This is a genomic window from Ruegeria lacuscaerulensis, from assembly GCF_013031245.1.
GTDB lineage: Bacteria > Pseudomonadota > Alphaproteobacteria > Rhodobacterales > Rhodobacteraceae > Ruegeria > Ruegeria lacuscaerulensis_C.
Map to the genome: position 1 here is coordinate 1 of NZ_WPZL01000024.1, position 57043 is coordinate 57043.

Annotated in this window: 52 protein-coding genes, 1 other RNA gene and 1 riboswitch (1 of these 54 cut by a window edge); of the genes, 34 read left to right on the forward strand and 19 right to left on the reverse strand. The window is 58.3% G+C overall.

The window, feature by feature from the left end:
* Positions 1-169: 169 nt before the first annotated feature.
* Complete coding sequence (pdxR, locus tag GOX66_RS19680) at positions 170-1630, reverse strand: MocR-like pyridoxine biosynthesis transcription factor PdxR (RefSeq protein ID WP_170764769.1); 1461 nt, start codon at positions 1628-1630, stop codon at positions 170-172.
* Between the two features lie 136 nt (positions 1631-1766).
* Here pdxR and GOX66_RS19685 point away from each other — a divergent pair, with 136 nt between their 5' ends.
* Positions 1767-2075 carry an ArsR/SmtB family transcription factor gene (locus tag GOX66_RS19685; RefSeq protein WP_170764771.1) on the forward strand — a complete coding sequence of 103 codons (309 nt, stop codon included), beginning with the start codon at positions 1767-1769 and terminating at the stop codon, positions 2073-2075.
* The gene (locus tag GOX66_RS19690) at positions 2068-3099 is read left to right on the forward strand and encodes a permease (protein WP_170764773.1); all 1032 of its coding nucleotides are present in this window, start codon (positions 2068-2070) and stop codon (positions 3097-3099) included. The genes GOX66_RS19685 and GOX66_RS19690 overlap by 8 nt, the downstream gene beginning before the upstream one ends.
* Before the next feature lie 41 nt (positions 3100-3140).
* Here the strand turns inward: GOX66_RS19690 and GOX66_RS19695 are convergent, their stop codons facing one another.
* Positions 3141-3530: a hypothetical protein gene (locus GOX66_RS19695; RefSeq protein ID WP_170764775.1), complete on the reverse strand. Its 390-nt coding sequence runs from the start codon at positions 3528-3530 to the stop codon at positions 3141-3143.
* A 51-nt stretch (positions 3531-3581) separates the two neighbouring features.
* The gene (locus tag GOX66_RS19700; RefSeq protein WP_170764777.1) at positions 3582-4343 is read right to left on the reverse strand and encodes a DUF1013 domain-containing protein; all 762 of its coding nucleotides are present in this window, start codon (positions 4341-4343) and stop codon (positions 3582-3584) included.
* 130 nt (positions 4344-4473) lie between these two features.
* Between GOX66_RS19700 and GOX66_RS19705 the strand changes: the two genes are divergently transcribed.
* Positions 4474-5115: a ribonuclease T2 family protein gene (locus tag GOX66_RS19705; protein WP_170764779.1), complete on the forward strand. Its 642-nt coding sequence runs from the start codon at positions 4474-4476 to the stop codon at positions 5113-5115.
* Here the strand turns inward: GOX66_RS19705 and GOX66_RS19710 are convergent.
* On the reverse strand, positions 5112-5600 hold the full coding sequence (locus GOX66_RS19710; RefSeq protein ID WP_170764780.1) for a hypothetical protein: 489 nt from the start codon (positions 5598-5600) through the stop codon (positions 5112-5114). The two genes, GOX66_RS19705 and GOX66_RS19710, sit on opposite strands and share 4 nt — an antisense overlap.
* Positions 5601-5800: 200 nt before the next feature.
* Between GOX66_RS19710 and GOX66_RS19715 the strand changes: the two genes are divergently transcribed.
* Positions 5801-6394, forward strand: coding sequence for a hypothetical protein (locus GOX66_RS19715; protein ID WP_170764783.1), 594 nt, complete (start codon positions 5801-5803; stop codon positions 6392-6394).
* Between the two features lie 85 nt (positions 6395-6479).
* Here GOX66_RS19715 and recR read toward each other — a convergent pair whose 3' ends face one another.
* The 3 genes from recR to GOX66_RS19730 form a co-directional block, all read right to left on the reverse strand.
* Positions 6480-7073: a recombination mediator RecR gene (recR, locus tag GOX66_RS19720; RefSeq protein WP_170764785.1), complete on the reverse strand. Its 594-nt coding sequence runs from the start codon at positions 7071-7073 to the stop codon at positions 6480-6482.
* 64 nt (positions 7074-7137) lie between these two features.
* Positions 7138-7482 (reverse strand): YbaB/EbfC family nucleoid-associated protein, encoded by a 345-nt coding sequence (locus GOX66_RS19725; protein ID WP_170764787.1) that lies wholly within the window; start codon positions 7480-7482, stop codon positions 7138-7140.
* 153 nt (positions 7483-7635) lie between these two features.
* On the reverse strand, positions 7636-9387 hold the full coding sequence (locus tag GOX66_RS19730) for a DNA polymerase III subunit gamma/tau (RefSeq protein ID WP_170764789.1): 1752 nt from the start codon (positions 9385-9387) through the stop codon (positions 7636-7638).
* Positions 9388-9545: 158 nt separating this feature from the next.
* On the opposite strand from GOX66_RS19730, the gene GOX66_RS19735 reads away from it, so the two are divergent.
* Complete coding sequence (locus GOX66_RS19735) at positions 9546-10037, forward strand: phosphatase domain-containing putative toxin (protein WP_170764791.1); 492 nt, start codon at positions 9546-9548, stop codon at positions 10035-10037.
* 12 nt (positions 10038-10049) lie between these two features.
* On the opposite strand, the gene GOX66_RS19740 is transcribed toward GOX66_RS19735, so the two are convergent.
* Entirely contained in the window at positions 10050-10583 is a 534-nt protein-coding gene (locus GOX66_RS19740) for a hypothetical protein (RefSeq protein ID WP_237212692.1), read from the reverse strand.
* A riboswitch (cobalamin riboswitch) is annotated at positions 10541-10761 on the reverse strand. It overlaps the preceding gene by 43 nt.
* A gap of 142 nt (positions 10762-10903) precedes the next feature.
* On the opposite strand from GOX66_RS19740, the gene GOX66_RS19745 reads away from it, so the two are divergent.
* Complete coding sequence (locus tag GOX66_RS19745; protein WP_170764792.1) at positions 10904-11761, forward strand: alpha/beta hydrolase family protein; 858 nt, start codon at positions 10904-10906, stop codon at positions 11759-11761.
* Between the two features lie 24 nt (positions 11762-11785).
* Here GOX66_RS19745 and rsgA read toward each other — a convergent pair whose 3' ends face one another.
* The 3 genes from rsgA to GOX66_RS19760 form a co-directional block, all read right to left on the reverse strand.
* A complete protein-coding gene (gene rsgA / locus GOX66_RS19750) occupies positions 11786-12814 on the reverse strand; it encodes a ribosome small subunit-dependent GTPase A (protein ID WP_170764794.1) in 1029 nt (342 codons plus the stop codon).
* A 158-nt stretch (positions 12815-12972) separates the two neighbouring features.
* Positions 12973-13071, reverse strand: an RNA gene (ffs, locus tag GOX66_RS19755) — signal recognition particle sRNA small type.
* Positions 13072-13110: 39 nt separating this feature from the next.
* Positions 13111-14958, reverse strand: coding sequence for a bifunctional 2',3'-cyclic-nucleotide 2'-phosphodiesterase/3'-nucleotidase (locus GOX66_RS19760; protein WP_170764796.1), 1848 nt, complete (start codon positions 14956-14958; stop codon positions 13111-13113).
* 205 nt (positions 14959-15163) lie between these two features.
* Between GOX66_RS19760 and nudC the strand changes: the two genes are divergently transcribed.
* From nudC to GOX66_RS19775, 3 genes are read left to right on the forward strand one after another with little or no spacing between them, the layout of a single operon-like run.
* The gene (gene nudC, locus GOX66_RS19765) at positions 15164-16144 is read left to right on the forward strand and encodes an NAD(+) diphosphatase (RefSeq protein ID WP_170764798.1); all 981 of its coding nucleotides are present in this window, start codon (positions 15164-15166) and stop codon (positions 16142-16144) included.
* Positions 16145-16184: 40 nt separating this feature from the next.
* Positions 16185-16652, forward strand: coding sequence for an SRPBCC family protein (locus GOX66_RS19770; protein ID WP_170764800.1), 468 nt, complete (start codon positions 16185-16187; stop codon positions 16650-16652).
* Positions 16653-16685: 33 nt separating this feature from the next.
* Complete coding sequence (locus tag GOX66_RS19775) at positions 16686-17153, forward strand: GNAT family N-acetyltransferase (protein WP_170764802.1); 468 nt, start codon at positions 16686-16688, stop codon at positions 17151-17153.
* Between the two features lie 22 nt (positions 17154-17175).
* Here GOX66_RS19775 and GOX66_RS19780 read toward each other — a convergent pair whose 3' ends face one another.
* The gene (locus GOX66_RS19780) at positions 17176-18009 is read right to left on the reverse strand and encodes a prephenate dehydratase (RefSeq protein ID WP_170764804.1); all 834 of its coding nucleotides are present in this window, start codon (positions 18007-18009) and stop codon (positions 17176-17178) included.
* A 119-nt stretch (positions 18010-18128) separates the two neighbouring features.
* On the opposite strand from GOX66_RS19780, the gene GOX66_RS19785 reads away from it, so the two are divergent.
* The 5 genes from GOX66_RS19785 to GOX66_RS19805 all read left to right on the forward strand — a co-directional run bounded on the left by GOX66_RS19785 (position 18129) and on the right by GOX66_RS19805 (position 24531).
* Entirely contained in the window at positions 18129-18638 is a 510-nt protein-coding gene (locus GOX66_RS19785) for a c-type cytochrome (RefSeq protein WP_170764861.1), read from the forward strand.
* 177 nt (positions 18639-18815) lie between these two features.
* Positions 18816-20759, forward strand: coding sequence for an extracellular solute-binding protein (locus GOX66_RS19790; RefSeq protein ID WP_237212693.1), 1944 nt, complete (start codon positions 18816-18818; stop codon positions 20757-20759).
* A gap of 5 nt (positions 20760-20764) precedes the next feature.
* Positions 20765-21850 (forward strand): microcin C ABC transporter permease YejB, encoded by a 1086-nt coding sequence (locus tag GOX66_RS19795; RefSeq protein WP_170764808.1) that lies wholly within the window; start codon positions 20765-20767, stop codon positions 21848-21850.
* The gene (locus GOX66_RS19800; protein ID WP_170764810.1) at positions 21851-22957 is read left to right on the forward strand and encodes an ABC transporter permease; all 1107 of its coding nucleotides are present in this window, start codon (positions 21851-21853) and stop codon (positions 22955-22957) included. It begins immediately after the preceding gene.
* The gene (locus tag GOX66_RS19805) at positions 22954-24531 is read left to right on the forward strand and encodes an ABC transporter ATP-binding protein (RefSeq protein ID WP_170764812.1); all 1578 of its coding nucleotides are present in this window, start codon (positions 22954-22956) and stop codon (positions 24529-24531) included. Before GOX66_RS19800 ends, GOX66_RS19805 begins: the two co-directional genes overlap by 4 nt.
* Positions 24532-24551: 20 nt before the next feature.
* On the opposite strand, the gene GOX66_RS19810 is transcribed toward GOX66_RS19805, so the two are convergent.
* Entirely contained in the window at positions 24552-26480 is a 1929-nt protein-coding gene (locus tag GOX66_RS19810; RefSeq protein ID WP_170764813.1) for an elongation factor G, read from the reverse strand.
* A gap of 176 nt (positions 26481-26656) precedes the next feature.
* A complete protein-coding gene (gene hemN / locus GOX66_RS19815; RefSeq protein WP_170764815.1) occupies positions 26657-28012 on the reverse strand; it encodes an oxygen-independent coproporphyrinogen III oxidase in 1356 nt (451 codons plus the stop codon).
* A gap of 61 nt (positions 28013-28073) precedes the next feature.
* On the opposite strand from hemN, the gene fnrL reads away from it, so the two are divergent.
* Together fnrL and GOX66_RS19825 are read left to right on the forward strand one after the other, a co-directional pair.
* Positions 28074-28817, forward strand: coding sequence for a transcriptional regulator FnrL (fnrL, locus tag GOX66_RS19820; protein WP_170764817.1), 744 nt, complete (start codon positions 28074-28076; stop codon positions 28815-28817).
* 74 nt (positions 28818-28891) lie between these two features.
* The gene (locus tag GOX66_RS19825; RefSeq protein WP_170764819.1) at positions 28892-29146 is read left to right on the forward strand and encodes a GlsB/YeaQ/YmgE family stress response membrane protein; all 255 of its coding nucleotides are present in this window, start codon (positions 28892-28894) and stop codon (positions 29144-29146) included.
* 40 nt (positions 29147-29186) lie between these two features.
* Here GOX66_RS19825 and GOX66_RS19830 read toward each other — a convergent pair whose 3' ends face one another.
* Positions 29187-30026 carry a universal stress protein gene (locus GOX66_RS19830; RefSeq protein ID WP_170764821.1) on the reverse strand — a complete coding sequence of 280 codons (840 nt, stop codon included), beginning with the start codon at positions 30024-30026 and terminating at the stop codon, positions 29187-29189.
* A 196-nt stretch (positions 30027-30222) separates the two neighbouring features.
* Here GOX66_RS19830 and ccoN point away from each other — a divergent pair, with 196 nt between their 5' ends.
* The 11 genes from ccoN to nusG all read left to right on the forward strand — a co-directional run bounded on the left by ccoN (position 30223) and on the right by nusG (position 40229).
* Positions 30223-31830, forward strand: a complete 1608-nt coding sequence (gene ccoN, locus GOX66_RS19835) for a cytochrome-c oxidase, cbb3-type subunit I (protein ID WP_170764823.1) — start codon at positions 30223-30225, stop codon at positions 31828-31830.
* A 14-nt stretch (positions 31831-31844) separates the two neighbouring features.
* On the forward strand, positions 31845-32573 hold the full coding sequence (gene ccoO, locus GOX66_RS19840) for a cytochrome-c oxidase, cbb3-type subunit II (protein ID WP_170764825.1): 729 nt from the start codon (positions 31845-31847) through the stop codon (positions 32571-32573).
* Between the two features lie 11 nt (positions 32574-32584).
* Entirely contained in the window at positions 32585-32770 is a 186-nt protein-coding gene (locus tag GOX66_RS19845; RefSeq protein ID WP_170764826.1) for a cbb3-type cytochrome c oxidase subunit 3, read from the forward strand.
* Positions 32767-33630 (forward strand): cytochrome-c oxidase, cbb3-type subunit III, encoded by an 864-nt coding sequence (ccoP, locus tag GOX66_RS19850; RefSeq protein ID WP_170764828.1) that lies wholly within the window; start codon positions 32767-32769, stop codon positions 33628-33630. The genes GOX66_RS19845 and ccoP overlap by 4 nt, the downstream gene beginning before the upstream one ends.
* Before the next feature lie 375 nt (positions 33631-34005).
* Positions 34006-34881, forward strand: coding sequence for a LysR family transcriptional regulator (locus GOX66_RS19855; RefSeq protein ID WP_170764830.1), 876 nt, complete (start codon positions 34006-34008; stop codon positions 34879-34881).
* Positions 34882-34981: 100 nt separating this feature from the next.
* Complete coding sequence (ccoG, locus tag GOX66_RS19860; protein ID WP_170764832.1) at positions 34982-36409, forward strand: cytochrome c oxidase accessory protein CcoG; 1428 nt, start codon at positions 34982-34984, stop codon at positions 36407-36409.
* Between the two features lies 1 nt (position 36410).
* A complete protein-coding gene (locus tag GOX66_RS19865; protein WP_170764833.1) occupies positions 36411-36869 on the forward strand; it encodes a FixH family protein in 459 nt (152 codons plus the stop codon).
* Between the two features lie 4 nt (positions 36870-36873).
* Positions 36874-39051, forward strand: coding sequence for a heavy metal translocating P-type ATPase (locus GOX66_RS19870; protein ID WP_170764834.1), 2178 nt, complete (start codon positions 36874-36876; stop codon positions 39049-39051).
* Between the two features lie 5 nt (positions 39052-39056).
* On the forward strand, positions 39057-39215 hold the full coding sequence (gene ccoS / locus GOX66_RS19875; RefSeq protein WP_170387639.1) for a cbb3-type cytochrome oxidase assembly protein CcoS: 159 nt from the start codon (positions 39057-39059) through the stop codon (positions 39213-39215).
* 81 nt (positions 39216-39296) lie between these two features.
* Complete coding sequence (gene secE, locus GOX66_RS19880) at positions 39297-39494, forward strand: preprotein translocase subunit SecE (RefSeq protein ID WP_170764835.1); 198 nt, start codon at positions 39297-39299, stop codon at positions 39492-39494.
* A 201-nt stretch (positions 39495-39695) separates the two neighbouring features.
* Complete coding sequence (gene nusG, locus GOX66_RS19885; RefSeq protein WP_170764836.1) at positions 39696-40229, forward strand: transcription termination/antitermination protein NusG; 534 nt, start codon at positions 39696-39698, stop codon at positions 40227-40229.
* A 48-nt stretch (positions 40230-40277) separates the two neighbouring features.
* Here nusG and GOX66_RS19890 read toward each other — a convergent pair whose 3' ends face one another.
* The gene (locus GOX66_RS19890; RefSeq protein WP_170764837.1) at positions 40278-41468 is read right to left on the reverse strand and encodes an adenylate/guanylate cyclase domain-containing protein; all 1191 of its coding nucleotides are present in this window, start codon (positions 41466-41468) and stop codon (positions 40278-40280) included.
* Positions 41469-41740: 272 nt separating this feature from the next.
* Here GOX66_RS19890 and rplK point away from each other — a divergent pair, with 272 nt between their 5' ends.
* Positions 41741-42190: a 50S ribosomal protein L11 gene (rplK, locus tag GOX66_RS19895; protein WP_037314971.1), complete on the forward strand. Its 450-nt coding sequence runs from the start codon at positions 41741-41743 to the stop codon at positions 42188-42190.
* Between the two features lies 1 nt (position 42191).
* Complete coding sequence (rplA, locus tag GOX66_RS19900) at positions 42192-42896, forward strand: 50S ribosomal protein L1 (RefSeq protein WP_170764838.1); 705 nt, start codon at positions 42192-42194, stop codon at positions 42894-42896.
* Between the two features lie 73 nt (positions 42897-42969).
* On the opposite strand, the gene GOX66_RS19905 is transcribed toward rplA, so the two are convergent.
* The 3 genes from GOX66_RS19905 to GOX66_RS19915 form a co-directional block, all read right to left on the reverse strand.
* On the reverse strand, positions 42970-43995 hold the full coding sequence (locus tag GOX66_RS19905; RefSeq protein ID WP_170764839.1) for a Hint domain-containing protein: 1026 nt from the start codon (positions 43993-43995) through the stop codon (positions 42970-42972).
* Positions 43996-44162: 167 nt separating this feature from the next.
* Positions 44163-44996 carry an aminoglycoside phosphotransferase family protein gene (locus tag GOX66_RS19910; RefSeq protein ID WP_170764841.1) on the reverse strand — a complete coding sequence of 278 codons (834 nt, stop codon included), beginning with the start codon at positions 44994-44996 and terminating at the stop codon, positions 44163-44165.
* A gap of 221 nt (positions 44997-45217) precedes the next feature.
* Positions 45218-46240 carry a phosphotransferase gene (locus GOX66_RS19915; RefSeq protein ID WP_170764842.1) on the reverse strand — a complete coding sequence of 341 codons (1023 nt, stop codon included), beginning with the start codon at positions 46238-46240 and terminating at the stop codon, positions 45218-45220.
* A gap of 416 nt (positions 46241-46656) precedes the next feature.
* Between GOX66_RS19915 and rplJ the strand changes: the two genes are divergently transcribed.
* From rplJ to GOX66_RS19940, 5 genes are all read left to right on the forward strand, one after another.
* Entirely contained in the window at positions 46657-47175 is a 519-nt protein-coding gene (gene rplJ, locus GOX66_RS19920) for a 50S ribosomal protein L10 (protein ID WP_170764844.1), read from the forward strand.
* A gap of 79 nt (positions 47176-47254) precedes the next feature.
* Positions 47255-47629 (forward strand): 50S ribosomal protein L7/L12, encoded by a 375-nt coding sequence (gene rplL, locus GOX66_RS19925; RefSeq protein ID WP_010441182.1) that lies wholly within the window; start codon positions 47255-47257, stop codon positions 47627-47629.
* A gap of 251 nt (positions 47630-47880) precedes the next feature.
* The gene (gene rpoB, locus GOX66_RS19930; RefSeq protein WP_170764846.1) at positions 47881-52017 is read left to right on the forward strand and encodes a DNA-directed RNA polymerase subunit beta; all 4137 of its coding nucleotides are present in this window, start codon (positions 47881-47883) and stop codon (positions 52015-52017) included.
* A 52-nt stretch (positions 52018-52069) separates the two neighbouring features.
* Entirely contained in the window at positions 52070-56311 is a 4242-nt protein-coding gene (gene rpoC / locus GOX66_RS19935) for a DNA-directed RNA polymerase subunit beta' (RefSeq protein WP_170764848.1), read from the forward strand.
* A 250-nt stretch (positions 56312-56561) separates the two neighbouring features.
* Positions 56562-57043: the 5' portion of a hypothetical protein gene (locus GOX66_RS19940; RefSeq protein ID WP_170764850.1), read on the forward strand. 1 nt of this gene lie beyond the right edge of the window; the window shows 482 of its 483 coding nt (coding positions 1-482); the start codon lies at positions 56562-56564; the stop codon is cut by the window's right edge — 2 of its three bases fall inside, at positions 57042-57043.

A 57043-nucleotide genomic window follows, 5' to 3' on the forward strand; every position in this document is an offset into this window, starting at 1 on the left:
GCATCTGCAGAACCTTAACAAAAGCCTCTTCCGTCGTCATTCTCATCTGAGTGTTCTCCGCGCATAAGTGGATGGCCGGGCCTTTTGCCCTGCCGTTGCACATGGTTTTGGCGCAAGGGGCACTGCCACGTTAGGGCCAGAATGTTCGGCGGATTAAGTCCAGAGTGTACTAACTGGCGTGAATGGCGTCGGCGATCAGTTTCACGCCCGGCTCGATCCGGTCCGGCGTGATTGAAGAATAGCCAAGGCGGTAAAAATTTTGCGGCTGGTTCAGACCAGAAAAGAACGGAGCACCGGGTTCGATATGCACACTCTGGCTTTGCAATGCGTGCGCGAGCGTCGTTGTATTGACGTGATCGGGGGCGGACATCCAGATCGACGACCCACCCAGAACACCGCGCCCCGCGACGGTCAGCCCGTGCTGTTCCACGGCCTTGTCCAGCGCGTCGCGCCGTTGTGCCAGAGCCTTGGACATACGCCGGATTTGTGCATCGTAATGACCCAGCGACAGGAAGTACGCCGCCGTTCGTTGAATATGCCCCGGCGGATGCCGTAGAACCAATGAGCGCAGAGCCCGCGCCTCGCGAATAAACGGTTCCGATCCAACCATGTAGCCAAGACGCAGACCGGGGAACAGCGACTTGGAAAAGCTACCCACATAGATGACGCGGCCGTCCCGATCCATAGATTTGAGCGCCGGGGACGGTGCCCCCAAAAAGGCCATTTCGAATTCGTAGTCGTCCTCGACCACCATGGCGTCCAACTCTTTCGCGCGCTCCAGCAGGGTGCGGCGGCGACTGATGGGCATTGTCGCGGTCGTTGGGCTTTGGTGGCTTGGGGTTGTGAAGATTACATCGGTGTCTTCCGGCAAGGCATCGGGCGGCAAGCCGTCGCGGTCGACGTTCAGGGGGGTTACGTCACAATCCCAGTGATTCAAAAGACTGCGCAGAGCGTAATAGCATGGGTTTTCGATCACGGCGGTACGATTGTGGGTCAGCAATATGCGCGAGGCCAGCCACAACGCATTCTGCGCGCCCATCGTGATCAGGATTTCCTCGGGGCGCGCGGCGATTCCCCGTCGGGGAAGAGTGTGGCGGGCGATGAATTCGATCAGCAGCGGATCGTCCTGATCCACGTAATCTCCGGTCAGGGAATCAAAATCCTTGTGCCCAAGCGCGCGAACGGCGCACAGGCGCCAGTTGGCATGGTCGAACAGGGTGCGGTCGGCCTGACCATAGATGAACGGATACCGATAGTCGCGCCAATCGCTGGGTTTCGACAGCGTATCTCCGTCCGAAAACCGACGGGCCAGGGCTGCATCCCAATCTACAGTTTCGGTGCCCCGCTGAAGGGGAGTGTATTTCGGCGGAACCGGTGCGTTCTGCGAGACGTAGTACCCGGATCGGCCTTTTGCGGTCAGGTAGTCATTGGCCAGCAACTCGGTATAGGCCAGCGTGACTGTGATCCGGCTAACGCCCAGATGCGCGGCCAGTTTACGTGACGAAGGCAGCTTTTCCCCGACATGGAACCGGCCTGACAGTATGCCTTCGGCTATCATTTGCTGGATCTGCGCCTGCAGCGTGCCTTGCCCGTTCAGCTCAAGAAAGAAAGTGTCGACCGATATTCCCATAAGGCCTTATAGGGTGGACTTATGGGATGAGCAATCTGGACTTAAGGCTGGTTCGAAAATTCTGGAACAGAATCGGTTGACCCCGAACTTCAATTAACCTACATAACTAGAAATCTAGTTTAATGGAGTAAATAGGATGTGGGAAACCGCTGCAGCAGGATTTTCGGCGATGGGGTCTGAAGCCCGGCTGAAGGTTCTGAAAACTCTGGTACGTGCCGGTCAGGCAGGCCTGACTGTCGGCGAAATCCAGGAGCGGACGGGTATTGCCCCGTCAACATTGGCCCATCATCTGCGGTTTCTGGCTGCGGGTGGGGTGGTTGAGCAAGAGAAGATCGGGCGCAGCACGATCAATCGCGCCTGCTATGACGAGTTGAGAGCGCTGGCGCAGTTCATCCTCAGCGAATGTTGCGCAGACGAGGTTGGAAAGGCCGCTAACGATGGCTGAACTGGCTCAGAACCCAAAGGTTTCGGCAAAGGCCGCTCTTGATCTGGTCAAAACCACCTGGGCGCTGATCATTGCGATCCTTGCGGCAGTCGCCGTCCTGGACCCCGGCAACTGGGGCGAGGTTGTAACATTCGCGGGCAAGGCGCTGATCCATACCGGCCAGTATATTCTGTTTGCCGTTCTTCTGCTGTCCTACCTCAAGGCCACTGGGGCCGAGGTGATGGTGGCGCGCGCCTTCGAAGGGCGCGAGACCCGGATGATCCTGCTGGCGGCGCTGTTCGGGGGTCTGGCCCCGTTCTGTTCCTGCGAAGTCATTCCGTTCATCGCCGGATTGCTGGCATTGGGCGCGCCACTGTCGGCCGTGATGGCGTTCTGGCTCAGTTCACCGTTGATTGACCCGCCGACCCTGCTGATCACCGCAGGTGCGTTGGGGTGGCCATTTGCCGTTGGTAAAGCGGTTGCGGCGGTGGCGCTGGGTCTGTTCGGTGGCTTCGTCGTACGTGGCCTGATGCGCAGCGGTGCCTTTGCGCAGCCTCTTCGGGAATACAAACCGGTCGGATGCTGTGGCTGTGGTCCAAAGCAAGACGACAAGCCTGTCTGGCGGTTCTGGCAAGAGTCCGAGCGCCGCGCCCGCTTTCGGACAGAATTTGTCCATAACGGGCTGTTCCTGCTGAAATGGCTGGCACTGGCTTATGTGTTAGAGGCGCTGCTGGTCAGCTATGTTCCGGCCGATCTGATTGCCCGCGTAGTGGGTGGTGAAGGCATCGTTCCCATCGTGATCGCGGCGCTGGTCGGAATGCCTGCCTATCTGAACTCTTACGTCGCGCCGCCGCTGCTGGCCGGTTTGACGGAGCAGGGCATGGTCGCAGGGGCCGCGATGTCCTTCATGGTCGCAGGGGCGGTCAGTTCGATCCCGGCCATGGCGGCGGTCTGGTCGCTGGTCAAGCCGCGCGTCTTTGCGACCTATCTGGGGCTGGGGATCACTGGCGCCATCATCTCAGGTATTCTGTTCCAGATGATCTGAATGAAAAATCGCCCGGCGTAACCACCGGGCGATTTTGTTTATTAGCTTGCTTCGCAATAGCGAGGCAGCTTGAACCGATATCTTGCCTCGCCACTATCCACGTAGACGCGCTTTTCAACACAGGCGCTGGTACCGACGGTTTGAGAAATCGGCGCTTCGGTCGACGTGATTGACGTGGCCGAACCATCCGGTAACTTCACCGAGGCGATGACACCGTTCTTGAGGTCGCCGTTGATCGGTGTCGCCGACAGGACTGCAACGGTCATGAACGAGTCATGCTCGTGTTCACCACTGTCGTTGAGCAATAGCAATGCGGCGGCAACCACGACAACGCCGACGCCGCCCACAACCGGCAAACCCCAGGTTTTCAGAAATGCGTAGATTGATACGGCGCGGTGCGGGCCAAAGATTTTTGATAGAACGGTTAGCATAGGTTCACCATAAAAAAGCCCCGGCCTGTTCAGACCGGGGCCATCGGCGCTTTAGGGGCGCAGATCGTCTTCGTCTTCTTCCTCGGCCCCACCCTTGGGCAGGTTGAAGAAGCTGTCAGCGTCGATGATCGGCTCTTCTTCTTTCTCTTCCGCAGGATCGTCGGACAACGAGAAGGTCTCCAGACCTTCGATGGCGGTCGGAATTTTCGGCGCGGCGTCCATTTCCAGCGATTGCTCGGTCGAGACCAGCTTGCGGCGCTCGTCATCGCTCATGACGCCACCTTCGGCCGCTTTCTTGGCAGCGGCTTTCTGAACGATCATGTCCAGCTCCGACTGTTTGCACAGGCCCAGAGCAACCGGGTCGATGGGCTGCATGTTGGAGATGTTCCAGTGCGTCCGCTCGCGGATCGACTGGATGGTCGGCTTGGTGGTGCCCACCAGCTTGGCGATCTGACCGTCGCTGAGTTCCGGGTGGAACTTGACCAGCCACAGGATCGAGTTCGGACGGTCCTGGCGCTTGGACAGCGGAGTATAACGCGGGCCACGACGCTTTTCCTCGCCGGTGGCGGCGGGATTGAACTTGAGCTTCAGCTTGTGCAACGGGTTGTTCTGCGCTGCGTCGATCTCATCCTGGGTCAGCTGGTTGTTGGCAATCGGGTCAAACCCTTTCACACCAGCGGCCACGTCGCCATCTGCGATGCCCTGCACTTCAAGCTCGTGCATGCCCACGAAATCCGCGATCTGCTTGAAGCTGATCGTGGTGTTGTCCACCAGCCATACGGCTGTTGCCTTGGCCATAAGCGGTTTTGCCATCAGCCCGTCTCCTATAAATACATCTGTCCCGTCGCCGGAATTCGGCGGCCCCGTGGCGTTGGGGCAGGTTTCCGTTGTCGGGGAACTTGGGCTGTATATAGTCGCGCCAAGGCAAGAAGGGAAGAGGCGAATGCGCCAGGTGTTTTTGGGGCTTGTTTTGTGGGCGTTGAGCGCTTTGGCCACGCTGGCCGATGGTGAAAAGGCTGGGGAGTTCGACTACTATGTCCTGTCGCTCAGCTGGTCGCCCAACTGGTGCGCCCGCGAAGGCGATGCGCGTGGATCGGACCAATGCGACGCACGCCACGATCACGGTTGGATTCTGCACGGGCTATGGCCGCAATACCATCAGGGTTGGCCTGCGTTCTGCCGCACAGCCGAAGCGCCACCCACGCGCCGCATGACTAGCGAAATGAAGGATATTCAGGGCTCACCAGGTTTGGCATGGCATCAGTGGAAGAAACATGGCACCTGTTCGGGCCTGTCCGCGGCCGACTATTTCGCCCTGTCGCGGCAGGCCTATGAAAGCGTCGAGCGTCCGCAGGTGTTCCGCAAGCTGGACGCGTCGGTCAAATTGCCCGCCTCGGTGGTAGAAGAGGCCTTTCTGAAAGCCAATCCGAAGTTGGAAGGTGACATGATCACCGTCACCTGCAAACAAGGCTATATCGAAGAGGTTCGCCTATGCCTGTCCCGCGAATTCGACCCCGTGCCCTGCGGTCGTGACGTGATCAAGGATTGCACGGCCAAGGACGCTTTGTTCGATCCGATTCGTTAAAGTTCTCCGCTCTGGCATTCGCGGGCGTATTCCAACGCCTTGGCGGTGCCTTTCAGATCAATCGCCATCACTACTTCGCCTGCCGGATTGAAAACCGTCATGCTCTTGTTTTGAGCAATGGCGTTGACGAAGTTCCGGTCGGTGAAAAACACGGTCGCCCCCGGCACACGGCCCTGATTGAACCCGATGGCGGTGGCGTTAAAGCTCTTGCCGTCCAGCTCGAACCTGATCGGATAGCTCTCACCCTGTTTGATGTCGCCCCACGCCTTGTTGTAGACGGCGAAATACCCGCGATTGTTCAGCGCGTCATAGCCGATCCGCACCACCGAGAGGTCCTGATAGACCGTCTGGATCAGACACCCGTTGCCCAGCGCGGGGTCCATCATGATGTTCCAGCCCTCGATAAAGCCCTTGTCGATGAGTTCCTGAGATAGGGCAGCGGTTGCGGTGAAGGCGGCGAAGGTGAGGGCGAGAAGGCGGGGCACGTAATAATCCTTTTGAAATCAAGTTGTCACCAATTCTACCGGCAAACAAGTATGGTCGAATAGCAAAAAAATCCAACAAGTTGTGACTGCTTTGTAAATTGATTAACCACTTGCACCCGCGTCGTTATTTCGCCGCAATTTGAGCTTTCAGTAGCCGCATGGATCCGTTGCGACGCTTTTCCCGATATGTCTGGCTGATCATGAGCGACCTTCCAATGATAGGTTGGCGGCGATTGTTTCCGGCTTTAGTGCTTATCAGCGTCTGGACTGCTTTAACGTTCTTGCGTGTCCCGGAGGCCAAGTCGTTTGTTTGGGCTTGCGTATTGGCGCAAGTGGCTCTGATCTGGCGAATCCTGCCCACCACCGTGCGCAGACAGAGAGAGGTCACCAAAGACTTTAAGACCAATATGCGTGTGGTCCTGACAGTTTGGCTGAGTGTATTGGCCGTACAGATTTGTTTTTTGAATCCTTTGATCAGCCATCGCGTAGTCAGCATCTACTGCGGTCTTTACATCATCCTTATGGTTTGCGGTGCAACTGGCGATGCAATATTTCTTGATCGATTTGCCCCGGCGGCAAAAGACTCTAAAATTTCAATCGCATTTCGCAAAAATATCCTAAAATTGCAAGCGTTTGTCGCGTTTCTGGCTCTGGTCGTCAATGAAACGCTAGTAAAAATAGAAGCGCCGCTGGGGGCACGCATTGCTGCGTTTTCGTTGTTGCCGATCTTTCTCTACTATTTCTTTGCCATCGCATTGCGATTGACTTACCCGCCTCTGGAGGAAGAGGAGTAAGGCGGCACCCGCGCCAGGTTTCGTCAAATCGAACCCTAGTGAAGGGTTCCGGGCAGTGGGCTAGTCCCGCCGGTTTCGTAGTCGCCTACAGTTCCTTCCGCGCTTGCAGCGCCGCTGTAATCGTCCCGTCATCCAGATAATCCAGCTCTCCGCCAATCGGCACACCTTGCGCCAGTGAGGTCAGGCGGACCTGCCCCTCCAACTGATCGGCGATGTAGTGGGCGGTGGTCTGGCCGTCCACCGTGGCGTTCAGAGCGAGGATGACCTCAGTGATCCCCTCGGCCATCACTCGGTCTTTGAGACGGGGAATGCGCAAATCCTCCGGGCCGACCCCATCCAGCGCCGACAATGTGCCGCCCAGAACGTGATAGCGACCCTTGAAAACCCCGGCCCGTTCCATTGCCCAGAGGTCGGCTACGTCCTCGACCACGCACAGCTCTCCGCTGTCGCGGGCCTCGCTGTCGCAGATGTCACAGATATCGGTGGTGCCGACATTGCCGCAGTTCAGGCATTCGCGAGCAGTGACAGCCACTTGCTGCATGGCGTCCGAGAGGGGCGTCAACAGCAGCGCGCGTTTGCGGATCAGGTGCAACACGGCGCGGCGGGCCGAGCGGGGGCCGAGGCCCGGCAGCTTGGCCATCAGGTCGATCAGGTTGTCGATGTCGCTGTTCGAACTCACTGCTGCTGCTCCTGCAAATGGGCCGGGCAGGGATGCCCGGCCTTTGGGTCGTCAGGAGTGTCTATCAGAACGGCAGCTTGATGTCTTTCGGCAAACCCATGCTTTCGGTCAGCTTTGCCATCTCGGCCTGAGAGCGTTCAGCCGCTTTGGTCTGCGCGTCCTTGATGGCGGCCAGGATCAGGTCTTCGACCACTTCCTTGTCGTCGCCGTTGAAGATCGAGGGGTCGATGTCGAGGCCTTTCAACTCGCCCTTAGCGGTGGCGGTTGCCTTGACGAGGCCTGCACCGGATTCGCCGACAACCATGATATTGTTCAGCTCTTCCTGCATATCCGCCATTTTGGTCTGCAAATCCTGTGCGGATTTCATCATCTTGGCCATGTCGCCCAGACCGCCGAGTCCTTTGAGCATCGGTATTCTCCTTTAAACCGGTTTGCCGCCTAAATACGGGCCGCCTTCGGGCGGCACAAGGGGCGAGGGCCCAAGGCCGTTCCGAGTCGCCGACACCAGCCGATTGCCCGTGGCGGGCGCGGGAGTGTTCCGGAGCAATCGGAAGGGACAGCCTCAGTCTTCCTCGAACGGGTCCCATTCGTCTTCAACTTCGGGCAGGGCTTCGGTTTCGACCTTGGCGGCCCGTTGTTCCGGCGTTTCGATCCGTTTGATGCGCGCCTTGGGAAATTGCATCAGCACGGCCTGCACCAAAGGATGCTGCTCGGCCTGCGCTTTCAGCGCCAGCTCGGCAGCATCGCGGACTTCGGCGATTGTGGCAGTCTCGCCGTCTGCCACGATCGACACAGCCCATCTGTTTCCTGTCCATCGTTGCAGCGCGGAACCCAGTCGTTGGGCCAGGTCCGTCGGAGCGTGATCCGCAGGCGTGAACTCGATCCGTCCCGGTGAGTAAGAGACAAGCCGCACGCCGTTTTCAACTTCGACCAGCAGTTTCACATCCCGGTTCGTCCGGATCAGTTCGACCACATGTTCGAAAGTCGGATAGCGCGCCAGAGCGGTTTGGGTGTCTTGTGCCAGCGCCGCCGATGGCGCTCCGGCGGGGCCGCGCTGGGAGGGAACGTATGAAGATGGCGTGGCTTGTACAGGCGCGTGGGACGGCACGGGCATACCGCCGCCGAGGCCTCCATTCGGCGGGGGCGGTGGTGCGTCCTGCAGCCGCTTGATCAGTTCCTCCGGGCTGGGCAGATCCGCCACGTGAGTAAGGCGAATGACAGCCATTTCGGCTGCCATCATCGCGTTGGGTGCGGCGGAGACTTCCTCGAGCGCTTTTAGCAGCATCTGCCACATTCGGGTCAGAACACGCATCGGCAGGGCTTCGGCCATCTTCTGTCCGCGTGCGCGCTCGTCTGGCGAGACGGTCGGGTCTTCGGCCGCGTCAGGAGTGATTTTGACAACGGATACCCAGTGGGTAATTTCGGCCAGATCGCGCAGGACGGCCAGCGGGTCGGCCCCTTCGGCATATTGGGCACTCAGTTCGGTCAGGGCACCAGCCGCATCTCCGCGCAGGATCATGTCCATCAGGTCAATCACGCGCCCGCGATCTGCCAGGCCCAACATTGCGCGCACCTGATCGGCACTGGTTTCGCCTGCACCGTGCGAGATCGCTTGATCCAGCAGCGAAGTTGCATCCCGTGCCGAGCCTTCTGCTGCACGGGTGATCAATGCCAGTGCATCATCCGCAATCTGAGCGTTTTCCGCCGCAGCAATCTTGTTGAGCAGACCGATCATGTCTTCGGGTTCGATCCGGCGCAGGTCAAACCGCTGGCACCGCGAAAGCACTGTCACCGGGACCTTGCGGATTTCAGTTGTCGCAAAGATGAACTTCACATGTTCGGGCGGTTCTTCCAGCGTCTTGAGCAGCGCGTTGAAGGCGCTGGTCGAGAGCATGTGGACCTCGTCGATGATGTAGATCTTGTAACGCGCGCTGGCGGCGCGATAGCGGACGCTGTCAATGATCTCGCGAATGTCGTTCACGCCGGTGCGGCTGGCGGCGTCCATTTCCATCACGTCGACATGACGGCCTTCCATGATGGCCACGCAGTGCTCGCATTGGCCGCAAGGCTCGGTCGTTGGATTGCCTTCGCCATCCGGGCCGATGCAGTTCATGCCCTTAGCGATGATCCGCGCGGTTGTGGTCTTACCGGTACCGCGAATGCCTGTCATAATGAAGGCCTGTGCGATCCGGTCAGCCTCGAACGCGTTTTTCAACGTCCGTACCATGGCATCCTGACCGACCAAATCGGCAAAGGTTTCAGGGCGGTATTTACGGGCAAGAACCTGATAGGCGGGGCTGGGCGTGTCGTTCATGTCTGCTCTGTTGGATTCGGTTCAGGGATGCAGCGTAGAGACCCCCGTCGCCCGCGTCCACAGCAGGGTTGGGTGAAATTCGGATTGCAATGCAGTTTGCGCGACGTAGAACTGTTGAATGTCAGAGTAACGGCCCGGTTCTGAGGAGTTAGAGCCTCGTGGCACAGATTGAAATCCATAGCCTGCAGGTTGGAAATGGCACTGTTGCGTTGTCCCCGCTGCCAGGACGAGGAGGCGGGTATCTGCAGGATTTGCGCGCTATCCGGGACTGGGGCCCGGATTTGGTGATCTCAATGACGACAGAGGTCGAAATGTTGCAGGAGGGGGCTGACGAATTTGGCAACGATCTTCTCGATTTGGGCATTCATTGGGTTCATTTGCCGATCGAGGATTTCGGAGCACCGCCGCCCCGGATCAAAGAGTTGTGGGGCGATGCCAGTGTTTCGGTAGAACAAATCCTGTTGCGTGGCGGTCGGGTGCTGGTGCATTGCCGCGGCGGCTGTGGCCGGTCCGGAATGATCGTTTTACGCATCATGGTCGAAGGGGGTGAGTCCCCCGAAATAGCGTTAAAACGCCTACGCACCGTCCGACCCTGTGCTGTTGAGACAGATGGTCAGATGGCCTGGGCTGCGCAGGCGGCCCGGCCTTGATCAAGGGCGGCTTCAGAGCGCCATGTGTTCAGTGGTTCCGGTGACCGGCTGCGGTGCCAGAGCTGACACCTCAAGCATGGCGCAGGGCGGGTTGGCCAACAAGTCGGCGGGCATCGCGGAAAATGTGGTGCCGAACATCATATCCGCGTAACCGTCCAGCGTGTCGATTGAAGCTTCGACGTCGGTTCCACAGAAGACCCTGATCCGGTCCGTTTGCGCCTGGAACCGGGCGGTGCAGCCCTCAGGGCAATGGGTCAGCTCGCTACTGCCTTCGATTTCAAAATCGGGCGTCGTCGCCGGTACGGCGGTCTCCATCGCCTGCGCGATTGCACTGGCCATGCGGGCCAGGGCCGGGCAGGTTTTGCCGGTTTTCTGGCACACAGTTGCGGTGAATTCGTGTGTCTTTGTCTTCCAGATCATATTGCGCCCTCCGCGCGTGGGAGGGGTGATGTGGATCAGGTGTGTCAGAGTGCTGACGTCCTGCCCGGACACCCCGCCCGAGTTTCGGTTTTGCTTCGATGGCAGGTCTCCTGACTTGCGGGTCATCGCTTTGCCGACCTTCCCAGCCTTTCGGCCAGTGGTGTTTTGGCATCGCTCACCGCTTACAGTTGCGGGGGCAGTCGCGGCCTTGGTCCGTTCCGGCATCGCCGGGCTGAACCGCACCGTGTTCCCTTTTCATCCCGCCCCGTGACCGGGGACGAGAACCATCACGTCATCGCTAGCGGGTGTGGGTGGTTCGAGTCAAGCAGCCAGTTGCCAGCGTGAAGTGGACGTTCGGTCACGTCGGAGCGGTATTGACTCGTTCGGTCAAAAAATGCGGGTTTAGGGTGGTGAACCGAATAGTTCAGAAGCGGGAAGAAGTCGCCATGTTGGACAATGCACAGGCCGTACTGACCGAGGATTTCCGATTCCCTTCAGGTTCCGCCAGCCTGTCGGCGCGGTTGTATTTGCCCGTGTCCGAGCCTCAGGTGGCCGTCGTGATCCACAGCGCAACCGGCGTCCCACGCGACTACTATCAGCATTTCGCGCAATGGCTGGCCGCCGAGCACGGTATGGCCTGCATGACGTATGACTACAGTGATTTCGGCCATTCCCTGACCCGGCCTCTGAAGGATTCGTCAGCAAAAATGTCTGATTGGGCACTGGTCGACATGCCGGCAGCCCGGTCCGAAATGCGGCGGAGGTTTCCAGACGCGCAGCATTGGAGCATCGGTCACTCCATCGGTGGCATGCTGGGGCCGGTGCAGCCTGACATAGACCGGATCGACCGGATGATTTGTGTCTGCTCTGGGCTCGTTACCCTGACGGATCATCCCTGGCCATATCGGGCGCTGGCGGGGTTGTTCTGGTTCGGCCATGCGCCTTTGGTCGTGAAAGCTCTGGGATATCTGCCGGGCAAAGCGCTGGGGTTCGGAGCGGATCTGCCGCCGCAGGTTTATTGGCAATGGCGCAGATGGTGCACCGCCAAGCGCAATTATGTGCCTCAGATTGGTGACGCTCTGCCCGCCGCGCGATGGGCGGACTCAAACAAGCCCGTGGACCTGTTCACTTTTGAAGACGACCAGATGGTGCCGCCAGAGGCTGTCTGGCGGCTTGCTGAATTGTATGGGCCAAAGGCACGCCGAAATCTGCTGTCACCGAAAGAGTTCGGGCTATCGGAGATCGGCCATATAGGCGCCTTTGCCCGACGCAATGCAGCGGTCTGGCCCCGGTTGATCGCCTGACGTTCTGGCGCTGGAAACCAGCGCCTACAGCCTTTTGCGCGACTTCTTTTCCTGCATCACAGACCGCACCATTTTGCCGAAGGCTTTGTCGCGCGCGCGCGATTGCGCCACGGATTCAGAGTTTCTCTGATCTTCGCGCCGCAGTTTCCGCCACCGCTCCAACCGTTCCGCGTCAAGTGTACCCTTTGCAATCGCATTCTGCACGGCGCAACCGGGTTCAACCTGATGCTGACAATCGGAAAACCGGCAAGTCCCGGCCAACTCCAGAAGGTCCGAAAACACCTCGTCCACGCCGTCCTGTGCATCCAGCAATCGTAAGGCGCGCATACCTGGCGTGTCGACCAGCCACCCCCCGTTTCGCATCTGATGAAGTGCCCGGGCTGTCGTGGTGTGGCGTCCCCGGGCATCATCCTCACGAATACCTGCTGTCGCCTCCTCCTGACCGGTCATGGCATTCGCCAACGTCGTCTTCCCGACACCGGATGATCCGACTAACGCGCCGGTCTGCCCTGCAGGGCACCAGGAGAGGACCTGCTGAACGTCCGCGTGATCCAATGCGTTGATCGTCAACACGGTCAAAAACGAGGCCAGTGATTCCGCGGGTTTGGCGTAATCATTCGGATCGGTGCAGGTATCGGCCTTGGTCAGCACGATAACCGGATAACACCCGGCCTGATGTGCCAAGGCCAGATAGCGTTCCAGCCTGGCCAGGTTGAAATCGGCGTTGCAGGAACTGACGATGAACAGCACATCGACGTTTGCTGCTATTAACTGAACTTCGGCGCTTGTGCCCGCAGCCCGGCGTTTCAGAAGGCTTCGGCGCTCCAGCAGGTGTTGCACCCGATTTTGGTCATCTGCCAAAACCCAGTCTCCAACCGCGAATTCGCCAGTTGGCCGGTCAAGCGTCAGAAGGGGCGTTTCGCCATGTGTATCCGCCCCGATCAGGCGGTCACGGTGAACGGCGGTGATGCGAAAGGGAACGCACGAAGAATTGGCCGCATGTTGCGCGGCAAAGTGAGAGGACCATCCCAGGTCCGATAGTGTAAAGGACATTGTTCTGCCTGTGTTCAGGTACAGCTAACCAACCGGATGGCAGGCGCGCATCCGTCGGCGATGTGTTCAGGCAGTTGCGGGAGCGGGACTCAGAAACGCCTTGCCTGAAGGGTCATTGCTACAATCATAAAAGCCCTCCTGCGGCTGATGGTCTGAGTAAGTGAGAGGTTGGACATCGACCCAAGCGGGGCTCGTTGTGGCTGCTTCCTTCCGGACCTGACCAGGTTGGCGAGGCGCTCGCCCGCGCCAACCTCTCAGGGGTCGATATAGGCAAGAGGCGCAGAAAAGACAACCCGTCAGAACGTCAAACGGATCTGTAGGAACCCATCTTCATCCTCGCCAACTATATATGGGTCATATACGTTGAGTTCGGCCAGATGTTGTCGGGCTTTGGGTCCGGTTTTCAGGATTGCCGAGGCTCCCGGCACCGATGCGAGCCTAAAGGGGCGCGGTGCATTTTCCAGTGGATCACGTGGCAGGATACCTGAAAGGTAATCCTGCAAAACGCGCTGCATAGGCAAGGCTGGAAGCGCGATGGGCTTGGCATGACCGACAAATGGGAAATGACCCCCGCCACTGGCGCGGTAGTTGTTCAGCGCGACGACGAAATGCTGGTTGGCGGTGACCGGGGCATCATTGAACCGAATATCCTGAACCCGATAGTGCGCCGGGTTAACCAGGCGACCGTTGGTCTCAAATCGCGGTGGCTGAGAGAGGTCGATCCGATAGGTGAGCCCATGCAAAACGTCGAAATTGTGACCCGCCCGGTTGGGATCGACCAGATCGGAACTGGTACCCGGAGCGATCTGGTTGAAAATTCCGGCCGACATCTCCAGCCAATCGCGAATCTGTTCACCCGACACCACGACTGCCTGCAATTCATTGGGAAAAACATACAGATCGGTGACGTGGCGCAGACATATCTTTCCAGCCGGAACATCCGTGAAAAACCGCGGACCGGCGCGCCCTCCGAATTTGCAGGGCGATGTCGCGGACAGTACAGGCAATTCCGCAATAGGCGATCCCTGCAGATACGGACGCAATACCGCCGCCTGTGCCGCTGCGACCAGAGCGAGCCCCCGGTCCCGGGCGCAAAAGCTGAAGTAGCTGTGCAAATGTTGATCAATATGCCCGACCGGTTCTGCCGTGCGCCTGCGGGTTTCAGTATGGCCACTGGTGAATAATATCACCAAATCAGGGTCTTCTACGACCGGTTCAGGCGGCCCGTTCGGGTTCGCGTGGCAAACCGGTCTCAGTTCGGCGCTGTGGGTTTGCACGGACCAGTTGCCCCGCTTTGTGGTGCGCAGCGTCAGATCAATCACGCCCAAATGCGACCCCGCCGAGCCCGGCATGACCACCGGTTTCCCATGTACGCGGCCCTTAATGGCGTCGACATGTTCGAGACCAGCATGGGATTTTCCCGGAAACGTCAGGTGTGAATGCCCGGCGATCAGAGCGTCAATGCCATCAATGGCAGCCAGTGGGATAATTGCATTCTCGAGATCGGATTGCGCTTCAGTTGCACCCAGCCCGGTATGCGCTAGAGCCAGGATCAGATCGCAGCCGTGTGCCTGCAAATCCTGAACCTTTTCATGGGCGCACTCCAGGATATCCTCCATTACGACCGCTTCTTGCAGCCGGTGTGCCTCCCATTTGGCGGTCTGCGGCGGTAATACCGAAAAGACGCCGATCTTCAGGGGAATTTGCTGACCGTTTTTGTGAAACGTTCGATGCAAGACCGAAAGGTTTTGCCAGACCTGAGTGGCGTCTTGCCGGTATGCGTTGCTGCAAATCACCGGACATGGGGCGTCGGCCAGAACCCGATCCAGCACGCCCAGACCAAAGCCAAAATCGTGATTGCCCAGACCGATGGCATCATACCTGAGTTCGGCGAAGGCCTGCATCAGGATATGGGGCGCATTGGCTCTTTCCACAGCCCAGTCGCCCATCGGTGTCCCCTGCAATGAATCACCATTGTCGAACAGCAGAACTAATGCACCACTTGCCTCAGCTTGTTGCCGGGCCAAGCGGATCAGGCTGGCAGTTCGGGTGAAACCGATCGAAGGATCCGGAGTATCGGTGTAGAAGTCGAACCCATTCAGATTCATGTGCAGATCGGATGTCGCCAGAATCCGTATGTTCATTGAGGGGCGCGACGGAGAAGAGGAACGGGTCAAATTTCTACTTTTGGCAGTTATGTATTAATCATTTTCAGCAAAAAGTATAGTAAATGCAACTTGCAAGGCGGGTATGCGACCTTTCGGCGGTGTCTGCGCCCAGGGGGTGAATTGCGATTGCAACGCTGGTACAGCCATGGCAGCCCTGTACAGACGACCCATAGGATTTCCAATGAAACACGCAGAACTTGTGACATTTGGTGGCTCGGGGCTGGATCGCGCGGCGCATATTCGGGGCGATGCCGAGAAGATCGCGCAGGCGCGGGCGCATCCGCAGGCAAAATGCCTGCTGCTCTGGCGCGGAAAGCCATTGGTTCAGGGAGATGCGCTGGACCGGCTGGGCCTGATTCCGATGTCACATGAATTGGTTGAGAACGGGCCGGGTGGAATCGTTGAAGCACCTGTCTTTCTGGGCCTTTCGGACAGCGTACCGGTCTTTGCCACCGACATCTCGAACTGGTCGGCCGAGGGGCTGGACGTTTCGGGCATAGGTGCCTTTGTGGACCGCACGGAACAGCAACACCCGGATCTTCCCCAGGGCCATGTGTTCGCTGAACTGCGCAGGATCATGACCCGCCTGTCGGCCCGCGAAGCCGAACTGGCGGCAGCGGCCAAGGCGGTGATCGGCTGGCACGAAACCCACCGTTTTTGTGCACGTTGCGGGACGGCCAGCGATTTGTCCCAGGCCGGGTGGCAGCGTAGCTGTCCGTCCTGCGGGGGGCAGCATTTTCCACGCACGGACCCGGTGGTCATCATGCTGATTACACATGGGAATTCGGTTCTGATGGGGCGGTCTCCGGGCTGGCCTGAAGGAATGTATTCCCTGCTCGCCGGCTTTGTCGAACCCGGCGAAACGCTTGAGGCGGCGGTCCGGCGAGAGGTTATGGAAGAGGCGGGTGTACCCGTTGGTGCTGTCAGTTACCTGTCCAGCCAGCCCTGGCCCTTTCCGGCCTCGCTGATGTTTGGGTGTGCCGGCGAAGCATTATCGCGTGAGATCACAATTGATCCGGTTGAAATTGAAGACGCGATGTGGGTCAGTAAGTCTGAGATGATGCAGGCCTTTGCCGGAGAGCACCCGAACCTGCTGCCTGCCCGCAAGGGCGCGATTGCGCATTTCCTTCTGCAAAACTGGCTTGCGGATACGCTGGACTGACAAAATACTGGGCCAACAGGTAAGAGAACCACGAACCATTATGCAGTTTTCAGCGCGCGAAGATATCGAAGCCCCCATCAACGCCGTGTTCGAGATGGTAGCCGACTTTGAACGGTTCGAACGGATGGCAATGCGGCGCGGGATTGAGGTGCGGCGTATGTCGGGCCATATGGGGGTAGTACCTGGAACGCAGTGGGAAACCGAGTTCAAACTGCGTGGAAAGCCGCGTCAGGTGGCAATACAGATGGCCGAGTGCGAGCCGCCGTCACATATGCGCTTTGAGGCGGCAAGCAAGGGCATGAACGGAATGACGACCGTTGAATTTCTGGCCTTGTCCCAGCGCCGGACACGCCTGAGCGTGGAAATGTCCCTTGCGGCCAAATCCCTGCCGGCACGGCTATTGCTGCAATCTCTCAGGCTGGGACAGTCCCGGTTTCGGCGGCAATTTCAGCTGCGCCTCAGCGAGTTTGCGCGCGAAATGGAAGAGCGCCATCTGCATGGTACGTGAACGGATAAGACAATTTTCGGTGTCGGAGGCGGGATGGAAAGTTTGAATTTTCGAAAAGTCAGTCTGGATGACGCCGAAGGCATTTCAGATGTATTGCAGGAAATCGCCGCCGCCGGGAAGCGCACAAGGCCCAGCGATGTGGGCTTTTCCAGAATACATTACATTGCCCATCCGGATAGCATTCAGTGCACTGTGGCCGTTCAGGACACTCGGGTGCTGGGGTTTCAGTCGCTGAAACTGGCAGTTGAAGACAATCCTTACGAAGTAAAGGTTGGCTGGGGCATCATCGGAACGCATATACGCCCCTCGTCGGCGCGACTTGGAATTGGGCGCGCCCTGTTTCAGGAGACGCTGTCTGCCGCACGCGCGTCCGGGATCCCGGCCATCGACGCAACGATATCCGCCAAAAACGCCGAAGGCCTCGCTTATTATGACGCAATGGGGTTCGTTGATTACAAGCAGCACACAGATGCCGTGTCCAAAATCTACAGGTTGCGGTAGTCTGACCGAGCCTTGGCGCTGTCTAACCGCGAGGTCGAGCCGCCGGGTAGACGCCAAGAACCTCGACATTGGTGGTGAAGTGTTCCAGTTCGTCCATCGCCAGTTGCACATTCCGGTCGTCCGGGTGGCCGACGATATCGGCGTAAAACTGGGTCGCGGTGAATGAACCGTCGACCATATAGCTTTCCAGCTTGGTCATGTTGATGCCGTTGGTGGCAAAGCCACCCATCGCCTTGTACAGCGCTGCCGGAATGTTGCGCACCTGAAACACGAAGCTTGTGATCATACCGTGTTCGCCGCGCCGTGTCATATCCGCCTGACGCGACATCACCAGAAACCGCGTCGTATTGTTGTCGCGGTCCTCGATGTGGCGGGCCAGCACGTTCAGACCATAAATTTCACCGGCCAGTTCGCTTGCCAGCGCCGCCGAGTGCAACTCGCCCTGTTCCGAGACCTCACGCGCGGCGCGGGCATTGTCGGGGCTGACCCGGCCACGAATGCCGTGTTCTTTCAGAAAGCCCGCGCATTGGGGCAGCAGGACCAGATGGGAATGCGCCTCGGTGATATCCGCAAGAGTCGCGCCGGGAACCGCCAGAAGGTTTATATGAACGCGCACGAAGGCTTCATCGATGATGTGCAATCCGCTATGGGGCAGCAGCCGGTGAATATCGGCCACCCGGCCATAGGTCGTGTTTTCGACCGGCAGCATCGCCAGATCCGCGTCGCCTGCACGGACCGATTCGATCACATCTTCGAAAGTCCGGCAGGACAGGGCCTCCATATCGGGGCGGGCATTGCGACAGGCCTCGTGGCTATAAGCACCGGGTTCCCCCTGAAATGCGATACGGTTGGTCATTTGGTCGATTCCGTGCAACAAGTTCTTGAATTGGGCGTTTAGTCGCGGTGTCTATACCTTGCCTCTTGTCAGGGGAAGCCTTAGACACCCCGCAGACAGCTGAAATGGACTCGCGATCAATGTTCGACACGATGACAGTTACCAAGGCCGCCGCAGGCCTGTTTGGCACCTTCCTGGTGCTGCTTCTGGCCAAATGGGGTGCCGAGGTTCTTTACCATGCGGATGGGCATGGTGAGACAGCCTCGTATATAATCGAAACCGAAAGCTCTGGCGAAAGCGCTGACGGTGAAGAAGTGGTCTTCGAAGAAATGCTGGCCGCTGCCGACCCGGAAAAAGGGGCCCGTGTTTTCCGTAAATGCACCGCCTGCCACAAACTGGAAGACGGCGCGAATGGAACCGGCCCGTACCTGTATGGCATTGTGGACCGTCCTGTTGCATCGGCCAAAGGCTTCACCGGCTATTCAGCCTCGATGCAGGCGCATGGCGGCAACTGGACACCCGAAGCTCTGGATGCGTTCATCACCAAGCCCAGCTCTTATATCTCGGGTACATCCATGAGCTTTGCCGGCCTGAAAAAGCCTCAGGACCGTGCCGATCTGATTGCCTATCTTCAGACCATCGGCAACTGATCCATCGATCAGTCCTGGTGAATTTCAAAGCCGCTGCCCTGTGCAGCGGCTTTATTTTTTTACCTAAGAAAAACTTCACAAAGCGTTCACGCATTCTAAACTTGAAACTGTCAGTGCTGGACCTTTAGCTAGGTTTAGGCGCATTAAGACGTTCCAATGGCTGTAGAAGAGGCGGGCATGACAAATAACTGCACGAAATCGACGCTGACGACCATGAAGCGGAGGACAGCACTACAACTGTTGGGCGGAAGCGCCGTGGCCGCTATGACGCCTGGCCTGACTGGCGCTATGGCCGCTGGCACCGCTGGTAGCGAAATCATCAAAGCGCATGGGTATTCCTTCTTTGGAGACCTCAAATACCCGCCTGACTTTGCACATTTCGATTATGTCAATCCGAACGCGCCTGTTGGCGGTGAAATCTCCGTATCTTCGCGGGGTACATTCGACGGAATGAACCGGTTTAATTGGCAGGGCAAAGCGGGCCTTTATTCCGGGTTGATCGCCGAAAGTATGTTCGGTGACAGCCCGTTTGGATCTGCTTCGCCCGCGGACTCCATCACCGAAGCCTATGGTTTGCTGGCGGAATCCGTCGAATACCCCAGCACCAAGGAATGGTGTATTTTCTACATGCGGCCAGAGGCACGGTTCGCCGATGGCACGCCGCTGACGGCGCATGATGCGGCGTTTACGCATGACCTTTTCCTTGAACAGGGTATCCGCAGCTATGCGCGGGCGGTCAAACAGCGCATCAAAGGGTACGAGATCATCGATGACCACACGATCAAGTACAACTTCGTAGACGGTATCTCGCGCCGGTCACTTATCTCACAAGTTGGTGGAACGCCCGTTTTCTCGAAAGCTTGGTACGAAAAAACAGGTGAGAGGCTGGATAAACAAAGCCTGGTGACACCCATGGGAAGCGGGCCTTATGTGCTCGATGACTACGAATTTAACCGCTACATCGTTTACCGGCGCAACCCTGACTATTGGGGCTGGCACTTGCCGATCAACGTAGGCCGCCACAACTTTGAAACTGTTCGGGTCGAGTATTTTGCGGACGATGCAGCCGAGTTCGAAGCTTTCAAAGCGGGTTTGTATACCTTCCGCGCTGAGGGGAGCACCAAGAAATGGGCCACTGGTTATGACTTCCCCGCGGTCCAAAATGGATACGTAAAACGCGAAAGCATTCCAGTAATGTCGCCTCCATCGCCGTCGGGCTTCATTTTCAACATGCAGCGCGCGCCGTTTGACAATATCAAGGTCCGCGAGGCGCTTGGGCTGGCATTCAATTTCGAATGGACGTCGGAATCGTTGCAGTTCGGGTTGACCGAACAGCGTCATTCCTTTGCCGAAAACTCTGAGGTCGCGGCCGATGGTTTGCCCGACGAGCTGGAAATCACGTTCCTGAAGTCATTGGGTGATATTGTACCCGAAGAGCTTTTCACGCAGGACGCGGTGCGTGCTCACTCGTCGAATGTAGGCCGTACGGTTGACCGTCGCAACAAGCGAACAGCGCTGAAACTGTTCGAAGAAGCCGGGTGGATGGTGTCCAGCAACGGCAAGCTGCAAGACGTGGAAGGCAAGCCGCTTGAGATCACAATCATGCTGAACGCTGCGTCGTCGGATACGGCCGAAGCCATTGTGACCACCTATGCCGCAAATCTGGAGAGCTTTGGCATCGCAGTTACAGTCGAAAAAACCGACAGCGCGCAATGGATTCAGCGGTATTACGATAAAGATTTTGATATGATCTTTTTCCGCAACCAGCCTTTCCTGGAAGCGGGTACAGGCCTCAAACAGGCGTATGGTTCAGAGACCGCAGTCGTGTCTTCTTACAACCCGCAATCCCTGCAGGAACCGCTCGTGGACGCGATTATTGATGCGGCCTTGGATACGAAATCGCGCGAAGAAGAGATTGCAGCACTCAAGTCTCTGGATCGCGTTCTGCGATATCTTCGCATTCAGGTCCCAACCGGGTATGTCGCGGACACATGGGTTGCGTATTACGATATGTTCGAACATCCTGAAGAATTGCCGCCGCTGGCCGTCGGGCAGTTTGACTTCTGGTGGTTTAATGAAGAGAAGTACCAGAAACTGAAAGCTGCGGGCGCGGTGAGGTAACCGATTTGGGCGCGTATATTCTTCGCCGGCTTTTGCTGGTCATACCGACGCTACTTGGAATAATGATTGTGAACTTCACCCTGGTGCAATTTGTGCCGGGTGGCCCGATCGAGCAAATACTGGCCCAAATGCAGGGCGAAGGTGATGTGTTCGCGGGCTTTGCTGGCGGAGAAGGTGCGCCAACCGAAGAAACTTTTGGTTCTGACAGCGAATACATCGGCGCCCGTGGTTTGCCGAAAGAATTCATCGAAGAGCTGGAAAAAGAGTTTGGGTTCGACAAGCCTCCGATCGAACGATTTCTGACTATGATGGGTAATTACCTTACGCTGGATTTCGGCGAGAGCTATTTCCGGTCGATCAGCGTGATCGATCTGGTGCTGGAAAAGATGCCCGTGTCGATCTCTCTGGGTCTGTGGTCCACGCTGATCGCCTATCTGGTGTCGATCCCGCTGGGCATTCGCAAGGCCGTCAAGGACGGTTCGAAATTCGACACCTGGACCAGCGGCACCATCATCGTGGCCTATGCCATCCCCGGCTTCCTGTTTGCGATCCTGCTGCTGGTGCTGTTTGCGGGTGGTTCCTACTGGCAGATTTTCCCATTGCGGGGGCTGACTTCGGACAACTGGGACAGCCTCAGCCTGTTTGGCAAAATCGTGGATTATTTCTGGCATATCACCTTGCCGGTCATTGCCCTGACAATTTCGGCTTTTGCGACGCTCACGCTGCTGACCAAGAACTCGTTTCTGGATGAAATCAAAAAGCATTACGTCATGACAGCCCGCGCAAAGGGCCTGAGCGAGCAGAAGGTGCTGTATGGCCATGTCTTCCGCAATGCGATGCTGATCGTCATCGCGGGATTCCCTGCGGTGTTCATCGGCGTGTTCTTCAGCGGCTCGATTATTATCGAAACGATTTTCTCATTGGACGGCCTTGGCCGTCTCGGCTTTGAGGCTGCTGTGGCGCGGGATTATCCCGTAATCTTCGGAACGCTTTTCATCTTTGGTCTGATGAGCCTTGTCGTCGGTATCATCAGCGACCTGATGTATGTGCTGGTCGACCCGCGCATCGATTTCGAAAAGCGGGAGGGGTAAATGGCACTGTCCCCTCTCAACCAGCGACGCTGGCGCAACTTCCGGCGCAATGGCCGGGCCTTCTGGTCGCTGATTATCTTCTCAGTGCTGTTCGGTCTGTCGCTGTTCGCCGAATTCATCGCCAATGACAAACCGATCCTGGTGAAATATCGCGGCGAGTTTTTTACGCCGATCTTCAGTTTCTACGCGGAAACAGAGTTCGGCGGCGATTTCCAGACCGAAGCGATCTATCGCGATCCCGAAGTGAAATGTCTGATCGACAGCGGTGGGCTGGAGGCATGCTTTGATGACCCGGAAGGGATCATCGATGAGATCAGGGCCGGGACATTCCAGGCCGACGGGTTCGAACGGGGGTGGGCGGTCTGGCCTTGGATTCCCTATTCCTACAATACCAGTGTGGACCGCCCCGGTGCCGCGCCGCTGCCGCCAAATGGGCAGAACCTGCTGGGTACGGACGATACCAAACGCGATGTTCTGGCCCGGGTGATTTACGGCTTTCGCCTGTCGATCCTGTTCACGCTGATGGTGACAGGGGTTGCCAGCCTAGTCGGTATTTTCGCCGGCGCAATTCAGGGCTTTTTCGGCGGTTGGCTCGATCTGGTTTTCCAACGCATCATCGAAATCTGGTCGGCCACGCCGTCGCTTTATGTGATCATCATCATGTTCGCGATTCTGGGGCGAAGTTTCTGGCTGCTGGCGGGGCTGATGATCCTGTTCAGCTGGACCGGATTGGTGGGCGTTGTCCGCGCAGAATTCCTGCGGGCGCGGAACCTGGAATACGTACGCGCCGCGCGGGCGCTGGGTGTCGGCAACATGACGATCATGTTCCGCCATATGCTGCCCAATGCGATGGTGGCCACACTGACTTTCATGCCGTTCATCGTGACTGGCACGATCGGGGGGCTGGCCTCGTTGGATTTCCTGGGTTTTGGCCTTCCATCTTCGGCACCGTCGTTGGGTGAACTGACCTTGCAGGCCAAACAGAACCTGCAAGCGCCGTGGCTGGCCTTCACCGCCTTCTTCACCTTTGCCATCATGCTGTCGCTATTGGTCTTCATTTTCGAAGGTGTCCGCGATGCGTTTGACCCGCGAAAGACGTTTTCATGAGCCTGCTGGATGTGAACAACCTCAAAGTCTCGTTCCGGCAGGACGGGAAAGTCAACGCGGCGGTCGACGGCGTTTCCTTTTCCGTGGATCGGGGCGAGACGGTTGCGCTGGTGGGGGAGTCCGGCTCGGGCAAGTCCGTCACGGCCTTGTCCACGGTATCGCTGTTGGGTGACAGTGCAATGGTCGAGGGTTCTGTCAAATACGACGGGCACGAAATGATCGGCGCGTCCGAGGACAAGCTGATGGACGTGCGCGGCAACGACATCAGCTTTATTTTCCAGGAGCCGATGACGTCGCTCAACCCGCTGCACACGATCCAGAAGCAGATGGCCGAGTCGCTGGCCCTGCATCAGAATCTGACAGGCAACGCGGCCCGCGACCGGATAATCGAGCTTCTGACCAAGGTCGGAATTCGGGATCCTCAGGACCGGCTGGACAGCTATCCGCACCAGTTGTCGGGCGGGCAACGGCAGCGGGTCATGATCGCAATGGCTCTGGCCAATAAACCCGACATTCTGATCGCAGACGAACCAACAACGGCTCTGGACGTGACAATTCAGGCGCAGATTCTGGAATTGCTGGCCGAGCTGCAGAAATCCGAGAATATGGGGATGCTGTTCATCACTCACGATCTGGGCATCGTGCGTCGTATTGCCGACCGTGTCTGCGTGATGAAGGACGGCGAGATCGTCGAGACGGGTGAAACCACCGAAATATTCGACAACCCCCAGCACCCCTATACGCGCAAGCTTCTGGCGGCCGAACCGTCGGGCCACCCGGACCCTGTGGCTGCGGACGCCGAAGAGGTTGCGCGGACCGACCACCTGAAGGTCTGGTTCCCGATCCAGCGCGGATTTCTGAAGCGTACGGTCGGCTATGTGAAAGCGGTGAACGACACCACGCTCAGCGTACGCGCCGGGGAAACGCTGGGCATCGTGGGCGAAAGTGGCTCGGGCAAGACAACGCTGGCACTGGCGATCATGCGTTTGATCGCGTCCGAGGGAGAAATCACTTTTCGCGACAAGGACGTGCGGCGCTGGTCCACACGCCAGCTGCGGCGGCTGCGCAAGGATATGCAGATCGTATTTCAGGACCCGTTTGGCAGCCTCAGCCCGCGCATGACTTGCCAGCAGATCATTGCCGAGGGGCTGGCTATCCACAAGGTCGACCCCCACCGCGCCCCGCGTGACCTGGTAGCTGAAGTGATGACCGAGGTTGGCCTGGACCCGGACGCGATGGACCGCTACCCGCACGAGTTTTCAGGTGGGCAGCGCCAGCGGATCGCCATCGCGCGCGCCATGGTTCTGCGGCCCAAACTGCTGGTACTGGACGAGCCGACCAGTGCGCTGGACATGACGGTGCAGGTGCAGATCGTCGATCTTCTGCGCGATCTGCAGCGGAAATACGGGCTGGCCTATCTGTTCATCAGCCATGACTTGAAGGTCGTGCGCGCCATGTCCCATAACGTGATCGTCATGCGAAATGGCGATGTTATCGAAATGGGTGAAGCCGAGGATTTGTTTGAGAACGCTCAGACAGACTATACCCGCGAATTGATTGCGGCGGCGGGCTGATAGCAGCCCGCCATTAGATTTCAGGCGCTGGCCGTTTCTCGAGACGCGGATTTCGGCACCGGTCCGCGCAGTTCCTCATAATGATCGAAGCTTAGCTTGACCCAACCGGTTCCCCGCGTGGCGCTGGCAAGGGTGCGGTGCAGTTCGTCCTCGGCCACGGCGGGAAGCTGGGCGTTGAAAATCTCCCAGCCTGAGGCGTTGGGGTTGCCTTCAAATCCCAGAACCTGTCCCTGCAGCGAACTGATGGTTGGAACAAGGTCGCCCACGAATTCTGACGGCAGGTGAATCTCGGCGGTCAGGATGGGTTGCAGGACCACGGGTTTGGCCTGCGGTAAGGCTTCGCGCACCGCATTCTTTCCGGCCGTACGGAACGCGTAATCCGAGCTGTCCACGTTATGGTGCTTCCCGTCGCTCAGCGTGATTTTGACGTCAACTACCGGGAAACCTTCGGGTCCCTGCGCCAGCGCATCCTTGGCACCATGTTCGACCGAGGGGATATAGTTCTTGGGTACCGCCCCACCCTTGACGATCTCCTCGAACTGAAACCCCGCTCCGCGCGGCATGGGCGCGACCGAGATCACCACGTCTGCGAATTGCCCCGCCCCGCCGGATTGCTTGCGGTGGCGATGACGATGCTCGACGGGTGCACGGATGGTTTCGCGATATGCGGTCTCGACCTGTTCGGCCTCGATTTCGATGCCGAAATCCTCGGCCAGCTTGGCGGTGACGCGCCGCATGTGCTGCGGCCCCTGCGAGCCCAAAACGGCGTGACCGCTGAGTTCATCCTGTTCCAGATGCAGGCCCGGGTCGATTTCCACCAGGCGACTCAGCGCGTTGGACAACCGCACGTCGTCACGTTCATGCGACGGCGATACGATCTGCCGGTGCGCAACGGGATGGGACGCCGCCCATTCAGGCAGCGGGGTCGCTGATTTGCTGTCATAGAGGTTACCCGGGTTCAGGTGATCGGATTTCACCGCCAGCCCGATTTGTCCGGCTTCCAGTTCGGAGATTTGCGTTTTGGCGTCCAGCGTCGTCAGGTTGCCGACGGTTTCACCCCCCAGATCCTCGTGCGCTTTCACCCCTGCGCCCAGACCACGCAGGACGACGATCTTGCCGATATGTTTCTTTACATCCGCGAACCCGGCAATGGCGCGGGCGTTTTCCGCCGCTTCGTCCCGGCCGGCGGCGATATTGAACTCCGGAGCCTCGTGCCGCAGAGCTTTCATCAATCGGGTCAACCCATTGCCATGGCTGGCGGCACCCAGGCACGCAGGAATCAACTGATGGTTCTGCAACACCTGCGCGGCCAGGTCGTAAACCTCGGCGCTGGGCGGCTGTTTGTCTTCGATCAGCTGTTCCAGCAGGTTGTCGTCGAAATCGGACAGGGTTTCCAGCAACTCGGTGCGGGCTTCCTGTTCGCGGTCCTCGACAGATTGCGGCAGTTCGATCAGGGCCGAGGGCTGCCCTTCCTGATACTTCCACGCCCGTTCCGAGATCAGGTCGACCGCGCCGACGATCGTGTCTCCGTCGCGAATGGGCACCTGACGTAGTGCGATGTGATGGCTGCAATAGGTTTGAAGCGCCGCGATAATGTCGCGGATTCGACCATTGGGGCTGTCCATGCGGTTGATAAACAGAAAGCAGGGAATGCCTGCTTCTTCGACCAGTCGCAGGTAGGGGGCACACAAAACGGCGGCGTTCGGATCGGGTGGTACGACCACGACGGCGGCGTCCGAGATTGCCATGGCTGGTCCGACATAGGCCAGATTGTCGCCGCCGCCATCCACGTCCACGGCGCACCAGGGCTCTCCCAAGTAAGAAAAACCGTGCAAATGCACGGTTCCGGATACGTCGAATGTGGTGGGGCGGTCGTCGAGGCGGCTAATGGCCTCGACCAGAGTGGTTTTGCCCGATTGGCTGGGGCCGAGGACGGTGAAAACGCGCATGGGTGCTGTCCCTCTTTCAAATTGCAGTACAGCTGCACGAAAAGGGTTGTCGAACGCGGATGCGTCGGCATGGATTGTCTGGTATTCAGCCTGCCTCGGGCGCGGGCGGGGTGCCGCCCGCACTTTGAGTGTGGGAAAAACCAACCCATCGCGTCAAGCCCTGTCCTCTTTTCGGGTCAGATTGCTGAGCTGTGGCCGGCCTTGCTTAGGTCATAGGTGTCAAAACTGCGGGCGATCATCCGCGTCAGCGGCCGTGCTTCGACCGGTATGAACAAGCCATCATCAGTGATGCTCAGCATACCGTCGAACTCTGCGTTGGCGCAGTGATACATGTCGCGCAATTCGGCGGCGGTGACGTCGTGATCGCGCAGGATTTCCGCCGTATCGATCTGGAAATCGCACATCAATGCCTCAATCAGACGCGAGCGCAAAACGTCCTGCCCTTTGAACAGGTGCCCGCGCGAGGTCGAGAACCGCCCTTCGCGGATCGCTTTGGTATGGGCCGAGGTCGCGGGCGCGTTCTGGGCATAGCCCTGCGGGAAACGCGAGATCGAACTGGCGCCGACGCCGATCAGAACTTCGGCCTGGTCGTCCGTATATCCCTGGAAGTTCCGCTTGAGCCGACCCGCCTTGAGGGCATGGGTGAGGCCGTCATCCTGCGTTGCAAAATGGTCGATCCCGATTTCGGCGTAATCGTCCCACAAGAACAGGCGCCGTGCGGTGTCGAACAGGTCAAGCCGTTGCTCGGGTGTGGGCAGGGCGTCGGATGGGATAAGCTGCTGACGCTTGGCCATCCACGGCACATGCGCGTATCCGTACAACGCCACGCGGTCCGGGCTGAGCGACAACAGTTTCTGTACGCTTTCCGTCATCCGCGTTTTGGTCTGGTGCGGCAGACCATACAGAATGTCGGCATTCAGGCTGGAAATACCGCGGGCGCGGATCATGTCCACGGCATTGCGGGTGGTGTCATAACTTTGAATGCGGCCGATGGTTTTCTGGATTTCATCGTCGAAATCCTGAACCCCGATCGACGCGCGATTCATACCGGATTCGGCCAGGGCATCCAGACGGGCCTCATCAATCTCGTTGGGATCGATTTCAACCGAGAACTCGGCATCCGGCCCCAGAGGCACGACATCAAGGATACGGGCTGCCAATTCGCGCATCAGATCGGCGTTCAGCAAGGTCGGGGTACCACCACCCCAATGCAGGCGCGACAGGGTAACGCCGTCGGGCAGACGTGCAGCCAGCAAATCCAGTTCGGCTTTCAGAACGTCAACATAGGCGATTACCGGGTTGTCAGTCTGCGTACCTTGCGTACGGCAGGCACAGAACCAGCACAGCCTGCGGCAGAACGGGACGTGGATGTAAAGCGACACGGCGCTGCCCGGTTTGATCCCGGAAATCCAGTCACCATAAAGACTTGCCCCCACGTCGTTGTTGAAATGGGGGGCGGTGGGATAGCTTGTGTAACGCGGGACTTTCGCGTCAAATAGTCCAAGCTTGGCCAATTGTGGTTTCACTATCATGGCGATACCGTTAAAGGACGGCTCGCCTAGATACCTTGACCGAGATCAAGTGGAAACGTGCATGACACCGATATTCAAAGTCGACCATACCAATTGCGCAGACTGCCCCATACGGCACAGAGCCGTATGCGCCCATTGCGATGCGGATGAGCTGGAAGAACTTGAAGGCATAAAATACTACCGCAGTTTCGAGGCCGGCCAGACGATCATTTGGTCAGGGGACCAGATGAACTTCGTTGGCTCTGTTGTTTCGGGGATCGCGTCCCTGACGCAGACAATGGAAGACGGGCGCACGCAAATGGTCGGTCTTTTACTGCCCAGCGATTTCGTCGGGCGGCCGGGCCGCGAATCGGCGCCGTATGACGTGCTGGCGACGACCGATCTTGTGATGTGCTGCTTTCGCAAGAAGCCGTTCGAAGATCTGATGGAAAAGACACCGCATATCGCCCACAGGCTTTTGCAGATGACGCTGGACGAGCTTGACGCGGCGCGGGAATGGATGCTGGTTCTGGGGCGCAAAACCGCGCGGGAGAAGATCGCCAGCCTGTTGTCAATCATTGCCCGCCGCGATGCGTCAATTTCCCAAAAGGGAAATACAGGGCCGATCGTGTTCGATCTGCCTCTGACGCGAGAAGCGATGGCAGATTATCTCGGCCTGACGCTGGAAACGGTCAGCCGGCAGATTTCGGCCCTGAAAAAGGAAAGCATCATCACTCTGGAAGGCAAGCGCCACGTCACGATCCCGGATATGGGTCGTCTGATGGAAGAGGCCGGCGACGATTCGGATGGTGGCTTTCTGGTCTGAGACCATTGCGGCGTGACTGGTTAGGCGCGCCGTGATTTACTGACCCTGAGCGAAACAATTCTCAGGAGTAACCCATGGTATTCAGTAGCATACTGGCGATGTTGTTCATTGGCGCAGTCGCCGGCTGGCTGTCAGGCAAGATCATGGAAGGCCGTGGATTCGGCCTGTTTGGCAACATCATTGTCGGCGTCGTGGGGGCGTTTTTGGCTGGTACGATCTTCCCGGCGCTGGGTTTTGCCGTTGGCGGCGGCGTGTTCTCGTCCATAATCTTCGCCACACTGGGGGCGGTCATATTGTTGTTTCTGATCGGGCTTGTGCGGCGCGGATAATAACCGCCCGGAAGGGCGGCTTTTTGAAGTCGTAAAAGTCTTAGTGGGCCAGGAACACCGGTACCGAAGCTTGTTCAAGCATATTCCGCGTAGCACCGCCCAGAATGGCTTCGCGGAATCTGGAGTGACCATAGGCGCCCATAACGATCATGTCCGACTCGGTATCCGAGGCGTGACGGTTCAGGACATCTGACACGCGCGTCATGGTCTTGCTGAGCACGTCGATTTCACATTTCACCCCATGGCGCGCCAGCAATTGTGACAACATTCCGCCGGGGTCGGACCGGTCGGGGCCATGGCGCGGAGGATCAATCACGACGATCCGCACCAGATCAGCCTGAATCAGGAAGGGCAGGGCACAGCGAATGGCCCGCATGGCTTCGACGCTTTCGTTCCAGCCGATCATGATCGTGCCGGGGCGCTTGAACGGAGTTGCGTCCTCAGGTGTGATCAGAACCGGCGCGTGTCCCTCGAACATTGCGGCTTCGACGATGGGCTCAGCCTCGGCGCCGCGATCCGGTCCGTAAGGTTTGGGCAGGATGACAAGGTCGGAGAACCGGGCGCGATGCGCGACATGCCGTCCGATGTCGGCGATCTGGGCCACACCGCTTTCGGCGGACCAGCGGGTTCCGGTCTTGGACAGGTAGTCCTTCGCCTGCGCCAGTACTTCATCCGCTTCGGCATTTGCGCGGCTCAGCGTTTCCTGAAGGATCAGGGCATTTGCACCGGCATAATAATACCCGGTCTGGCTGCGATCGACGCCAAGGCAAAGGGCCTCGGCATGCGCGTCCTGTGCATCCGCCAGAGCTGCCATCTGAGCCAGCGCTGATCCGCCCTGCTTTGGGTCCGTCAAAACAGTGAGAAGTGATTTGTAAGCCATTTTCGACCTCTTGCCTCCCGGGGTCGTCATACTGCGGCCTTAAGGCCCAATTCTTCGACTACGATTGTCACAGAAATCAGAGTACTGTCTTGATACAGATCAAAGCAGTTCTGGCCGCTGTCCGACAAAACAGCAGCCAGTCAAAAGGGTCCTGTGACAAATAAGAATCGCGCAGGGCATGGCAAAGGGACGCAATATGTCAAATTACATCAAGCTGATCGTGCTTGGTCTGATCACGCTGTTCGCAGCGATCGGAACCAATTATGCACGCGATTTGGCGTATCAGGTGCACGCAATTCTGGTGATGCTGATCGCCGGTGGTTTGTTCATCTGGACGCTTCGAAATACGGATGAGCCAGATATTCTTGTCGACCGCTCGGCCGAATATATGGATGACGTCATCCGTTATGGCGTGATCGCGACCGCCCTTTGGGGCGTGGTCGGGTTTCTGGCGGGAACCTTTATCGCCTTTCAGCTGGCATTTCCGGCGCTGAACTTTGAGTGGGCGCAGGGATATCTGAATTTTGGCCGTTTGCGTCCGCTGCACACCTCGGCGGTGATTTTTGCCTTTGGCGGTAACGCGCTGATCGCGACCTCGTTCTACGTGGTACAGCGCACCAGCGCCGCGCGCCTGTGGGGCGGCAACCTGGCGTGGTTCGTGTTCTGGGGGTATCAGCTTTTCATCGTGCTGGCCGCCACCGGCTATGTGCTGGGCGGTACGCAGTCCAAGGAATACGCCGAGCCGGAATGGTATGTTGACCTGTGGCTAACCATCGTCTGGGTCGCCTACCTGGCCGTTTACCTGGGCACGATCGTCAAGCGGAAAGAACCCCACATTTATGTGGCCAACTGGTTCTATCTGGCCTTTATCGTCACCGTCGCCATGCTGCACCTGGTTAACAACATGACCATCCCGGTCAGCATCTGGGGCTCGAAATCGGTCATCGTCTGGTCGGGCGTTCAGGATGCCATGATCCAGTGGTGGTACGGCCACAACGCCGTAGGCTTCTTCCTGACCGCGGGCTTCCTGGGCATGATGTATTACTTCATCCCGAAACAGGCCGAGCGTCCGGTATTCAGCTATAAGCTGTCGATCATCCACTTCTGGGCACTGATCTTCCTGTATATCTGGGCCGGTCCGCACCACTTGCACTATACCGCGCTGCCTGACTGGGCATCGACGCTGGGCATGGTGTTCTCAGTGATCCTGTGGATGCCGTCCTGGGGCGGTATGATCAACGGTCTGATGACCCTGTCGGGCGCGTGGGACAAGCTGCGTACCGACCCTGTGATCCGGATGATGGTGATCTCGGTCGGCTTCTACGGCATGTCCACTTTCGAAGGCCCGATGATGTCGATCCGCGCGGTGAACTCGCTGAGCCACTATACGGACTGGACCATTGGACACGTGCACTCGGGCGCGTTGGGCTGGAACGGCATGATCACCTTTGGTGCGCTGTACTTCCTGGTGCCCGTCCTGTGGAAGCGGGAGCGTCTGTATTCGCTGCAGATGGTCAGCTGGCACTTCTGGCTCGCCACCATCGGCATCGTGCTCTACGCCGCGTCGATGTGGGTGACCGGTATCATGGAAGGCCTGATGTGGCGTGAAGTGGATGCCAATGGCTTCCTGGTGAACTCGTTCGCCGATACCGTGGCTGCCAAGTTCCCGATGTATGTGGTGCGTGCTCTGGGTGGCGTGATGTTCGTCGCTGGCGCCGTGATCATGTGCTACAACCTGTGGATGACCGTTCGTAAGGCACCGGCCAAAGAGGCCAGCCTGACCGTCGCGGTCCCGGCTGAATAAGGAGGGCCGGAGCAATGGCAATTCTCGACAAACATAAGATCCTCGAGACCAACGCGACCCTCCTGCTGATCTTCAGCTTTCTGGTCGTGACCATCGGTGGCCTGGTGCAGATCACCCCGTTGTTCTATCTTGAGAACACCATTGAGAAGGTGGAGGGCATGCGCCCTTACACCCCTCTCGAAATGGCGGGGCGCGAGATCTACATCCGCGAAGGCTGCTATACCTGCCACAGCCAGATGATCCGCCCGATGCGGGATGAGGTCGAACGCTATGGCCACTACTCGCTGGCGGCCGAGTCGATGTATGACCACCCGTTCCAGTGGGGGTCCAAGCGCACCGGGCCCGACCTGGCCCGTGTGGGTGGCCGGTATTCCGACCAGTGGCATGTGGATCACCTGCGTGACCCGCAATCGGTGGTGCCGGAATCAGTGATGCCCAAATACGGCTTCCTCGAGCACCGCAAGATCGACGGCAAATATATCGGCGACATCATGGCGGCGAATGCGGTTGTGGGCACGCCCTATACGGAAGAGATGCTGGCCAACGCGCAGGCAGATTTCCGGGCGCAGGCCGATCCGGATAGCGATTTTGACGGTCTGCTCGAACGTTATGGTGACAAGGTCAGCGTGCGCAACTTCGACGGTCAGCCTGACCTGACCGAGGCCGATGCGCTGGTGGCTTATCTGCAAATGCTGGGAACGCTGGTCGACTTCTCGACCTTCACCCCGGACGCCAGCCGCTGAGGGAGGGTGAAATGGAAGAATATACTCTCTTACGGCAGTTCGCGGATAGCTGGATGTTGCTTTTGCTGTTCGTCTTCTTTGTCGGCATCGTGATCTGGGTTTTCCGACCCGGTGCCAGCAAGGAATACAAGGACACCGCCAACATCCCGTTCCGGCATCAAGATAAACCGGCCACATCCAAGGAGGCGCGGCAATGAGCAAGACACCTGAAAAACAGCCGGGTGATCCGAACACAACCGGCCACTCCTGGGATGGTATCGAAGAGTTCGACAATCCGATGCCGCGCTGGTGGCTGTGGACCTTTTACGTCACGATCATCTGGGGCGTGATCTATTCGATCATGTATCCGGCCTGGCCGTTGGTTCAATCAGCCACTGCTGGGGTCATGGGGTGGTCTTCACGGGCAGTAGCGCAGGAAGAGATGGTCGCATTTGAAGAGGCCAACGCGCCCTGGAACGCCAAGCTGGTGGAAACGCCGCTGGAAGACATCTCGAAGGATCCCGAGTTGCAGCAATATGCTGTGAATTCCGGCGGCGCGGTGTTCCGTACCTGGTGCGCACAGTGCCACGGCTCGGGCGCTCAGGGTGCGCCTGGCTTCCCCAACCTGCTGGACGACGCCTGGTTGTGGGGCGGTTCGCTCGAGGATATCGAGACCACCGTTGCCTATGGTATCCGCAACGAGGAAAGCGACGATGCGCGCTACTCCGAGATGCCGGCCTTTGGTGAAATCCTCGAACAGGAAGAAATCACTCAGGTGGTTCAGTATGTCATGTCGCTGACCAATGCGCAGACCGACGATGCGGCGGCGCAGGCGGGCAAGGTTGTCTTTGAAGACAACTGCGCGGCCTGTCACGGTGAGGACGGAACCGGCGATGTCTTTCAGGGTGCGCCGAACCTGACCGATGCGATCTGGCTATATGGCGGCAGCGAAGAAGCGTTGACCGAAACGGTCACCAACAGCCGCTTTGGCGTGATGCCTGCCTGGGAAAACCGTCTGACCGACGCGCAAATCCGCGCGGTAACGGCTTACGTCCACCAGCTGGGTGGCGGTCAGTAACGGCAAAAGAATACCTTCGGGCGGCTCGCCGCCCGAAGGTTGCGGCACCGGCTGTTCCATCTGTTCGCGCGTTTCCTGAACAGCCGGTGCTATTTCCTCAAACTACCGATCCGTTTTAAACAGGTCCAGAGGACTCATCTTTTCCGATTTGAACTTTGCGTGTCCTTGTTTTCTTTCCACCAGTGACTTTCGGGCAGCCATTCCCGTTTCCGCGTTTCCAGGCGCGCATCTGTTTGGGTGGCTACCATGAATGATTTTGCGAGGATTGAGAGCATCTGACTTCTCCTGAAACGGGTTCCGACTGGATACAAGATTGATCTTTGGGCGCGGAAATGCGACTCAATTGGCATTTCAGTATGTAATCAGGGCTTACATATGGACTGGTTGAAAATGCCGCCGCTCGCGTCGCTGAAGGCCTTTCATGCCTTTGCTGAGGCAGGAAATGTCGTGCAGGCCGGCGCGTCCCTGAATGTCAGTCACGCTGCCATCAGCCAGCAACTGCGCGCGCTGGAAAAGCATTTGGGTGTCGCTCTGCTGGACCGGACGGGTAAGTCCATGACTCTGACGGTTGAGGGCGAGAAACTGGCCCGTGCCCTGCATCTTGGATTTGGAGCCATCGGAACGGCCGTTGCCGATCTGATGCACGTGACCGAAGAACGCCCGGTTCATATCTCGCTGACCGCGTCCTTTGCCGCGTCCTGGTTGATGCCGCGCCTGCCCGCGTTTCAGGCCGAGCACCCGGAAATCCATTTGGCGCTGGACCCGTCCCCCAATTTGGTCAGTTTTGTCCCCGGCGGCGTGGATGTGGCGATCAGGTATGGCGCCGGGGACTGGCCCGGGGTGAACGCGGAGTTATTGTTGCAAAGCCCGATCGTGATCATCGCTGCGCCGTCTCTGCTTGGCGGCAAAACCTCGATGACGCCGGACGAGTTGAGCCAGCTGCCGTGGCTCGAGGAATTCGGCACCACCGAGGCGACAACCTGGCTGGCCCAACGTGGCGTTGAGCACGGCCCCCGCGCGGGTCGCATTGCGTTACCGGGGAATCTGCTGCTGGAAGGGGTGCTGGCCGGGCAGGGCGTGACTGTGACGGCGCGACATTTTGTCGAACAGGACATCGCCTCGGGCCGTATCACCGAGCTGTTTCGTGAACCTGGTGAACGTGGCTATCATATTGTTATTGGCGATGCGCCCCTTCGCCCCGCAGTAAAAACTTTTGTTGGGTGGCTCAGGCGACAAGCTGGTAAGATGTGACAAAAGGTGTCTGTCCGATGCGCTTTTGACACATGTCAAAGTGACATTCTTTGTGATCTGGGAGAAGACGCCGTAAAATAGCTACATCTGGAGCCAGCCCGTGAGCGATTCCGACCCCGCCCCCAGCCTTTACGCCGCACGAGAACCCATCTTTCCGCGCCGTGTATCCGGGCCGTTTCGCAATCTGAAGTGGATCATTCTCGCGGTTACTCTGGGAATTTACTACATCACGCCATGGATTCGTTGGGATCGCGGTCCCAGCCTTCCGGATCAGGCTGTCCTGTTGGATCTGGCGAACCGCCGGTTCTATTTCTTCTGGATCGAGATATGGCCGCATGAGTTCTATTTCGTGGCGGGCCTGTTGATCATGGCCGGTCTGGGGCTTTTCCTGTTCACCTCGGCACTGGGTCGCGTTTGGTGCGGCTATGCCTGCCCGCAGACAGTCTGGACCGATCTTTACATCCTTGTCGAACGCTGGATCGAGGGTGACCGGAATGCCCGACTGAGGCTGCATCGTCAGGAAAAGCTGGATTTCCGCAAGGCCCGGTTGCGTGTGACGAAGTGGACAGTATGGCTTTTGATCGGCCTGGCTACCGGGGGCGCCTGGGTGTTCTACTTTGCCGATGCGCCCACGCTGGCGCGCGATCTGGTCACCGGGAACGCGCATCCCGTGGCCTATACAACGGTTCTGATCCTGACGGGTACCACCTTCCTGTTCGGGGGATTTGCCCGTGAACAGATCTGTATCTATGCCTGCCCGTGGCCGCGCATTCAGGCAGCGATGATGGATGAAGACACCTTGGTCGTTGGCTACCGTGAATGGCGGGGCGAACCGCGCGGCAAAGGCAAGCGTACGGCGGATTCCGAGCTGGGCGACTGCATCGACTGCATGGCCTGCGTGAATGTCTGCCCTGTCGGCATCGACATTCGGGACGGTCAACAACTGGAATGCATCACTTGCGCGCTGTGTATCGACGCCTGCGATGACATGATGGCCAAGATCGGCAAGCCGCGCGGTCTGATCGACTATATGGCACTGAGCGACGAGACCCGCGAACGGGCCGGGCACCCCCCAAAAAATGTCTGGAAGCACATTCTCCGCCCCCGGACGATCCTGTACACGGCCCTGTGGTCGCTGGTGGGCTTTGCCCTGCTGTTTGCCCTGTTTATCCGGTCGGATATCGACCTGACGGTGGCGCCTGTGCGCAACCCGACATTTGTTACCCTGTCTGATGGCACCATCCGCAACACCTATGACGTGCGTCTGCGTAACAAACATGGTGAGGACCGCCTTTTCAAACTGTCCCTGACCGGCGATCCGGCGATGCGGGTGGTGATCGAAGGCACAGATATTGATACTGTAAATGTCACGGCGGATACCGCGCAGCTGCAACGCGTTTACATCGTGGCGTCTAAGGGAACTGGCCCGGCGGGCGCAGACTCAACACCGGTCCGCATCTGGGTCGAAGACCTGAAAAGTGGTGAGCGCGCCCATAAGGACACCACGTTCAATGGACGAGGAAACTAGGATGGCAGAGCGTCAATTTACCGGAAAGCATGCCTTGGCGGTATTTGTTGGTGCTTTCGGTGTGATCATCGCCGTAAACCTCGTGCTGGCCTATAGCGCCGTCAAAACCTTTCCGGGGCTTGAGGTCAAAAATTCCTATGTCGCAAGTCAGGAATTCAACGAACGCCTGCAAGAACAGCAGGCGTTGGGATGGGAAATCCGTGCCGAAATGTCGGGCGGATTGCTGGTTCTGCACATCACCGATCAGAACGGTGCCCCTGTCGAAGTGGCGGAGCTGCAGGCGGTTGTCGGTCGGGCCACGCATGTGAAAGAGGATTTTTCGCCGGATTTCACTTTTGACGGCACTGCCTATGCGACCCCCGCATCGCTGGGCAAGGGCAACTGGAACATTCGCCTTGTGGCCAAAGACGGCAATGGCGCAGAGTTTGCCCAGCGTGTCCCGTTATACGTAAAGGGGTAATAGAATGACGGCGCAGCTTACATCCGGCACGGCGGCCTGTCCGGGTTGCATTGCAGGCCCGGCTGAACCGGCCCGACCTGTCCCCGAGGATGTGCAGATCGCGCTGTCTTTGCCGGGCATTCACTGCTCGGCTTGTATTGCAACGGTCGAACGGGAACTGAACGCCCATCCGGGGGTAGAGGATGCGCGGGTCAATCTGACCCTCAAGCGCGCGATGGTCAAAGCATCGCCTGACTTGCGCGCTGCCGATCTGATCCCGGTGCTGGAACGGGCGGGTTATGAGGCGCACGAACTTGACCCCGGCGCGCTGTCTGCAACGCAGTCGGACAAGGCCGGGCGCGATCTGCTGATGCGTCTGGCAGTGGCCGGGTTTGCCTCGATGAACGTGATGCTGCTGTCGGTCTCGGTCTGGTCAGGCGCTACAGACGCGACGCGCGACATGTTCCACTGGATCTCGGCGGCCATCGCGCTGCCTGCGATTGCCTTTTCCGCGCAGCCCTTCTTTGCCAACGCCTGGAGCGCCCTGCGCGTGCGCCGTCTGAACATGGATGTACCGATCGTGCTGGCGATCCTGCTGGCGCTGGTGACCTCCCTGTGGGAAACCGCGCTCAGCGGCGAACACGCTTATTTTGACGCAGCGTTGACACTGACCTTCTTCCTGCTGGCCGGGCGGTATCTGGATTACCGCACCCGTGCCGCCGCACGTTCCGCGGCCGAGGAACTGACCGCGCTTGAGGTGCCCCGTGCCATTAAGTTGGTCGATGGCGCCGAAGAGGAAGTGGCTGTGGCTACGCTGACTGTCGGCGATCTGATCCTCGTCCGACCCGGTGGCCGCATGCCGGTGGATGGAGAGATTGTTGACGGCCAGTCGGAACTCGACCGCTCGCTGCTCACCGGGGAAACTCTGCCGGTGTTTGCCGAAGCTGGCCTGACCGTGAGTGCGGGTGAGGTCAATCTGACCGGCCCTCTGACGATCCGGGCCACAGCAGTGGGTGAGGACACGTCCCTGCATCGCATGGCCGATCTGGTAGCCATCGCAGAATCCGGGCGGTCGCGGTATACGTCGCTGGCGGACAAGGCGGCCAAGCTTTACGCGCCGGGTGTGCATATCCTGTCGGCGCTCAGCTTTCTGGGGTGGTACATATATTCCGGCGATATCCGTACCGCGCTGAATATTGCGGCAGCGGTTTTGATCATCACCTGCCCCTGCGCGCTGGGGCTGGCGGTACCAGCGGTGACCACGGCGGCCTCGGGCCGGCTGTTCCGCAAGGGGATGCTAATCAAACACGCCACCGCGCTTGAACGTCTGGCCGAGGTTGACACGGTTGTATTCGACAAGACCGGCACGCTGACTTCCGGCGCGCCTGAGCTGACCAACCTGGGCGACCATTCGCGCGCCGACCTTGAGGTGGCTCTGGCGCTGGCCGAGGCTTCGTCTCATCCCCTTTCTGTCGCATTGGCCAGGTCCGCCCGGGAAGCAGGGATCAGGCCGGCCAAGTTGCAAGACATTGTCGAGGTGCCGGGTTATGGCACCGAAGGCAATTATCGGGGGCAGCGTGTTCGTTTGGGGCGCGCAGCGTGGACAGGTGGCGACGAGGGCAACCAAACTGCGGCCTGGCTGGTTGTCGGCGCGCAGGCACCGGTTTCCTTCCTGTTCTCAGACGCCCTGCGGCCCGGTGCGGCCGAGGCAGTTCAGGCCTTCCGCGACGCTGGTAAAGAGATCATCCTGATCTCCGGGGACAGCCGGGGCGCGGTTCAGGCACTTGCCGGGAAGCTGGGCATTGAGACCTGGATCGCGCAAGCCCTGCCGCAAGACAAAGCAACCCATGTTCAGGACCTGCGGGATCAGGGTCGCCATGTTCTGATGGTCGGCGATGGGCTGAACGACACCGCGGCTCTGGCGGCGGCGCATGTGTCGATTTCTCCGGCCTCGGCGTTGGATGCCGCACGCGTGGCATCGGATATCGTGCTGCTGGGCAATGATCTGGCGCCGATTGCGGATGCCTGCGACACGGCTGTCAAAGCGACCAAAAGGATTCGCGAGAACTTCCGCATTGCCACGGTTTATAATATCATCGCCGTACCGCTGGCCGTTATCGGGCTGGCGACCCCGCTGATTGCGGCTCTGGCGATGTCGACCTCGTCGATCACCGTGTCCCTGAACGCCCTGCGCCTGAGGTAGTTGATATGGAAGTTCTGGCATATCTCATACCGATTTCCCTGTTTCTGGGCGGGGTTGGCCTTGTGGCGTTTATCTATACGGTTAGGTCCAACCAGTATGACGACCCCGAGGGCGACGCGCGGCGCATCCTGAGCGATGAATGGGACGACAAGCCCAAGCCCTGACACGATGTGCTGAGCGCCCTTGAAATTGCCGCAATGCCCGGTTATGTCCGGCCCATCCGCTAGCAGAGAGAACCACGCCAAATGGCTACTATGAATCCGATCCAGTTCATTCAGCAAGTCCGTGCCGAAGTTGCAAAGGTCGTCTGGCCGACCCGGCGCGAGGTTCTGTTGACCACGGTCATGGTGTTCATCATGGCGGCGTTGACGGCTGTGTTCTTTGCGCTGGTCGATCTTGGCATCCGCGGTGGCCTGCAACTGGTCCTCGGCGCGTTCGGTTAAGTCCGGTCAGACAGGGCGGAAACGCCACTGCCCCCTTGCACAGCGTGCGATGTCAGAGTAGGTGACGCGGTACTATTCGGAATGGGCGTGTGGCGATTCGGGCCGCGCGCCGCTTTTTATTCCGGATGACGTGACAGAATTTTAATGACGGCGCGTCCGCTACTCAGGATGCAGCCGAAGGCAAACAAGGACGACAGGTTCATGGCGAAACGGTGGTACTCGGTCAGCGTTCTTTCGAATTTCGAAAAGAAGATCGCAGAGCAGATCCGCACGTCCGTGGCCGAGCATGGCCTTGAGGACGATATCGACGAGGTTCTGGTGCCCACCGAAGAGGTGATCGAAGTGCGCCGGGGCAAGAAGGTTACGACGGAACGCCGTTTCATGCCCGGCTATGTGCTGGTGCATATGGAGATGTCCGATCAGGGCTATCACCTTGTGAACTCGATCAACCGTGTCACCGGTTTCCTGGGCCCGCAGGGCCGTCCGATGCCGATGCGCGACGCCGAGGTGAACCAGATCCTCAACCGCGTTCAGGAAGGTGAAGAAGCGCCCAAGCTGATGATCACCTTCGAGATCGGCGAGAAGGTCAAGGTCAACGACGGCCCGTTTGAGGATTTCGACGGCATGGTCGAAGGCGTGGACGACGAGGCTCAGAAGCTGAAGGTTTCGGTCTCGATCTTTGGTCGCGAGACGCCGGTCGAGCTGGACTTTACGCAGGTTACGAAGCAGAGCTGATTGCGGTCCGTGGAATTGAAATAAAGGGTGTCCTCCGGGCGCCCTTTTTTACGTTTGAGGCTGACGTAGCTGCCACACAGCCTGATCCCCGCCAAACCCTTTCAGAGATACGGTTCCTACTTTCTCACAAAGTCCGGGCAGAAATGCTGCGGCGGCCCCCGAAAGGACGTTGTCGCAATCCAGTTCCGTTGCCGCTGTAAGCAGGCGCGCCGTCAGATTGACGTCCGGCCCAATGGCCGTGAAATCCAGGCGATCGCCGCCGCCGATATTGCCGTAGTGGAAACGGCCGTGGTGAATCGCAGTGCGAACTCCCAGCTTATGATCGAATTCGGTCGTGAGCAGCGATTTCCAGCCCTCTTGTACGGCGGTAATGGCAGCTTTGATCTGAGTTTTCGGTGGAAGGTTTTTGCTGGTTGGGAAAATGGCAAAGAAACCGTCTCCCATGAACTTCAGAATCTCACCCCCATGCGCCATCACAGAAGGGGCGAGGCAATCAAAGGTGTCGTTCAACAGCCTGACCAATGCTTCGCCCGAAACGGAATTCGAAAGCCGGGTGAAGCCTTTGAGATCCGCAAACAGGATAACGGCTTCGATTTCGCCACCGTCACCACGATGTACTTTCCCCTCAAGAATTTGCGCTCCGCTGTTGCGGCCCACATAAGTCGACAACAAATAGGTTGCATCAAGTCGCAACATATAGGTTTCCGTCAGACGTGCGAGCGGTCCACGGACCCTTTCCAAAATGGCCAGATCCCGTTCGGAAAACCCGCCTGGTGTTGCGCACGACCATGTGCACACATGGGTATCTCCGTTGATGTAGATCAGGGGTTGCGCAAGGTAATCGGTGAACCCTTGCTCGCGCAGTTCACCCACGATGATGTAATCCTCGGGGCAGTTTGGGTCTTCTAAATGCCTGCGGACGGGTGTTCGACGCTCGATCACATGCGGCAAAGGGTTGTCCGTGTAAATCGCCGTCGTAAACAGCTGCGACGGGGCATCGACCCGGTCCACACCCTCACCGGCTTTCCACAAGAACCGTCGCCCCGTCAGGTTTGGGTGCAGAGTCCAGATGAACAATCCGAACCGGTCCACGGCGACGCCAGCATCCAGCAGGCGGGTACAGATACCCTCGATGATGTCGACAGCATTCGCCGCTGGGCGCGCACCGTCGATCATCCATTCAATCAAGGCATCAACCTTGGCTTGCTGTTGGCTCGGATCTGGCGATGGGGGCAACATATTTGCCTCGTGATGCGGTGCCGGGTCAGGTTTTGACCGGCTTTACAGAAATTCTGACGATCTTGGGCCGGGACTGCAAGTTTCATGCATGTGCGTGGGTTGGCGTTGTGCAAAAACGGCTTGCTATTCTCTGTGCGGGCTAGTAAGGCGCAGCTCTGTCGTCAAAAGCGGCAATCCCTGTGGGAGGCGAGGCGCACGCGTGCGCCGGATCGGACCACATCACACATATCTCTCAGATCGCGATCTGAGAGAGTTGAAAAAGGAGAAACCAAATGGCCAAGAAGCTTGCTGGTACAATGAAACTGCAGGTTCCTGCAGGTCAGGCGAACCCGTCGCCTCCAGTTGGTCCGGCGCTGGGTCAGCGCGGTATCAACATCATGGAATTCTGCAAGGCGTTCAACGCCAAGACCGCAGACATGGAGCAAGGCGCGCCTTGCCCGACCGTGATCACCTATTATCAGGACAAGTCCTTCACCATGGACATCAAGACGCCGCCCGCGTCTTATTACCTGAAAAAAGCAGCTGGTCTGAAGCCGGTCGGCAAGCGTAACCGTCCCCGCGGTGCGGAGAACCCCGGTCGCGAGACCGTGGCAACCGTGACCTCGAAGCAAGTTCGCGAAATCGCCGAAGCCAAAATGAAAGATCTGAACGCCAACGACGTCGAAGGCGCAATGCAGATCATCCTGGGCTCGGCCCGCTCCATGGGCATCGAGGTGAAGTAAGATGGCAAAACTCGGTAAACGTACCCGCGCTGCGCGCGAAGCTGTCGCCGGCAAGGAAAACCTGTCGGTCGAAGAAGCAGTTGCCTTGGTCAAAGCCAACGCAACCTCGAAATTCGACGAGACCATCGAAATCGCGCTGAACCTGGGCGTTGACACCCGTCACGCGGACCAGATGGTCCGTGGCGTTGTCGGCCTGCCGAACGGCACCGGTAAAACGATGCGCGTTGCTGTTTTTGCTCGCGGCCCCAAGGCGGACGAAGCGAAAGAAGCTGGCGCGGATATCATTGGCGCAGAAGACCTGATGGAAACCATTCAGGGCGGCACCATCGAATTCGACCGCTGCATTGCAACCCCTGACATGATGCCGATCGTCGGCCGTCTGGGTAAGGTTCTGGGCCCCCGCAACCTGATGCCGAACCCCAAGGTTGGCACCGTGACCATGGACGTAAAAGCGGCCGTGGAAGCAGCCAAAGGTGGTGAAGTTCAGTTCAAGGCGGAAAAAGGTGGCGTCGTGCACGCTGGCGTTGGCAAAGCGTCCTTCGACGAAGCCAAGCTGGCCGAAAACGTCCGTGCCTTTGTTTCGGCTGTGGCCAAGGCCAAGCCGTCGGGCGCTAAGGGCACCTACATGAAGAAAATCGCGCTGAGCTCGACTATGGGCCCCGGCGTGACGCTGGATGTGGCTGCTGCTGCAGGCGAATATGCCTGAGGCTACAGCTTAGACAGAATGAACCCGGGTTGCGGATGCGACCCGGGTTTTTCTTTTTCCGGTTTTTGTCGGGTCAGAGATAGGTGCAGAGCACGCTGGCCTCACGGGCGGTAATGGTGGCCGCCGCCGTGATTCTGAAGGCGTAGTCGGCGTGCTCCAGCGAAGGGAAAAGGGCAAGGATCTCCGCCCGCTGTGGCGACGAAACCGCGTATTTCGCATTGTCCGAAAAGTAATAGCTTTCTGTCAGCGTACCATTCGAGCGGACGACATGGTGCCGGTCAAACATGAAATGCGTGTAGCTGATGCGTTCCGCCTCGCGGACAGAAACGCCCGGAAGACCGCAGAGATGTTTTGCCGCCACCAATACTTCCGGTGATGCGAACAGCATGTCGGTCGCTGGAGATTGGATCAGGACCCGATGTTGTTGGGACACGACGAGTTCCCGTGTGTTGCCTATCGCTCCGGCTTCGATCACAACCGGAGCAAACGCGCCGTAACCGTGAACCTCGGTCGTAGCAATCCAGAGGATCGGTTGCAGCCCGCCGTCCCGGGTCCAGACAAGCTGCCCACGTTTGAGGTTTTGAACTTCAATGTCGCCTTTGGCGGTTTGGATTAGAATCCCCTCGCCAAAACACGTAATGTAATCGGTATAAGACGAGCCTCCGGCATTGGATCCGCTGATTTTGATATAGGACGTGCCGGGGACAAGGGGGGCGGATGTTCCATATCCCCAGACATCTTGCGTGACGCCATTCTGGGAAAACACATAGATATCGATCGTAGGCCCAGTCGGGTTTCCATTGGTGTCCAGGGCTTGCACGGTAATGATGGATTCGGATTCGACCTGAGTTCCGTTGGTAACAATTCCACCGCCATCGGTGATGACGTGGCCAGATTCCTGATCGTCATCAAAAACGTCCGAGCTTCCACTGGTATCATCCAGTGTCACCGTCGTTCCCGTTCCGCCGGAATACTGGAAAATGGTCCCGTTCGGGGTGTCCGAGTTGTTGATGATCGGATTGCCGACAATCCCTGCATCAGAGCTTGAGGTGACAACGAGGCTGGAGCTGTCCTGGGCGAAAAAACTGCGAAGTACCATTTACGCGGTATGACCTTTAAAACACGTGCCGTTTCTGGCCTTTCATCGAAGACCGCTCGATATGTTTATACCGGATATAAAATAGACTCGCCCTAAACAGTCAACCTAAGTTCTGCGGAGGGAATTCTTCACAATCCTGTCATCATGTTTCTGACAATTACTGGCCCCTACGGGTGTAAAAAGGCGAGGCGAAGCCGGTCGCACAGGCGTTGCCTCCTGTCCTCTTCGTACGCGCTGCAGTCGTGATCTAACTGCCACAAACTCAGCCAGTCCTTCAGCAGGCGCCCCCGGATGCAGAAATCCAGAATTTCCATGTGTACCGGGTGCCGGTAACGTCGAAAAAACATGTCTTTGTTGATTTTGAGAATGCCGCTGCGATCAACTTCTGCAGAATGTGCATCTCGGAAGATGTCCGATTTCAGGAAGTCGACGATATCATAAACGGCCAGTTTCTCGCGTGCCTCCGTAAAGTCCAGAGCGATCATTTCGCCTTGGCCGACAATCAGGTTCTGGCTGTGGAAATCCCCGTGCGAAAACACCTGTGTCTCGGGGATGCCTTTCAGATAGTGGGCAGCCTTTTCCAGCGCCGCCAGCATGGGTTGGCTTTCGCTAAGAATATGGTTCGGTACGGACTGGGTCAGATCCCGGATACCATCCGTCATCCAGCGCGGCCGAAACCCGTATTCTTTGGCGGGCTGGAACCTGTGCAGGTCATGCAACCAGGCGCCGGCGCGCCGATAGATCCGGGCAATCTGATCGTCATCCCTGCTGTTGTGAATCAGGTCTGCCGCCGTTGGACGGTCAATGAATTCTGATACGAAGAAGGTCTGGCTCGGTGAAAGATAGTAAGGGCGCACCACCCGCGAAGCCTCGTGCTGGTCAAAATGCACTGACAGAGCGGTCAATACCCCGAACTCTTTTTGCAACCTGCCCGTTGTGGGCGACTCGGTGTCTATTTTGAGCGCAAAGTCCTGTGCAGACGTCCGTATTCTGAGGACCATGCGTGTCTCGGGAAAATCGTGAGACCGATAGATACACTCAAATGGCCTAGGGTTGCGGATGTTGTGGTTCAGGGAGAACTCATCCACGCATTCGGCGGCGAGAATGCACTCGGCTTCGGAGAGGGGCAACATATCTTAGGGCATCAAGTGGCGTGATTGGATCGCCTATGTGGATCGCAGTTGGGAACGTATGTCAACGGGCGCGAAACCTATGATGGCTGCTATGATGGCGGTTCGAAATCGCCGCGTGGGCTAAAAGCACTTTTGGCGATGGGTCGCAGCCTTTTCAGGGTTCTTTGTTTTGCGTCCGTGCGATACTTTTTGTTTTGGGGCACCTGAAGAAGCGTTGACAGGATGCGGGGGTACTGGAGGAACCGAACGCCGGGGTCGTTTGGCCCGACAAGCGTGTACCCCTCAAAGAACGCCTGACGAACGTCATCAGGCACGACTTCGCCGGGTGGCAGAGCGCCGGCGGTGCGTGTGACTACCGTGAAATCGAGAAGAATTTTTGCGATGTCATGCCCAACAGGCACCAACTGATTGCTGGAAATGTCGAGCCCCACCAACCTTGTGCCATCAAGGATCAGATTTCGCATGTGAAAATAGCCATGTTGCGTGGCGGCGACCGTTTCCTGCCCCTCATAGGTCGATGCCTGTTCCAATACCCGGTCGATTCCTGCGAGGACCAGGTCTTTCGCGGCTACTTTTTCTGACCCAGCCAGGATCTTGGCTTGCAGATCCTTAAAGTACTTCACGGTATATTTGGGTTGAAACACACGCCGTTCATAGCATTGAGCGCGATGATAAGCGTCCAGCCATGTCGCCGCGTGCCTAAGCAGATTTAGTTGCCGCGGCACGTCCCCGCCGGCCCGCCGGACAAGTTCTCCGACGGTGTGACCTTCGATGAATTCCATCACCCAGGCCTGGCGCTCTGACGCCAGATAGACCGGTTTTGGCACCGTCAGCAAATTCGAATGAGCTAAGGCCCGGTAGGTGAGACTCTGGAGGTGGAAATGGGACGCAAAGTCCTTCTGGGACCGAGGCCTGAGTTGAAATTTGTAGGCGTACTTTGACCCGGACCAGTGCTCGGCCAAATAAACGATCCGGGAATTGTCGGGATCGTCCCGTCTGGACAATCGCGTCAGGGTCCATCCGACACGAGGCAGCCCGGCCTCCGCAGCCGTATCCGGCCACGCTTCTTTCGCGGAAACGTCCAGTTCAGTTTCCCCAGCGAACCAACTCATTTTCTGCTCATGCCTGGCCGTTATCCCGGCGATGTTATTTTGTGTCGTGGCAAAAGTGTTGCAAGTCGGGTCAAATTGCAAGCGAACGCGACCTGCCGGTACCTGGCGCAAGATGTCAAATGGCGGACGGTTTGGGGTATTTTACCTCTTGGAAACCCCACTTATCTGGCCTAAAGAGAACTGCGGAATAAAGCGTGCGATTCGTCGTGCGCTTTATTTTGTTTCGTCCAAGACGGTGGGTGGTGCCATTTGGCCCCTTAATTCCCTGCCTGAGACGGGTAAGACCAAAGAATTCTGAGGGTCCTGACCCTCGGGCGCATTTTGGCCAATCCCGTAATAACGGACCTGAACGCCGAAGCGAAAGCTGCGGCAAATATGAGCCGGGGTGAGATATCGCCCCAAACTTGGAGAGAACTGTGGATAGAGCCCAGAAAGAGAAAGTGGTCGAGGAACTCGGCCAAATCTTCGAAAGCTCTGGCGTCGTAGTGGTTTCGCACTACGCCGGTCTGACAGTTGCCGAGATGCAGGACCTGCGTTCGCGTGCGCGCGAAGCCGGAGGTGCCGTGCGTGTTGCCAAGAACAGGCTCGCCAAAATCGCCCTCGACGGAAAGCCATGTGAAAGCATTGCTAACCTGCTGACGGGTATGACCGTTCTGACCTATTCCGAGGACCCTGTGGCAGCAGCCAAGGTGGCCGAGGACTTCGCCAAGGATAACAAGAACTTTGAGATCCTCGGCGGTGCAATGGGCGAGAACGCTCTGGACCGCAAAGGCGTCGAAACAGTTTCGAAAATGCCGTCCCGTGAGGAGCTTATTGCTTCGATCGTGGGCTGCATTGGCGCACCTGCTTCGAACATCGCCGGCGCGATTGGCGCACCTGCAAGCAACATCGCAAGCATCCTTTCCACCATCGAAGAGAAGGCGGAAGCTGCGTAAGCGGTTGGCACTGAATGATCTGCGTAGGGTGAATACCCTGACGTTGGAACACACACTGTAAACGGAAAGAGCTGATAAAATGGCTGATCTGAAAGCACTCGCAGAAAGCATCGTGGGTCTGACCCTGCTGGAAGCACAAGAACTGAAAACCATCCTCAAAGACGAGTACGGCATCGAGCCCGCAGCTGGCGGCGCCGTCATGGTTGCAGCAGGCGGCGACGCCGGTGGCGCAGCCGAGGAAGAGAAAACCGAATTCGACGTCGTTCTGAAGAACGCCGGCGCTTCGAAAATCAACGTGATCAAAGAAGTTCGCGGCATCACCGGTCTGGGCCTGAAAGAAGCCAAAGAGCTGGTCGAAGCTGGCGGCAAGATCAAAGAAGGCGTGTCGAAAGACGAAGCCGAAGAAGTCAAAGGCAAGCTGGAAGCAGCTGGCGCCGAAGTCGAGCTGGCCTAAGCCATTCGACAGGTGCATCGCTGATGTGCCGAAAAATTTGGCTGGGTCCGGAGAAATCCGGGTCCAGCCGAACCTGTCTTAGAAAGGGCCTTAAATACTGGGGCATTTTCTAAGACGCGGTTCGCGGATCGGGAGGCTACCATTCGGGACGGTGGCCACGAATTGATCCGGACGTGTCGTCTCTAATGTGCAAGGCGCCGGGGCCCGACGGTGTCTTTGCCCGCTGAGAACATCGAAAGGTGACATCTGACATGGCTCAAACGTTCCTTGGCCAGAAACGTCTTCGTAAATATTACGGCAAAATCCGCGAAGTGCTGGAGATGCCAAACCTCATTGAGGTCCAGAAATCTTCTTATGACCTTTTCCTGCGCTCCGGCGATGCAGAGCAGCCCACGGACGGCGAAGGCATCAAAGGTGTGTTCCAGTCGGTTTTCCCGATCAAGGATTTCAACGAAACCTCCGTTCTGGAGTTCGTGAAATACGATTTGGAAAAACCCAAATACGACGTCGAAGAGTGCATGCAGCGCGACATGACCTACAGCGCGCCGCTGAAGGTCACCCTGCGCCTGATCGTGTTCGATGTCGACGAGGACACCGGTGCCAAGTCGGTCAAGGACATCAAGGAACAGGATGTGTTCATGGGCGATATGCCCCTGATGACGCCGAACGGTACGTTCATCGTGAATGGCACCGAGCGTGTGATCGTGTCCCAGATGCATCGCTCGCCCGGCGTGTTCTTCGACCATGACAAGGGCAAGACGCACTCCTCGGGCAAGCTGCTGTTTGCCTGCCGCATCATCCCGTATCGCGGCAGCTGGCTGGACTTTGAGTTCGACGCCAAGGATATCGTGTTCGCCCGTATCGACCGTCGTCGCAAACTGCCTGTGACAACCCTGCTGTATGCGCTGGGTCTGGATCAGGAAGCAATCATGGACGCCTACTACAACACCGTGTCCTATAAGCTGGACAAGAAGAAGGGCTGGGTCACGCCGTTCTTCCCCGAGCGTGTCCGCGGTACCCGTCCGACCTATGATCTGATTGATGCAAAATCCGGAGAAGTGATTGCCGAAGCAAGCAAGAAGGTCACGCCACGCGCAGTCAAGAAGCTGATCGACGAAGGCACGGTTACCGACCTGCTGGTTCCGTTTGACCATATCGTTGGCAAATTCGTCGCCAAAGACATCATCAACGAAGAAACCGGTGCGATCTATGTCGAAGCCGGCGATGAGTTGACGCTGGAATACGACAAAGACGGCGATCTGATCGGTGGCACTGTCAAAGAGTTGATTGATGCGGGCATCACCGACATTCCGGTTCTGGACATCGACAACATCAATGTCGGTCCCTACATGCGCAACACCATGGCGCAGGACAAGAACATCGGCCGCGAAAGCGCGCTGATGGATATCTACCGCGTCATGCGCCCGGGTGAGCCGCCCACCGTCGAAGCGGCGTCGGCTCTGTTCGACACGCTGTTCTTCGACAGCGAGCGTTATGACCTGTCTGCCGTTGGCCGCGTGAAGATGAACATGCGCCTGGCTCTGGACGCGCCGGACACCCTGCGCACTCTGCGCCGCGAAGATATCGTGGCCTGCATCAAGGCACTGGTGGAACTGCGTGACGGCAAAGGCGACGTGGACGATATCGACCACCTCGGCAACCGTCGTGTGCGCTCGGTCGGCGAACTGATGGAAAACCAGTACCGCGTCGGTCTGCTGCGCATGGAGCGCGCGATCAAAGAGCGTATGTCGTCGGTCGAGATCGACACCGTCATGCCGCAGGACCTGATCAACGCGAAACCGGCTGCGGCTGCTGTTCGTGAATTCTTCGGCTCGTCGCAGCTGTCGCAGTTCATGGACCAGACCAACCCGCTGTCGGAAGTCACTCACAAACGCCGCCTCTCGGCGCTTGGCCCTGGTGGTCTGACGCGTGAGCGTGCGGGCTTTGAGGTTCGCGACGTACACCCGACCCACTATGGCCGGATGTGCCCGATTGAAACGCCGGAAGGCCCGAACATCGGTCTGATCAACTCGCTGGCCACCTTTGCCCGCGTGAACAAGTATGGCTTCATCGAAACACCGTACCGCGTTGTTAAAGACGCCGAGGTGACCGATGAGGTTCACTACATGTCCGCGACCGAGGAAATGCGTCACACCGTGGCGCAGGCGAACGCGACCTTGGATGCGGATGGCAAGTTCATCAACGATCTGGTTTCGACCCGTCAGGCCGGTGACTACACTCTCGCCCCGCGCGAGAATGTTGATCTGATTGACGTGTCGCCGAAACAGCTGGTCTCGGTCGCTGCATCGCTGATCCCGTTCCTTGAAAACGACGACGCCAACCGCGCTCTGATGGGCTCGAACATGCAACGTCAGGCGGTTCCGCTGCTACGGGCCGAAGCGCCGCTGGTCGGTACCGGGATCGAGGAAAAGGTTGCAATCGACTCGGGCGCTGCGATTCAGGCGAAACGCGCTGGTATCATCGACCAGGTCGATGCCCAGCGTATCGTTATCCGCGCCACCGAAGATCTGGAACTGGGCGACGCTGGCGTTGACATCTATCGTCTGCGCAAGTTCCAGCGTTCGAACCAGAACACCTGCATCAACCAGCGTCCGCTGATCAAAGTGGGTGACACCGTCCAGAAGGGCGAGGTCATTGCCGATGGTCCGTCGACCGATATGGGTGAGCTGGCCCTTGGTAAGAACGTGGTCGTCGCGTTTATGCCGTGGAACGGTTACAACTACGAAGACTCGATCCTGATCTCGGAACGTATCGCGCGTGACGACGTCTTCACCTCGGTCCATATCGAGGAATTCGAAGTCGCCGCCCGTGACACCAAGCTGGGCCCGGAAGAGATCACCCGCGACATCCCGAATGTCGGCGAAGAAGCGCTGCGCAACCTCGACGAAGCGGGCATCGTTTACATCGGTGCGGATGTTGAGCCGGGCGATATTCTGGTCGGCAAGATCACTCCGAAGGGCGAAAGCCCGATGACCCCGGAAGAAAAGCTGCTGCGCGCCATCTTTGGTGAAAAAGCATCTGACGTGCGCGATACCTCGCTGCGCGTGAAGCCGGGCGATTACGGTACGGTCGTGGAAGTCCGCGTCTTCAACCGTCACGGCGTCGAAAAAGACGAGCGTGCGCTGCAGATCGAGCGTGAGGAAGTCGAACGTCTGGCCCGCGACCGGGACGACGAACTGGCGATCCTGGACCGCAACATCTATGCGCGTTTGCACGGCATGATCCTTGGCAAGACCGCTGTCAAAGGCCCGAAAGGTGTCAAGCCGGGGTCGGTGATCACCGAGGAGCTGCTGGAAACTCTGACCCGCGGTCAGTGGTGGCAGCTGGCGCTGGAAGACGAGCAAGACGCACAGATCGTCGAGGCTCTGAACGAGCAGTACGAAGTACAGAAGCGTGCTCTGGACGCCCGTTTCGAAGACAAGGTCGAAAAGGTCCGCCGTGGCGACGACCTGCCGCCGGGTGTGATGAAGATGGTCAAAGTCTTCATCGCCGTGAAGCGTAAGCTGCAGCCGGGCGACAAGATGGCCGGTCGTCACGGGAACAAGGGTGTGATCTCCAAGGTTGTTCCGATGGAAGACATGCCGTTCCTGGCCGATGGTACTCCGGTCGACTTCTGTCTGAACCCGCTGGGTGTGCCTTCGCGTATGAACGTTGGTCAGATCCTTGAAACCCACATGGGGTGGGCCGCACGCGGTCTGGGTCTGAACATCGACGACGCACTGGGTGAATACCGCCGTTCCGGCGACCTGACCCCGGTTCGCGAAGCGATGAAGCTGGCTTATGGCGAGAATGTCTACGAAGAAGGCATCACCGGTCTGGACGAGGATGGCCTGATCGAGGCTGCGGGCAACGTGACCCGCGGTGTTCCGATCGCAACCCCGGTCTTTGACGGTGCCAAAGAGGCGGACGTCAACGACGCGCTGGTGCGTGCGGGCTTCTCGGAAAGCGGTCAGTCGGTTCTGTTCGACGGTCGTACCGGTGAGCAATTCGCACGTCCGGTCACCGTGGGCATCAAGTACCTGCTGAAACTGCATCACCTTGTGGATGACAAGATCCACGCGCGTTCGACCGGGCCGTACAGCCTGGTTACCCAGCAGCCGCTGGGTGGTAAGGCGCAGTTCGGCGGTCAGCGCTTTGGTGAGATGGAAGTCTGGGCTCTGGAAGCTTACGGTGCCGCCTACACCCTGCAGGAGATGCTCACCGTGAAATCGGATGACGTCGCCGGCCGGACCAAGGTCTATGAGTCGATCGTCAAGGGCGAGGATAATTTCGAAGCGGGCGTACCGGAATCGTTCAACGTTCTGGTGAAAGAAGTCCGTGGCCTCGGCCTGAATATGGAACTCCTGGATGCGGAGGTTGAGGAGTAAGGGCCTCGGCCCTTCCTCCCGTCCCCCCTTCCGCAAAATTTGAGGTATCAAAATGAACCAGGAAATCACCAACAACCCGTTCAACCCGTTGACGCCGCCGAAGGTTTTCGACGAGATCAAGGTCTCGCTGGCGTCGCCTGAACGGATCCTGTCTTGGTCCTATGGTGAGATCAAGAAACCCGAAACCATCAACTACCGGACGTTCAAGCCTGAACGTGACGGTCTGTTCTGCGCGCGTATCTTTGGCCCGATCAAAGATTACGAATGTCTGTGCGGCAAGTATAAGCGGATGAAGTATCGCGGCGTTGTCTGCGAGAAATGCGGTGTGGAAGTCACCCTGCAGAAAGTCCGCCGCGAGCGTATGGGCCACATCGAACTGGCAGCACCCGTTGCGCATATCTGGTTCCTGAAATCGCTGCCGTCCCGCATCGGTCTGATGCTGGACATGACGCTGCGCGATCTGGAACGTGTTCTGTACTTTGAAAACTATGTCGTCATCGAGCCCGGTCTGACTGACCTGACCTACGGCCAGATGCTGACCGAAGAAGAGTACATGGACGCGCAGGACGCTTACGGTATGGACGCGTTCACCGCCAATATCGGTGCTGAAGCCATCCGCGAGATGCTGGCCCAGATCGATCTGGAAGCCGAAGCTGAGCAGCTGCGCGCTGATCTGGCCGAAGCAACCGGCGAGCTGAAGCCCAAGAAGATCATCAAGCGTCTGAAGGTTGTTGAAAGCTTCCTCGAGTCGGGCAACCGGCCCGAGTGGATGGTCATGACCGTGATCCCGGTCATTCCGCCGGAACTGCGTCCGTTGGTTCCGCTGGATGGTGGCCGTTTCGCGACCTCGGATCTGAACGATCTGTATCGCCGCGTCATCAACCGGAACAACCGTCTGAAGCGTCTGATCGAACTGCGCGCGCCTGACATCATCGTCCGCAACGAAAAGCGGATGTTGCAGGAATCCGTTGACGCTCTGTTCGACAACGGCCGTCGTGGCCGCGTGATCACCGGCGCCAACAAGCGTCCGCTGAAATCGCTGTCGGACATGCTGAAAGGTAAGCAGGGTCGTTTCCGTCAGAACCTTCTGGGCAAACGCGTCGACTTCTCGGGCCGTTCGGTCATCGTGACCGGTCCGGAACTCAAGCTGCACCAGTGTGGTCTGCCCAAGAAGATGGCGCTGGAGCTGTTCAAGCCGTTCATCTACTCGCGCCTTGAAGCCAAGGGTCTGTCTTCGACCGTGAAACAGGCGAAGAAACTGGTCGAGAAAGAGCGTCCCGAAGTTTGGGATATCCTCGACGAGGTGATCCGCGAACACCCTGTCATGCTGAACCGTGCGCCGACGCTGCACCGTCTTGGCATTCAGGCGTTCGAGCCGGTGCTGATCGAAGGTAAAGCGATCCAGCTGCACCCGCTGGTCTGTTCGGCCTTTAACGCCGACTTCGATGGTGACCAGATGGCCGTTCACGTCCCGCTGAGCCTTGAGGCCCAGCTGGAAGCGCGCGTTCTGATGATGTCGACGAACAACGTTCTGTCGCCCGCAAACGGCGCACCGATCATCGTTCCGTCGCAGGATATGATCCTGGGTCTGTACTATGTGACCCTGGAACGCGAAGGTATGCCGGGTGAAGGCAAGGTCTTTGGTTCGATCGACGAAGTTCAGCATGCGCTGGATTCGGGTGAGGTGCATCTGCACACCAAGATCACCGCGCGGATCACGCAGATCGACGACGAAGGCAACGAGGTTCAGAAGCGTTTCGAGACCACTCCGGGCCGTCTGCGCCTGGGTGCCTTGCTGCCGATGAACAACAAGGCGCCGTTCGAGCTGGTCAACCGCCTGCTGCGTAAGAAAGAAGTGCAGCAGGTGATCGACACCGTCTACCGTTACTGCGGTCAGAAAGAGTCGGTCATCTTCTGTGACCAGATCATGTCGATGGGCTTCAAAGAAGCGTTCAAGGCGGGCATCTCGTTCGGTAAGGACGACATGGTCATTCCCGATGACAAGTGGGGCATCGTTGATGACACCCGCGGTCAGGTGAAGGACTTTGAACAGCAGTACATGGACGGCCTGATCACTCAGGGCGAAAAGTACAACAAAGTTGTCGATGCCTGGTCGAAGTGTAACGACCGCGTAACCGAGGCGATGATGAGCACGATCTCGTCGTCGGATCGGGCAGCGGACGGGTCTGAACAGGAACCGAACTCGGTCTACATGATGGCCCACTCGGGCGCGCGTGGCTCGGTTACTCAGATGAAACAGCTGGGCGGTATGCGCGGCCTGATGGCCAAGCCGAACGGCGACATCATCGAGACGCCGATCATCTCGAACTTCAAGGAAGGTCTGACCGTTCTTGAATACTTCAACTCGACCCACGGCGCCCGTAAGGGTCTGTCGGACACCGCTCTGAAGACGGCGAACTCGGGTTACCTGACCCGTCGTCTGGTGGACGTCGCGCAGGACTGCATCGTTCGCGAGATCGACTGTGGTACCGAGCGTGCGATCACGGCTGAGGCTGCGGTCAACGACGGTGAGGTTGTTGCCTCGCTGGCCGAGCGTGTGCTGGGCCGTGTGGCTGCCGACGATGTTCTGCGTCCGGGTACGGATGAAGTGATCGTGGCCGCTGGTCAGCTGATCGATGAACGTATGGCCGACACCATTGATGAGGCTGCTGTTGCGTCAATGCGCATCCGCTCGCCGCTGACCTGTGAGTCGGAAGAGGGCGTCTGCGCCACCTGCTACGGTCGTGACCTTGCACGCGGTACCATGGTGAACACGGGTGAGGCCGTCGGCATCATCGCCGCGCAGTCTATCGGTGAACCCGGTACGCAGCTTACGATGCGGACCTTCCACATCGGTGGTGTTGCGCAAGGTGGTCAGCAGTCGTTCCAGGAAGCCAGCCAGGACGGTGTCGTTTCCTTCGAGAACCCGCAGATCCTGGTCAATTCCGCAGGCGAAAGCCTGGTTATGGGCCGGAACATGAAGCTGGTGATCAAGGACGAGCATGGTGAAGAGCGTGCCAGCCACAAGCTGGGCTACGGCTCCAAGCTGTTCGTCAAGGACGGCACAAAGGTGGCCCGTGGCGACAAGCTGTTCGAATGGGATCCCTACACCCTGCCGATCATCGCCGAGAAAGCCGGTACTGCGAAATACGTTGACCTTGTTTCGGGCATCGCTGTCCGCGATGAGACCGACGAGGCAACCGGCATGACCCAGAAGATCGTGATCGACTGGCGCGCGGCCCCCAAAGGCAGCGACCTGAAGCCCGAGATCATTCTGGTTGGCGAAGATGGCGAGCCGGTCCGCAACGATGCGGGCAACCCGGTTCACTATCCGATGTCGGTGGATGCGATCCTGTCGATCGAAGACGGTCAGCAGATCGAAGCCGGTGAAGTTGTTGCGCGTATCCCGCGTGAAGGTGCCAAGACCAAGGACATCACCGGTGGTCTGCCGCGAGTGGCCGAACTGTTCGAAGCCCGTCGTCCGAAAGATCACGCGATCATCGCAGAAGCCGATGGTTACGTGCGCTTTGGCCGCGACTACAAGAACAAGCGCCGCATCAGCATCGAACCGGCTGACGAGTCCATGGAGACCATCGAGTACATGGTACCCAAGGGTAAGCACATCCCGGTCGCCGAAGGGGACTTCATCCAGAAGGGTGAATACCTGATGGACGGTAACCCGGCCCCGCATGACATCCTGTCCATCATGGGTGTCGAAGCGCTGGCGGATTACATGATCGACGAGGTGCAGGATGTTTACCGTCTGCAGGGCGTGAAGATCAACGACAAGCACATCGAGGTCATCGTGCGCCAGATGCTGCAGAAGTGGGAGATTCTGGATTCAGGCGACACCACCCTGCTGAAGGGCGAACATGTCGACAAGCAAGAGTTCGACGCGGCCAACGAGAAGACCATCGCTCGTGGCGGGCGTCCGGCACAGGGCGAGCCGATCCTGCTGGGGATCACCAAAGCCTCGCTGCAGACGCGTTCGTTCATCTCGGCGGCCTCGTTCCAGGAAACCACCCGCGTGCTGACCGAAGCTTCGGTTCAGGGCAAGAAGGACAAGCTGGTTGGCCTGAAAGAGAACGTCATCGTTGGTCGCCTGATCCCGGCCGGTACCGGTGGTGCGACACAGGCCGTGCGTCAGGTTGCGCAAGGTCGCGACAACGTAGTGATCGAAGCCCGTCGGGAAGAGGCCGAAGCCGCCGCTGCTCTGGCTGCTCCGATGGTCGAAGACGACATGGTTGGCGACGAGCTGGACGTTCTGGTGGAAACCCCGGAAAGCCGCGAGTAACTGGCTCATTACAGAAACGAGGAAAGGCCCTGCGAATTCGCGGGGCCTTTTTTTGGACGCCTGACAACTGCGGTTCAACCAGCTGTCCGTGATGGCAGAAACCCACCCAAGAACCCAAGGTTCTGACCCTAACGTTGCAGCAAGTCTACAGCATCATTAAAAAAACACCTTGGGGCTGCACCTGACTTGCCGCTCTGCAACCTTAGATTTAGCTCTATGCCAGAATTGATTGAAAGCAATGAGTTTAACTATGGGTACAGAGCAAAGTTCGTTTCAGGATCGTATTGAGCGCATCAGGAAGAACGCGGAAGAGACCTCCAGCAAGGCGCCACCCCCAAGGACCGACAGCATCTGGCAGCGGCTGGGATATCCTGCCTCGTTTGTTGGGGCGTTTGTCCTTGGTGTTTTCGCCGTCTTCCTGACCCGGTATATTCAGTATCACACAGTTGGCGTGCCGGAAGGTGGCCAGTTGGATGCTCAGGAAATCATCAATATCGGCCTTGCAAGCGGGGCAGGGTTTTTCGTCTCGTTTTTTCTGAGAGACCGACAAAAGGAATTCGCCAGCAGTGTCACGATGGGCGTACTCGTGACTACGTTCACCTATCACAATCTGGTGTGGAAATACCCAGATTTTTTCGAAGTAGTTTACGGCGAGGACTGGGTGGAATTCGTCGAGAAACTGACCGAGCCATCCAGCCTGTATCTGTTCGGCAACATCGTCAAACTGGGGTG

Excerpts from the sequence above, each read along its gene's own strand:
- pdxR (WP_170764769.1), bottom strand. The coding sequence starts at position 1,630 with ATGGGAATATCGGTCGACACTTTCTTTCTTGAGCTGAACGGGCAAGGC.
- GOX66_RS19685 (WP_170764771.1), top strand. The coding sequence starts at position 1,767 with ATGTGGGAAACCGCTGCAGCAGGATTTTCGGCGATGGGGTCTGAAGCC.
- GOX66_RS19690 (WP_170764773.1), top strand. The coding sequence starts at position 2,068 with ATGGCTGAACTGGCTCAGAACCCAAAGGTTTCGGCAAAGGCCGCTCTT.
- GOX66_RS19695 (WP_170764775.1), bottom strand. The coding sequence starts at position 3,530 with ATGCTAACCGTTCTATCAAAAATCTTTGGCCCGCACCGCGCCGTATCA.
- GOX66_RS19700 (WP_170764777.1), bottom strand. The coding sequence starts at position 4,343 with ATGGCAAAACCGCTTATGGCCAAGGCAACAGCCGTATGGCTGGTGGAC.
- GOX66_RS19705 (WP_170764779.1), top strand. The coding sequence starts at position 4,474 with ATGCGCCAGGTGTTTTTGGGGCTTGTTTTGTGGGCGTTGAGCGCTTTG.
- GOX66_RS19715 (WP_170764783.1), top strand. The coding sequence starts at position 5,801 with ATGAGCGACCTTCCAATGATAGGTTGGCGGCGATTGTTTCCGGCTTTA.
- GOX66_RS19725 (WP_170764787.1), bottom strand. The coding sequence starts at position 7,482 with ATGCTCAAAGGACTCGGCGGTCTGGGCGACATGGCCAAGATGATGAAA.
- GOX66_RS19730 (WP_170764789.1), bottom strand. The coding sequence starts at position 9,387 with ATGAACGACACGCCCAGCCCCGCCTATCAGGTTCTTGCCCGTAAATAC.
- GOX66_RS19740 (WP_237212692.1), bottom strand. The coding sequence starts at position 10,583 with ATGACCCGCAAGTCAGGAGACCTGCCATCGAAGCAAAACCGAAACTCG.
- GOX66_RS19745 (WP_170764792.1), top strand. The coding sequence starts at position 10,904 with ATGTTGGACAATGCACAGGCCGTACTGACCGAGGATTTCCGATTCCCT.
- rsgA (WP_170764794.1), bottom strand. The coding sequence starts at position 12,814 with ATGTCCTTTACACTATCGGACCTGGGATGGTCCTCTCACTTTGCCGCG.
- GOX66_RS19760 (WP_170764796.1), bottom strand. The coding sequence starts at position 14,958 with ATGAACATACGGATTCTGGCGACATCCGATCTGCACATGAATCTGAAT.
- nudC (WP_170764798.1), top strand. The coding sequence starts at position 15,164 with ATGAAACACGCAGAACTTGTGACATTTGGTGGCTCGGGGCTGGATCGC.
- GOX66_RS19770 (WP_170764800.1), top strand. The coding sequence starts at position 16,185 with ATGCAGTTTTCAGCGCGCGAAGATATCGAAGCCCCCATCAACGCCGTG.
- GOX66_RS19775 (WP_170764802.1), top strand. The coding sequence starts at position 16,686 with ATGGAAAGTTTGAATTTTCGAAAAGTCAGTCTGGATGACGCCGAAGGC.
- GOX66_RS19780 (WP_170764804.1), bottom strand. The coding sequence starts at position 18,009 with ATGACCAACCGTATCGCATTTCAGGGGGAACCCGGTGCTTATAGCCAC.
- GOX66_RS19785 (WP_170764861.1), top strand. The coding sequence starts at position 18,129 with ATGTTCGACACGATGACAGTTACCAAGGCCGCCGCAGGCCTGTTTGGC.
- GOX66_RS19790 (WP_237212693.1), top strand. The coding sequence starts at position 18,816 with ATGACAAATAACTGCACGAAATCGACGCTGACGACCATGAAGCGGAGG.
- GOX66_RS19800 (WP_170764810.1), top strand. The coding sequence starts at position 21,851 with ATGGCACTGTCCCCTCTCAACCAGCGACGCTGGCGCAACTTCCGGCGC.
- GOX66_RS19805 (WP_170764812.1), top strand. The coding sequence starts at position 22,954 with ATGAGCCTGCTGGATGTGAACAACCTCAAAGTCTCGTTCCGGCAGGAC.
- GOX66_RS19810 (WP_170764813.1), bottom strand. The coding sequence starts at position 26,480 with ATGCGCGTTTTCACCGTCCTCGGCCCCAGCCAATCGGGCAAAACCACT.
- hemN (WP_170764815.1), bottom strand. The coding sequence starts at position 28,012 with ATGATAGTGAAACCACAATTGGCCAAGCTTGGACTATTTGACGCGAAA.
- fnrL (WP_170764817.1), top strand. The coding sequence starts at position 28,074 with ATGACACCGATATTCAAAGTCGACCATACCAATTGCGCAGACTGCCCC.
- GOX66_RS19825 (WP_170764819.1), top strand. The coding sequence starts at position 28,892 with ATGGTATTCAGTAGCATACTGGCGATGTTGTTCATTGGCGCAGTCGCC.
- GOX66_RS19830 (WP_170764821.1), bottom strand. The coding sequence starts at position 30,026 with ATGGCTTACAAATCACTTCTCACTGTTTTGACGGACCCAAAGCAGGGC.
- ccoN (WP_170764823.1), top strand. The coding sequence starts at position 30,223 with ATGTCAAATTACATCAAGCTGATCGTGCTTGGTCTGATCACGCTGTTC.
- ccoO (WP_170764825.1), top strand. The coding sequence starts at position 31,845 with ATGGCAATTCTCGACAAACATAAGATCCTCGAGACCAACGCGACCCTC.
- GOX66_RS19845 (WP_170764826.1), top strand. The coding sequence starts at position 32,585 with ATGGAAGAATATACTCTCTTACGGCAGTTCGCGGATAGCTGGATGTTG.
- ccoP (WP_170764828.1), top strand. The coding sequence starts at position 32,767 with ATGAGCAAGACACCTGAAAAACAGCCGGGTGATCCGAACACAACCGGC.
- GOX66_RS19855 (WP_170764830.1), top strand. The coding sequence starts at position 34,006 with ATGGACTGGTTGAAAATGCCGCCGCTCGCGTCGCTGAAGGCCTTTCAT.
- GOX66_RS19865 (WP_170764833.1), top strand. The coding sequence starts at position 36,411 with ATGGCAGAGCGTCAATTTACCGGAAAGCATGCCTTGGCGGTATTTGTT.
- GOX66_RS19870 (WP_170764834.1), top strand. The coding sequence starts at position 36,874 with ATGACGGCGCAGCTTACATCCGGCACGGCGGCCTGTCCGGGTTGCATT.
- ccoS (WP_170387639.1), top strand. The coding sequence starts at position 39,057 with ATGGAAGTTCTGGCATATCTCATACCGATTTCCCTGTTTCTGGGCGGG.
- secE (WP_170764835.1), top strand. The coding sequence starts at position 39,297 with ATGGCTACTATGAATCCGATCCAGTTCATTCAGCAAGTCCGTGCCGAA.
- nusG (WP_170764836.1), top strand. The coding sequence starts at position 39,696 with ATGGCGAAACGGTGGTACTCGGTCAGCGTTCTTTCGAATTTCGAAAAG.
- GOX66_RS19890 (WP_170764837.1), bottom strand. The coding sequence starts at position 41,468 with ATGTTGCCCCCATCGCCAGATCCGAGCCAACAGCAAGCCAAGGTTGAT.
- rplK (WP_037314971.1), top strand. The coding sequence starts at position 41,741 with ATGGCCAAGAAGCTTGCTGGTACAATGAAACTGCAGGTTCCTGCAGGT.
- rplA (WP_170764838.1), top strand. The coding sequence starts at position 42,192 with ATGGCAAAACTCGGTAAACGTACCCGCGCTGCGCGCGAAGCTGTCGCC.
- GOX66_RS19905 (WP_170764839.1), bottom strand. The coding sequence starts at position 43,995 with ATGGTACTTCGCAGTTTTTTCGCCCAGGACAGCTCCAGCCTCGTTGTC.
- GOX66_RS19910 (WP_170764841.1), bottom strand. The coding sequence starts at position 44,996 with ATGGTCCTCAGAATACGGACGTCTGCACAGGACTTTGCGCTCAAAATA.
- GOX66_RS19915 (WP_170764842.1), bottom strand. The coding sequence starts at position 46,240 with ATGAGTTGGTTCGCTGGGGAAACTGAACTGGACGTTTCCGCGAAAGAA.
- rplL (WP_010441182.1), top strand. The coding sequence starts at position 47,255 with ATGGCTGATCTGAAAGCACTCGCAGAAAGCATCGTGGGTCTGACCCTG.
- rpoB (WP_170764846.1), top strand. The coding sequence starts at position 47,881 with ATGGCTCAAACGTTCCTTGGCCAGAAACGTCTTCGTAAATATTACGGC.
- rpoC (WP_170764848.1), top strand. The coding sequence starts at position 52,070 with ATGAACCAGGAAATCACCAACAACCCGTTCAACCCGTTGACGCCGCCG.